Raw genomic sequence first — 57,671 nt, 5'->3', positions numbered from 1 at the left:
CACCATCGCTCATCGCTTCTGATAGGTGCCGATAAGTTCGGCGTGTGTTAGTACGTGCCCCCGCATCGCCTTTTCGAGCGCGGCCTTGCTGGGGCTTTTCAAATCGGGCAGCACGGTGTCGAGCGCATACAGTTTGTGGAAATAGCGGTGGCGTCCCACGGGGGGACAGGGGCCGCCGTAAGCGGCACGCCTGAAGTCATTGGTACCTTCGAGCGTACCGCCCGGCAAAGCTTGCGCAGTAGCGCCATCGGGCAGCCCGGTTGCCGTCGGCGGGATGTTGTAGAGCACCCAATGTACCCAGGTCATTTTCGGCGCGGCCGGGTCCGGTGCGTCAGGGTCGTCGACAATCAGCGCCAGGCTTTTTGCGTTCGCGGGCACGCCGGACCACTCGAGCGGCGGGGATACATCGGCACCCTCACAGGTATGCCGCGAGGGAATCTCGCCGCTCTGCCGGAAGGCTTGCGACGTTAGCGTGAGGGTCATGGGGTGCTCCTCGGCGGCACAACTGTTTGATGCGGGCTTTTCACTGTGCGATGCGGCATCAATGTTTGTGCCGGTGCAGCCAACCCATATGGTGCGTATCAAGCCAGTGGGCCATCCCCTCTTCCGGGTGATCGCGCCTGTACCGTTGCGCCACCATGAACCCGGCGACCAACAAGACCACCAAGCCGACAACGAAGTAGATCATAGACTGAGTCATGGCAGCCTCCTTATTGGGTCGCGACCATGCTTATATTCTAGGTCGGCGCTTGCCGAAGTGGCGTGCGACGAGCGCACATATCCGCAGATCGAACGACAGCTTGCCGGCGCGCATCGTGCGGACGCTCGCCCCTACGTCACACGATTTGCACCGTGAGGCTTTCCACGACATAGGGAGCATATCGAAAGTCGCGAATCGCAACGATACGATCTTCGACCCAGTCAAGCAGGATCACATAAGCGATATCGGCGCTCGACACGTTCGGATCGCGCGCCATCAACACGGGGCGATTCTCTGCGCAGCCGGGGGTGAGCGAGCAACCGAAGCTTTGCTCGTAACGCGTGAAGTAGACCGATACATCCTTGCGCCCGGCGAGACGAGTCCGATTGACCAGATCGAGCCGCACTTCCTCGGAAAGCAGGTCGCGCAGCGCGTCGAAGTCGCGAGCATTGAAGCGGTCGGCATAGGCACGCAGTCGCTCGCGATCCGCCTCGGCCAGGCTCGGCTTCAGGTCGTCCGGAGCGTCGACGAGTTCCCGAAGCCGGGCACGGCCCCGATGCAGCGCGGCCTTGACTGCTGCAAGACTGACGCTGAGAATCGCCGCCGTCTCAGTCAGCGAGTAGCCGAGAACATCCGTGAGCACCACGCTCGAGCGCTGGATGGTTGAGAGATGCAGGAAATGGGCAAGACTTGCCGTTGCCGCCACTCTCGCATCGGCTTGGGCGCCGTGATCCGCCAGATTCGACAGCGTTTCGTCGGATTCCGCAAATCCCTGCCGCTTGCGCCGGCGCAGGGCGTCCAACGCTGCGTTATGGGCGATGCGCAGCAGCCAGCCTTCCGGGTGCTGAATCTCGCCAGCAGTCGGCAAGGCCTGTATCGCACTGGCCAGTGCGTCCTGGACGACGTCTTCCCCCTCGAAAGCCGAGCCGACCATGCGTGTGCAGTATCGGTGCAGCCGCGGGCGCACCTGCGCCATCAATCGTGCCAATCCATCCGGGTCCAAGGTTGCAGCCTCCTTCTTGTCGGACCACCCAATCTTCAATAGACGCTCCGGGCAGAGAAAAGGATTCGGCGACCAGAAAAAATTCAAGACCGGGAATCCTTTGGATCGTTTGCGTCGTCTTTCACTTTATCGGCGCACATCGGTGCCGAGCCCATTGAAAGGAAAACATCATGCAACGAGTTACCTTGGTGCGCTACGTAGTCAAACCCGACCAGACTACCGAAAACGAGGCGCTATCGCGGGCGGTGTTCGCGGAGCTTCGGGCGAGGACGCCCGACAAGATGGCTTACGCACTGTTCAGAAACGGCCCGGAGTTCGTCCATGTTTTTGTGAATCTGGTTGCAGACGATTCGGCTGTGTTGACGGAGCTTCCGAGCTTCAAGGCGTATGCGAAAGATATCACCGCGCGCTGCGAGACCGCACCGGAGGTGACACGGTTGGGTCTTGATCTTCTAGAGTCCTACGGTTTGTCAACGTGACGAGGATGGGTTGAGCCTGAATCGGATGGACCAACGGAACGCGGAACATCGGGACTATGAGGCTACCGCGGAGCGATGTCTCTCTGCACCCGATGGATGTGCTGTTCGACATAGAACGCCGCAGCATCCGCGTTCCCGGTCACGATGGCTTCATAGATCAGCCGATGTTCGGCGACGTAGAGCCGGATCCGCGTCGGGTCATAAATGCCGTCGTCTTTCAGTCGCTTCCAGAGCGACTGGTCCATCGTCGCAGCAATTTCCTCGGCCAGCTTCGCGAGCAACGCGTCGCCCGTCATGACCGCGAGTTGACGATGAAAAAGCCGGTCACTGTTATTCCACAAAGCCCGCTGTTCAGGATCGGCCACATCGGTCAACGTTTCCATCTGCGCCAGATAATGCTCGGCCAGCCGGTCGCGCTTTTTACGCGCGGCGGCGCGCCGCGCTATCGCGGGTTCGAGAATCAAACGCACGTCCAAAGTCGCCGAAGGGCTGAAGTCGGATGCTTCCGTTTCCGCTGCGTTGGTCGTCGCGGCGGATGCGAGGATTTGCCCCGCAGTCGAAGCGACGTAGGTGCCTGAGTTGCGCCGGGTGACGACGAGACCTTCATTCTGTAGCGCGCCGATGGCCTCGCGAACCGCCGGCCTGCCGACGCCAAAACGTGCTGCCAGTTCTCGTTCCGACGGCAATCGCGCATCCGGCAGAAACACCCCGGAGCGGATCGCAGCCCGAATCTTCTCCGAGACCTGCTCGTAGATCTGCACTGGGCGGAAGTTGCTCTCGAATTCGATGTGGGCTGAAGCCATGTCGTATTTGGCGGGACGGGTGTGGTTCCCAAATATACCAAAATCTCGCGATGATGACCGCCCGCCCGCGAAGCCTTGCGCCAGCGAAAGTGTCCAGAATTGGTTCTAATGCGGTACATCTTGGTGTTGCCGCCTTCCAATTATGGTTTATCCGTAGACCAAAATCATCGGCTATCTCTGAAATTGGCTTGTTATCTGATTATTAGTGGTTTAGATTCCGTCCAGAAGCCAACATCAACGCCTCAGGCCGGACACATTGCAAGCCAGCTCGAATTGGACAGATTTTCGTCCAGTTTCGTGCCAGTGGGTGCGCTGAGCGTTCTCTTATAAGTGAGCCGAATGACTGTCGTAACCACCCGGAACTTCGACGCCCAGGCGACCGCCGAACTGCTCGACTACCCGTCGCTCGTGAGGGTTCTACGGCAGACCATCGTCGAATATGGCGCAGGGAAGATCGTGAGCCCCGAGCGCATGGTTGTCCCGCTGCAGGAAGGCGGCCTCATGCTGTCGATGCCTGCCAGCGCGGAGGACATCGCCATCCACAAGTTGGTGAACGTGTGTCCGGCGAACGGAAAGCGCCAGCTTCCCACGATCCATGGCCAGGTCATCGCATGCGACGCACACACCGGCGAAATGCTCTTCGTGCTCGACGGGCCGACCGTCACGGGACGCAGGACTGCGGCCGTCACCGTGCTCGGCATCCAGACGCTGCACGGCACACAGCCGCAGGAGATCGTCATCATCGGGACAGGCAAGCAGGCCGCCAATCACGCCGAAGCTCTGTCGGCCACATTCCCGCGAGCGAGGCTCTATGCGAAGGGAAGCTCGCACGCGTCCACCGCGGTATTCGTCGAGCGAACACGGCCGTTGGCACCGAATCTCTTCGCCCTCGATGGCGGGGCGATTCCGGACAGCGTCGAAGTCGTCATCACGCTCACGACGAGTCGATCCCCCGTCTACACGGAGCCTGCCCGACCGGGTCGTCTGGTGGTCGGCGTCGGCGCCTTTACGCCGGATGCGGCGGAAGTCGGCAAGGAAACGGTTGACGGCAGCTTCCTGATCGTCGACGACCCTGCCGGCGCCAGGCACGAAGCCGGCGATCTGATCCAGGCGAAGGTCGACTGGAGCGCGGTTTCCGCGCTTGCCGACGCCCTTGCTGGCGAACTGAAGGCGGACGCGCCAATATTCTTCAAAACGGTTGGATGTGCCGCCTGGGACCTGGCCGCGTGCCGCGTCGCCCGTCAGGCGCTGGCCATCCGTTAGCCAGATTGACCAGCTACCCGAAGCACCCCCGCATTCTCGAAGTCACGTCGTGCACCGGCCAGACTGGCATGGTCTGGTCTCCTCTTAGCCCACCTGGAGTTCGTATGCGCTGTCTCGCAACAATCGTGGCCGCTGTCGTGGCCGCTGGATTTACCCTGTCCGCCAACGCGCAGGTCGTCGTCACCATCGGTCACTCGGCTCCGCTTACCGGGCCGCAAGCACCGAACGGCAAGGACAACGAGAACGGCGCACGTCTCGCGATCGACGAGCTGAACAAATCGGGCGTCACGGTTGCAGGTCAGAAAGTCACGTTCAAACTCGATTCGCAAGACGACCAGGCCGACCCGAAAATCGGCGTGCAGGTCGCACAAAAGCTGGTCGACAGTAGCGTAGTCGCGGTTGTCGGACCCTACAACTCAGGCGTCGCCATTCCGGCGTCGCGCGTGTTCAATGCGGGTGGCGTGCCGATCCTGCCGGTCGCGTCCAACCCGGCACTGACGAAGCAAGGCTTCAAGAACATTTACCGTATCGGCGCGAGTGATGAACAGCTCGGCGGCACGATGGGGCAGTTCGCGGCGAAGACGCTGAAAGCCAAAACTGCGGCAGTCATCGACGACCGCACGGCGTATGGTCAAGGCGTCGCCGAACAGTTCGTCAAGGTTGCCAAGGCGAACGGCATCCAGATTGTCGATCAGGAGTTCACCAACTCTTCGGCGACCGATTTTCTCGGCATTCTCACCACGATCAAGGCCAAAAATCCGGACGTGATTTTCTTCGGCGGCTACGCGGCACAAGGCGCGCCGATGGCGAAGCAGATGCGTCAGCGCGGCCTTCGGGCAAAGCTGCTGGGCGGCGACGGGATCTGCTCGGCGGACATGGGCAAGGTCGCGGGCGATGCGGCGTCCATCGTGTACTGCGCGCAAGGCGGCATTGCGCTCGACAAGACGGCGGCCGGCCGCGAGTTCCTGCAGAAATACAAGGCCGCCTACAACATCGATACGCAGGTCTACGCCGTCAGTTACTACGACGGCGTGAAGATGCTGGCCGACGCGATGGTGAAGGCCGGTACAACGACCGACAAGGCGAAGCTGACCGCCCAGCTTGCCAAGGAAAACTACAAGGGCGTCGCCGGCACGTATTCGTTCGACGAGTACGGCGACCTCAAGGGCGCACCGACGACCGTATACGTGATCAAGAACGGTCTGCCGGTTCCGTACGTCCAGTAACAGCAGTCGACCCACTGACTTCACGAAGCAAACATGAAAATCTCCCGCACCATCTCGACTGTCGAAGTCCACACCGGCGGTGAAGCCTTCCGCATCGTCACCAGTGGTCTGCCGCGGCTGCCCGGCGACACGATCGTCAAGCGTCGCACATGGCTGAAAGAGAACGCTGACGATATTCGCCGCGCGCTGATGTTCGAACCGCGCGGCCATGCCGACATGTACGGCGGCTATCTGACGGAACCGGTTAGCCCGAACGCCGATTTCGGCATTATCTTTCTTCATAACGAAGGCTACAGCGACCACTGCGGCCACGGTGTCATCGCCCTTTCGACCGCAGCGGTCGAGTTGGGCTGGGTGCAGCGTCAGATACCCGAAACGCGCGTCGGGATCGACGCGCCGTGCGGGTTCATCGAAGCGTTTGTGCAGTGGGATGGCGAGCATGCGGGCAACGTGCGCTTCGTCAATGTTCCGTCGTTCATCTGGAAACAGGACGTCACGGTTGAAACGCCGTCGTTCGGCAAGGTGACTGGCGACATCGCATTCGGTGGCGCGTTCTATTTCTACACCGATGGCGCACCGCACGGACTCGAAGTTCGCGAGTCGTCGGTGGAAGAACTCATCCGCTTCGGTGCGCAAGTGAAGGCGGCCGCCAACGCGGCGTTCCCGGTCAAGCATCCGCAGATCCCGGAGATCAACCACATCTACGGGACCATCATCGCCAACGCGCCCCGCCATGCCGGTTCGACGCAAGCGAATTGCTGCGTCTTCGCGGACCGTGAGGTAGACCGTTCACCGACCGGTTCCGGTACCGGTGGCCGTGTTGCGCAGCTGTACCTGCGTGGACAGTTGACAAAGGATCAGACGCTGGTCAACGAATCCATCATCGGCACCGTGTTCAAAGGGCGTGTGCTGGGCGAGACGACTGTCGGTGACTTCAAGGCCGTCATTCCCGAAGTCGAAGGCAACGCTTTCGTATGCGGCTTCGCGAACTGGATCATCGATGAGCGGGATCCTTTGACGTACGGGTTCCTCGTTCGATAGACCGATTGCAGCAGCGGTGCCAGGTTGGCGCGTGGGTGTGAGAAATCAGCCCTTCGCGCCTTTTTTATCAGCGGGCGCACAACGGCACGGCCCCACGCGCACCGACGTTGCAGCAGCAATTCGTCCTCTAGTTGAACATTTCTGGCCGCAAGTCGCTCACCTCGATGATCACATCGGCCGTTCGTGACGGCTTTCCGACCGGCGCTTCATGGCCCAACCCCGCCGCCCGACAACCCGGCGACAGCTACCCGAGTTCGATCGCTTGCCCGTGCGGCGTTTTGCGTGCAGCGGCGTCCCACGCGCGCCGCCGTTGCAGGAGCAATTCGTGAGTCACGAGTCCCTTAGCCGTAGTGATGCTCTCCAACGCGCTCAGCCAATGACTGTAGTAAGTGTCGCCATGGTCTGCGTCGCCTGCGGCCTGCGCGGCGCGGATCGCTTCGTTCAGGCATCCTGCCCATTCCGCCCACGTGAACATGCCTCGCTGGTGCAACGCGAGCGTCATGGCAAACGCCTGCGCTTCCCACGGTGCATTGAAAACCGGCCCTGAGTCATCGCAGGGCAATGCAGTCAAAGTAGCGCGCAGTTCCGACAGATTCCGCTGGGTGTCAGTCATTTCGGGCAGGCGACGCTTCGAGATAGGGTTCCCAGCAATCCACGCACACCGACGCCGCGGTGGTTTCTGCCCCCCACAGTTCGGCGGCATCGAAGCGCACCGTATAGAGCCACTGCGGCTGCTCGCCAAGTCCGATCGCGTTGGCGTCGGGATAGACGTGCGCGCCATGCACGGCGACAATGCGCCCCTCTCGGCCGCGGCAATAGCGCGGCAAACGAGTATGCGTGGACGGATTCATTTGACGGGCCCGTACCGCGTCGCCGACGCCAAACCTTGCTGGGGTGGCAACGGTGCGATTGACGGGGCTGCCCCGCAGCAGCGCCGCAGTGACCTCATTGGCCATCAACACGCGGGGGACAGGCGCCGCCGCAGTCCTCGACTCGCCAGCCTCGATTTCCTCGCCCGCGGCCAGCCCGGTGCTCAGCACGAGCTTCCTGAGCCCTTCGAACCAGATTTCGTAGTAGCTGCTGGCGAGGTATTGCGCAGGCGGCAAACTCTCGCGGACGGCACGAGACATATCGATGTTCCACTTGCCGACGGCGCCCATTGCGAGGGTTATCGCCAGCACCCTGCGCTCCCAGTCAGCGTGAAAAGGCGAGGCGTCGTCATCCGGGCGAATCGGGCCGAATGCCTGCATGCCGCCCAGGTCTTGTGCGCCGTTCATATGGCCCCCGGCTTCGATTCCGGTGTCTTCGGCAACCCTGTGCCGATCATCGAATCACGTGTTACCAGTTCTGCCAATGCCGCTTCGGAAAAGTCACCGGTTCCGGGCGGCTGCATGGGCAATACCAGATAGCGAACCTCCGCGGTTGAGTCCCACACGCGAAATTCGACATCCGCGGGCAGTTCGAAACCGAACTCCTTCATGACGCCACGCGGATCGATGACAGCCCGCGAGCGGTATGGCGCCGACTTGTACCAGACCGGCGGAAGCCCAAGCACCGGCCACGGATAGCACGAGCACAGTGTGCAGACCACCATGTTGTGGACGGCGGGCGTGTTCTCCAGCACGACCATGTGTTCGCCCTGCCGGCCGGTGTAGCCGAGTGATGCGATCGCCGCGGTCGCGTCGTCGAGCAGCCATTGCCTGTACGCCGGGTCGCGCCAGGCCTTGGCGACCACACGGGCGCCGTTGCGCGGCCCGACTTTGTGCTCGTAAGTTTCGATCAGCAGTTCCAGCGCGTGGGGATCGACATAGCCCTTCTCTACCAGCAGGGATTCCAGAGCGCGAACCCGCAGGTCCATTTCCGACAATGCACTGCCATGTTGGCCGTGAGTGTGGTCGTGTGGGAGTTCGTGATGGCCGTCTTCAGCTTCGCTACCGTTCATCGCAATTCGCCAGGAACAATACTGAACAAAGTCAGTATGGTTTGTGCGGGGAGCAAATACAAACTTCTGGTGGACAGCCGCCATCAAGCATTCGCCGCCGAACCGCCGCTTGACGAAACGGCGTGGTAGTCACGGATCAGGATCGCCGAGACTGGCTGCACGCAACCGGTCGAAATCCAGAATGGCGATTTCCCCCGACTTCAGGACCAGTATGCGTTGATTTTCGAGGTTCCTGAGCAGCTGATTAGTGGTTTGTCGCGACAGCGACACCATTGAAGCGAGACTGTCCTGCGAGATTCTTATTCTGCTCTGCGGGGCGTTGAGACCGCCATAACCTCCGGCGATCACCAGCAAACGATTCGCCACGCGCTGCGCCGCGGGCAACAGCGTCATCGCCTCAGTGTTCTCGAACGAAACCCGCAGCCGTTGCGCCATCAACAGCGCAAAATCACGCCAATAGCGGGGCGTGGACTCCAGCACGCTTTGCAGCGCGATCTCGGGCACGTGAAGCAAAAGTGTCCTGCTGACGGCGGCGGCATCGTTCGGACGTGGCAGCCCATCGAACAGCGAAATCTCCCCCAACCATGCAGTCGGTCCGAGCACCGCGAGCAATGCCTCTTTCCCGTCCACCCCGACTGTGCCGATAGCGAGTGCACCGCCCAGCACGGCGTACAGGCCATCAGACGGTTCGCCACGCCGATACAGGAATTCGCCCCTTTCCAGCGTGACCAGGCTGGCATGGCTGACCAGATAGTCCCGCAAACCGATAGGCAGGCCGCGGAACCACGGTGTGGTTTCGAGCTGTGACCGGTAGCGCTGCTGGCTGGATTCCATCGGTGTGTCGACTTGTCGGGTATCTGACAGATTTTAGGCGGGTTCGCGAACATGATGGCGACTTGCATCTGACGATGCAACGACTTTGGCTCTTGACGCACCCGCTGCGTCGCAGGGACCGAATCAGCGAATTCGCAGGGCGTTGTCTCGGGTTATTCCATTGCTTGAATCATCGAAAAGGAGTGTCGACGTGGCCTCATCTGATCTCAGTCTGAAAAACGCCGTTTCATCTGCCGAATGGGACGCGCGAGTCAGTCTCGCGGCGACGTATCGTCTCACTGCGCTGTTTGGGTGGGACGACCTGGTGTTCACTCATATCTCGGCGCGCGTGCCCGGCCCCGAACATCATTTTCTGATCAACCCGTACGGCATGATGTTCGACGAAATCACCGCGTCTTCGCTGGTCAAGGTCGACCTCGACGGCCGCAAGGTTGTCGAATCGCCGTATGACGTCAATCCGGCCGGCTTCACGATCCATAGCGCCGTGCATGCGGCACGCGAAGACGCACATTGTGTAATGCACACTCACTCGGTCAACGGCGTTGCCGTGTCGGCGCAGGAGGCTGGGCTGCTGCCGCTCTCCCAGCAGTCGCTCGGGGTGCTGGCGTCGCTCGGCTACCACGACTACGAGGGCATCGCGCTCAATGAAGGCGAGAAACCTCGTCTCGTACGGGACCTCGGAACCAACACCTACCTGATGCTGCGCAACCATGGCCTGCTGACGGTCGGCGCCACGCCGGCGGACGCCTTTGTCGCCATGTACTTCTTTGAAGCGTCCTGCATGATTCAGGTGCGTGCCCAGGCAGGTGGCGCAAAGCTGACGCCGATCGCCCAGCCTATTCTCGACGGCATCAAGGACCAGATCCGGATGGTGACGAGAGGCGCCAATCCTGGGGCGCTGGTGTGGCCCGGGCTGCTGCGTCGGCTCGATCGGCGTAACCCTGGATATGCTGAATAGCGCTGTCCGTTCGCAATATGCACCAGCCACGACACGCGACGGCGTGCTGAGCGAACGGCGTAAGCTTCATGGGTTGCGTTGCCGATTCAACGCATCGCGGATAGGTAGGTCACCTGAGAACCTGTATGGCAAAGATCTTTATCTACGGCGCTGGCTCGATTGGTTGCTATGTCGGCGGACGGCTTCTAGCCGGGGGAAGCGACGTCAGTTTCATTGGGCGTGCGCGCGTGGCCGACCAGTTGCGCGAGCGAGGCATCACGCTGTCGCGGCACGACGATAGCCGTTGGCATGCGCCGCCGGAGCGGATCGACGTATCGACGGACGCGGCCAGCGCCGCCGCGGCCGATCTCGTGCTCGTCACCGTCAAGTCCGCTGCGACACCTACGGCCGCGGCAGAACTGGCAAACGTGCTGCGCCCCGGTACGATCGTCGTGAGCTTGCAGAACGGCATCGGCAATGCGGACGTGCTGCGCGCCGCGTTGCCACGGCACACCGTGCTGGAGGGGATGGTGCCATTCAATGTCGTCGAACGCGCTCCTGGCGCATTTCATCAAGGCTCGGCAGGGGAGCTGGAGATCAGGTATACGCCGGCCATGCAGCCGTTCGTCGACGAGTTCAGGAAAGCGGGTCTGCCACTGATCCAGCACGCCGATATGTTGCCTGTGCAATGGGCGAAGCTGTTGCTCAACCTCAACAATGCAATCAACGCGTTAGCGAACCGGCCTTTGAAGGAGGAGCTCTCGCAACGCGCGTACCGGATCTGCCTCGCTATGGCGCAGAAAGAAGCGCTAGCGCTGCTGAAGCGGGCCGGCATACGACCCGCCAAAGTGACGCCGCTCCCGGCCAGCTGGATACCGCGAGTTCTCGGCGTACCAGATGCGTTGTTTGAACGGCTGGGCCGCACGATGCTGACGATCGATCCGCTCGCGCGTTCGTCGATGTCCGACGACCTGGCGGCGGGGCGCGCCACGGAAATCGACTGGATCAACGGCGAGGTCGTGCGCCTCGCTCAACGCGTTGGGCAAACGGCACCGGTGAACGAACGGCTAGGCGAACTCGTGCGGCAAGCCGAGCGAGCCGACGTGCGCCCTTCATGGTCGGGCGAAGCACTGCTGGCCGAGCTGCGGGCTGCAGCGGGTGAAGGATCGCGACGCCTCGCGCAATAGACCCGTTACCGTTCGCGCCGCTCGCGCTGACGACGCAAATGCTCCTTCCATGCCGCGGTGCGATCGCGAATGAAGTCGCTCACTTCCGCTGCCGAGGTCAATGTGGGAGTGGCCTGCTCGTAGTGCCCCTTCTCGCTTCTGATCGGCAGGGCGGCAATACGGGCCGCGTGGATCTTGTCGAGCTTGGAGGGCGTCGAGGAATTCGGATGATGGACCGACGACACTGGCACCTTGACGCCCTTCAGCGGATCGTCGGTGCGCGGATTCGCAAGCGTCAGTACATCGGCGAGCGAGGCCGCCGCCTTGTCGCGCTCGGTGAGTGGGTCGGTGGCCCAGCGCTCGTGGATCGTCTTCAGGATCGAAGTATGGTCGATCCGTCCTACTTTCGCGCGAAACACGGTGTTCTGCTTGATCAACGGCGAGACGAGCACCGCTGGCACGCGCACGCCGAAGCGCTTGAAGTCGAAACCCTGTTCGCCGACTGTGCCGTCGTTGGGCGGTGTCGCATCCGTAGGCGGCGCCACGTGGTCATAGTTGCCGCCATGTTCGTCGTAGGTGATGATGAACAGCGTGGACTCCCAGCTCTTGCCGTTGCGCACGGCGTAGTAGGCATCGTGAATCAACTGCTCGCCTGCAGCCACGTCGTAGTTGGGATGCTGGCTGTTGCCGGCCGCGTCCCAGCTCGGTTCAAGAAAGGTGAACGGCGGCAGACTGCCCGCCGCGGCGCGCTGCTGGAAGTCGCGGAAATGCCCGAAATGCGCTTCGTCGGCGTGCTGCGTGTCGGGAAAGTCGTGGCGCGTGAGCGGGTCGCGGTTGTATCCATAAATCGCCCAGTCCAGCTTCTTGTCCGAGAGCCGGCCGAAGATGCTCGGGCAAGTGAAGATCTTCACGTGATCGTCGAGATGGCCTTGCGACGTGGCGGCGAGCGCGAAGGCGCGATTGGGCATAGTCATCGTGGGAACGGATGCGAACCACGCGTCGCACACCGCGTAGCCGCGCGCGAGCCCCGAGAGAACCGGCAGCATTTCGGGCGTGTACATGCCCATGATCTGGGAAGCGACGGTACCAGGCAACGTGTCCTTGTAGTGCTTGGCGAGATCGGATGCGATCGCCGCCTTGAAGTTGAGCACAAAGCCCTTGTTCGTGGGCACGTCGCCGGGCGCGGGGGCGTCGTTCGAGTAAAGCTGATAGGTCGTGTTCAGGAAGCCCTCGCCCGGATCAGCACCGGGCATCAAGTAGGCATGCGGGTCGGCTTCCTCGATCTTGTATACGGCGATCTCGCGCTGATGATCGTCAGGATTCGACTCTTTGCCTGTGAGCCCGTCAAAGTGATCGACCGAGGCAGGGCGATCGGCGCTATAGAGAAAGCCGAGCATCTGATCGAACGACCGGTTTTCCAGCATGAGCACGACGATATGCTCGATCTTTTTGAGTTGGTTGGTCACTGTCTCTCTCCCGGAAGAGCATTGCTGTTTGCGCTGCGGGTGTATCAAACCAGTAACAGCCAGGCGGTGCGTCACATGTGCCGCACGTATGCTCATTGCACGGGTGTTGCCTCGAAGCTCACGCGCACCGGCCGCCGCTGGGCACAAGCAAGGCTCCTCGGATTGCGTGATGATTGTATGAAGGCAGCGAAATTCGAGCGCCTCGCTGCCATCTGGTTCGAGACTGATCGACAGCAACAGGCCGCGGCGAGAGTCGCCCCGACACGCGATGCGCAGGCGAATGACCGTAGATGGCCGCGTGCTGCGAAATGCGTTTTTGGGCCCATGTCGGCCCGCAACAGACGTTCGACGTCCTGACGCACAGCTGTCAGCCTGGATACTCCGCCATAGATGGCGCACCGGAATAAGCCGGCGTGGTCTATCGTTTACGTATTAGGCAACCATGCCCGCAAGGTTCGCCAAGCAGACCGATGTGCCAGCTGCGCCGGTGACGCTGCGCGCCACGTCGGGGATACATGCAGGATCCCATCATGGACAAACTACTTCGCTTCGGGACAGTGCTCGTCTGTCTCGGCTTTTCTGCCTCGGCCCTTGCTCAAACGTACGACGAATCACCCGCGCCAGCCGAGAGTGGCGGGAATTGCCGCGCGGTCGCGGGGCAGGCAGAAATCGACGGCACGATGCAGCAGATCGTCGGACGTGCGTGCCTGCAACCTGACGGGACATGGCAGATCGTGCAAGAGCCTGATGGCAGCGTGATGTGGTACCCGGTCGCGGCCTACCCCTATCCCGACCCATGGTATTGGGGGCCGCCGCTGTTCATCGGCGCAGGCGTGACTTTCATCTTTGTCGATCGTTTCCACCACTTCCACCACTTCCACCACTTCCATCGCTTTCATCACTTCGATCATTTCCACCAGATGGATCACAACCACTTCGGTGCGGCAATGGCAGCGGGCTTTCACCGCGGACCATTCCCCGGCGGCGGCGTGCACGGGTTCGTTAGAATGCAGCCGCCCAGTGGAATGCATGGATCCGGTGGAATGCGCGGACCCGTTGGGGCGCACGGCCCCGTTGGAACGCTACCACCCGCTGGAATGCACGCGTCCGGCGGAATGCATGGATCCGGCGAAATGCGCGGTTCCGGCGGAATGCGATGGCACTAGATTTGAGCCGCTGCCCAATGAGCTTAAGCGGGTAGCGGCCAAGACCGAGAAAGAGCGCCGAGAGTCGGAGACTCACCCGCTATAGCTACCGGCAAGCTATCGACGGTGCGGGCAATGGCCTATCAGGCAGCGCTCACAATCGTAAACCGGACGGCCGCTTCCTGGGCGTAGCCGCCCCCATGTCCGAGCGTCACGCGATCTTCTGAACCCATTGGCTCCGCCAACCCGGTGCTTCGAAGGGATCCGAAAAATACTGGGTCTCGTGAATGACTTTGCCGTTGCAGAACTCCATGATGCTCACCGTGTAAGCCGCTCGCCCGTCGTAGGTGATGGAGTATTCCGTGATCCAGAGATTGCCTTCTCCTTGAATTCGCCTGACATCGAAACCTGATGGCTTATCTGGATGATGACTCCGCAATGCCTGTAAATTAATTCGCCCGAGGATTCGTTCACCTGATTGGGGATAGTCACAGATGGCATCGTCATCGTAAATATCGTGCTCTGCGTCGAGATCGCCGGCCGCCGACGCCTGCCAGTGCGCATTCAGGGCTTCACGTATTGTTTCTTCCTGCATGGAGTGCCTCCGGATACCGTTCAAGTCAAGCTATTGCATACGCCGCGGAATAAACCCGGGGCTGCCCGTCTCGACGACTTCGTTGAACCTCTGCCTCGTCTCAATCCGGTTGATCTCGTCGAACGCTTCTGCTGGAAGCGTGGTGATATCGAGATTCTCGCGCGCGCGGGCCGCGGTTTTGGGCGTGGTGAGCAATGCCCCGCCACGTTGAATCGCCCACGCAAGCAGTACTTGCGCAGGCGTCTTTCCTATTCGCAAGGCGATCCGCGAGATGACCGGGTCCTCGAGCGGCCCCCAGCCTGATTCCGTGGCCCAATGGCGGAAAGGCCAAACACACGATCGCTTTCTCCTTGCAGAACTCCAGTAGTTCCGTTTCCGGGAGATAGGGATGTGCTTCGACCTGCACCACTGCCGGCTTGATTCGTGCCGACTCATAGAGAGGTCGCAATTCGCTCAAGCCGATGTCAGACAGTCCTATGGCCCGGCATCTTCCGTGGTCGACGAGATCTTCCATCGCCCTCCACGTCTCTAGCAAAGTCACACCTTTATCGTAGATGACATGACCGTTTTCATCGCGCGGATCCTGCTCATCTCCCGGTTGAAATGCAAACGGAGTGTGAATCAGATAGAGATCGAGATAGTCGAGCCCGAGTCTTTCAAGACTTGCGTCGAAAGCCGGTTCGACACGCTCGGGCCGATGGTTGGAGTTCCACAATTTTGTGGTCACGAAGATCTCTTCGCGCGCGATCCCTCCGGCGGCAAGCCCTATGCGCAGGGCCTCGCCCACCTCGCGCTCGTTCCGATATCGCTCGGCGCAATCGAGGTGTCGATAGCCGGCTTTCAGCGCGTCTCCAGTAGCACTGATCGTCGTAGCTGCATCAGGGATCAGCGTGCCAAATCCGAGCGCGGGCATACGTCCGCTTCCGTGACCAAGCACGATAGTTTTGTTGCGGAAATCGGAAGACTCAATCATGGCGGCACCTCCGCCCTATTTCATGCGTTGCGACGAACGACTGACGCTTGGGCCCGCAATTGCGGCGCCAGGTCAGGCCGGATTGGTGTTGGATGGGCGGGAGTTGAAGGCGTCAAATCGAGTCGCGTTGACTCGCGACTCAGCCGACATCAGGGTCAAACCGAGCGCCAACCGCATGATCGGCTTCGGACCGGACTGGGCGGGCCAATCGCGCTCATCCGCTCCCCTGGCCTGAATGAACTCACCGACGCGGATGTCCGCAAACTCCGTCAGGACTTGCGGCTAGCCAACCCGCCTCAAAGGGATGAGGCAATCCGCCCAATGATCTGCTCGCGCCGCGCTAGCGAGCCTGCCGACCGCTGACGCACCCGTTCTACAACGGACTGTGGTGCAGTGTCCGGGCTACCCGCGTCAAACGGCGGAGCGGGCGCATATTCCAGCTCCAGCTGGACCGCTTGTGCCTCCTCCTCGCCAACCAGTTCACTCGCCAGCATCAAGGCAAAATCGATTCCCGCGGTAATGCCACCACCGGTCACCAGATTGCCGTCGCGGACCACCCGATCGCGCACGGGAATTGCGCCCAACGGGCCGAGCAATTCGTGAAACGCCCAGTGCGTCGTCGCTCGGCGCCCACGTAGCAGACCGGCCGCTCCAAGTACGAGGGCACCGGTACAGACGGACGTCACAAAGCGCGCATTTCCTGCTTGCTGCCGGATGAATCCGAGCGTCTCCTGGTCCTCCATCAGATCTCCAACCCCGGCACCGCCAGGTATGCATATCACGTCGAGCGGCGGACAACTGTCGAACGTGGTGTCCGGCGTCAACGTGAGGCCACTGCTTGCCTTCAGCGGCGCGAGGTTTTTCCAGACAAGATGGACTGTCGCATCGGGCAGCGATGCGAAAACGTCATGCGGCCCGGTCAGGTCGAGTTGCTGTACTTGCGGGAACAGGAGAAAGCCGATACGAAGCGTCATCGCAGTACCTCGTTGCTTACGTGAACAGGGGCTGCCATAGATACGGCGGGCCAGATTGGGATGGACAGACGAACTGTACGCAAGTACCGCATGGCGGGAATGCCATCCATCCCACAGTTTCCGCCAGATGCCATGCGTAGAGAGCCGCGATCGATCGACGTGCTCGCCTTCGCGTCACGACATGACAGCATGAGCGACCAGTAGTATGCGCCCATCCGGGCAAAATCCAGGCACCCAGCTTACTGCACGGATCTCACGCACGACCGAAGCGGCAGATTCGTACTCCCGATGGCTGCATTCGTGCAACGCGAAAAACCCGTGTGGGTCGGGAGTATGCAATCGGGATCTTAAACAACGTTCATTCGCGAAAGTCCGTTGGCTGCGGCGGAGCAGACGATCCAATGTCCGCGTGAGCGGTTTAGTCCAACGTCCCAGTAACGGTCGCCGTGCCAACCGGGCGACACTACGACCACCGGTGCCGGTGCGACCACGACTGGCCGCGGAACGCCAACATTGATGCCAGCCCCAACGTCAACAGCATGCGCAAGTCCTGACGCACCGATTCCAATACCTGCTAGCGCGGCGACAATTAATGGACGTTTCATATTTCCCCGGAAAGAGCAGCAATAAGCTACTGTCGGTCACGTCACACGTATCCATCGTTGTCCAGTCGCATGCAGTGTGTAGCGTTGCCACGCCCGCTTCAACGCGAACTTGTGACAGATTGTTCTACTGATCGCGCACCAGCGTTATGCCTCTTTGTGCACCGCTCGCCTGGCCGCGTGATAGCCTTCGCGCGTTTTGGCTGCTATGTCGTGAGCGACAGTCCTGGCCGCATGAGCCGTGCCGTGAGCTGCCTCGCGCGCGACCTCCCCGGTTTTCTTGACGCCGCGTACGGTGGCGTCCTTCATGTGATGGGCTGCGTGGGATACATCGGCCGAAGCCAGTGGGCTGAGCATCGAGGCGCATAGCGCAGCCAGCAAGAGTCTATGCTTCTTCACGAAAATCATTCCGGTTAGAGCGCCCCCAGACGACTCGGCGAGTTGAACCAACCCAGCCACAATGACGATTGTGCCGCACGGGCTGGTGCACACGTTGGGACGCGGTGATTAGTGGCGCCAGCCGTGACCATAGCCGCCGAAGCCGACGCCGATATCGACGGACGGCACGGCGTAATAGCCAGGCGCGTAACCATAGGCGGGCGCAGGCGCGTAAGCGTACGGCGGAGCTACAACGCAGCCGGCGAGGCCAACCGCGAGTGCAACGACAAGCAAGGTTCTGATCATGATTTTTTTCTCCGATGCGGCATTGTGGATCCGCCGAAGACCGGATTTGCAACGATGTGTATCGGGAAATTACGCCGCGGACGGCCTTTTGATGTTCACACGGGATCGTTGCAAGGGTCCTCCCGGTTACGGATCCGGCACGAGTTGCGTGACGAAACGGATTCCATTCAGAAGCTGTTTGACCAAATATCGCGACGGTGCCGAATTACGCTCCCTTACAATTTTGCGCGGGATCTCTCCCTGCATGGCAGGAAGCTACCGCCGTCATGTCGATCAACCGGTACAACGTTGATCCCAACGATGCGCGAGGTCGGATGAGCGAGACCAAATAAGCGCGTGCAAAATCACTGGAAAAGTTGCTAGTGCAAGTGATAAGGACGAACGACGCTGACCGCTCAACGAGAGGGACAGCCGCTGGCGGACAAGCGTGATGGCCGGGCGCCGTTCGTACAATCGAAAGAGTCAAGCAGACCATGGAGTGCGAAGATGAAAACAGTGCAATGGATTGGCGCCGCTCTCGTGGCATTTGCGTCCATGTCAGCGGTTGCAGGAGCAGGTGGCAATGGCGGTGGAGGCGGTAACGGAGGAGGAAACGGCGGAGGGGCCGGACACGGTGGACTGGGCGGCAACACGGGCGGCATGTCCGCCGGTCACATGAGCAGCAAGGGCATGAGCAACACGAACGGCTTTAATTCAGGCGACCGCGATGCGGGGCTTGCCCGCGCAGCGGATCGGTCGGACACGCAGGCAGATCGCGCTGTCTCTCAAACGAGCCGTCCCGGGTTTCACGCAGGCGATGCAGATCAGGCCCATTCACGCTCGCACACACGGGTGAGCGCGAATTCACACCACGGCAAGCATACCGCCATCAGTCATACGAGCTGATAAATCGATGAGGGCGCCGCGAGTGCCCTCGTTCCTGCAAGCACGGTGTAGCTACAACGCAAAAAAATCCAGCGCGAGGCCTCGCTTTGCATTTTAGGTGGCGCAGCCGGCGCAGACAGTTAGTTGCGTAATTTGACGTGGCTTGCCGATACCTCAACCCGCTCACCACCGCCGCGCCCGCTCAAGAATCAGCGGTGCTTGAACACCGGTTTGCGTTTGTCGAGAAAGGCGTTCATCCCTTCGTGCGCATCGTCGCTGGCGAAGCGCGCATGCAGTTGCCGCCGTTCGAATCCGATGCCCTCGGTCAGCGAGCTCTCGTACGCGCGGTTGACCGACTCCTTGATCGCCATCAACGCGGGCAGTGAATAGCCCGCGATCGTCGCGGCAAGCGCGACGCTTTCATCGCGCAACGCGTCGGCCGGCACTACGCGCGAGACTAGGCCGCCACGCTCCGCCTCTGCCGCGTTCAACATGCGCGCGCTCAGACACATGTCCATCGCCTTGGCCTTGCCGATCGCGCGCGGCAGCCGCTGCGTCCCGCCCGCGCCAGGCAACATCGCCAGCTTGATTTCGGGCAGACCGAAACGGGCGTTGTCGGCGGCGATCAGGATGTCGCACGCCAGCGCCAGTTCACAGCCGCCGCCCAGCGCAAAGCCCGCGACCGCGGCAATGACCGGTTTGCGCACGCGGCGGATGGTCTCCCAGTTGCGCGTGATGAAGTCGCTGCGGTACACATCCATGTAACTCCAGCCGGCCATCGCGGCGATGTCGGCGCCGGCGGCAAACGCCTGCGCGTTGCCGGTAATGACGATCGCGCCGATGCTGTCGTCGGCATCGAAGCGCAGCAGCGCAACGCCTAGCGCATCCATCAACGCGTCGTTGAGCGCGTTCATCTGCTGCGGCCGGTTCAGCGTGATGACACCGACCCGTCCCACGGTTTCGACGACAACCGGTTGCTCATCCATGCTTTCCGCTCCCTGTTTCATTGCAGCCGCACGGGCACTCGATGCTTCTCGAGTCCACGTATCGAGCTAGTTCGAGGCGATGTCCTCGCGCAACGCGTCGCGCAGCCTGAACTTCTGGACTTTGCCGGAGGGCGTCACCGGCAGCGCATCGAGCACCACCAGCCGTTCCGGGACATACTGCGCGGCCACCTTGTGCGACTTCAGAAACTGGACGATGGCCGGCAAATCGATATGCTCGCCGGGCCTTGGAACAACAGCCGCACAGGCGCGCTCGCCCAGACGTTCGTCCGGATAGGCGACGATCGCGGCCGCTGCGATCGCCGGGTGGCGATATAGGAGCGCCTCGATTTCGACCACCGGAATATTTTCGCCGCCGCGAATGATCACGTCCTTGCTGCGCCCGCTAATGCGGATGTAGCCGCGTGCGTCGAGATACGCGAGGTCGCCGGTATCGAACCAGCCGTCGGCATCGGTTGCATTGAGTTTCGAACGATGCAGATAGCCGCCGAACGCGGAACACGAACGCACCAGCAGGCGGCCAGTCGCGCCCACAGGCAACGGCGTGTCGGCGTCATCGATCACGCGCACCTCGACGCCGGGCAGCGGACAACCGTCGGTCGTGAACGAACGCTCGTCGTCGTCATCGAGTTGGGTCAGCGTGACCGCGCCCATCTCCGTCATCCCCCAGGCCGACACGATCTTCACGCCGATCGCCTTGCGCGCGTGTTCGACGAGCGGCCCCGGAATCGGCGCGCCGGCGCACAGGAAGGTACGCAGCGTCGGCACTGGCGTTCGTGTTTCAGTCACCGTGGCGGCCAGATCGGTCAGGAACACGGTCGATGCCATCGTGAAGGTCACGCCTTCGTTGCGGACCGTGTCGAGTGCCTTCGCCGGTTGCCAGACGTCCTGCAGCACCGCGCGGGCGCGCAGCACGATGGGCATCATCAGGCCATACATGAAGCCGGTCTGATGCGCCATCGGCGAGGCCATCAATACGACGTCGTCAGCGTTCAGGTGCATGACCGCCGCGTAGGGCACGATATTGGCAAGCAGCGTGTTGGCGGTGTGCATCACGCCCTTCGGCTCGCCGGTCGTGCCCGACGTATAGAGCAATTGTGTGACGTCGTCGGGGCCGGGACGATCGCGAGTCAGGATCTCTCGCGCATCCGCTTCGAGCTCCCATGGCGGACCGGACAGCAGCGCCTCGAAGCTGTTGGCACTGGGCCTGCCGTCCGTTTCGCCGCCTACCACCGCGACATGCCGCAGGTGCGGAAGGCTGCTCCCCAGGCCGCTCATCATCTGCTCGAAATCGAAGCCGCGAAACAGCTTCGGCACGATCATCACCTTGCTGCGGCTGTGGTTCAGCATGAACGACAGCTCGCGCTCGCGGAAGATGTGCATCAGCGGATTCAGCACCGCGCCGATCCGCGAACAGGCGAGATATGTCAGCGTGAACTGCCACCAGTTCGGCAATTGCAGCGACACGACGTCATGACGCGCCACGCCGAGACGGCTGAGTCCGACAGCGATGCGATCGGCCATCGTCGCCATTTCGCGGTACGTGAAACGCGTCGTCGTGCCGTCGTCCACCCGCGTCGCGCTGAGTGCAAGCTTGTCGGGACACCCGGCGACACACGCGTCGAGCTCGTCGTTGATGGTGCGCTCGTGCCACCACCCGCACGCAATACTCTCCGCTCGTCGCGGCGCAATCAGAACGGCGTCGAACTCCATGTGTGTCTCCGGTTTTGTTCTGGATACCTACATTTATGCCGGTACCGCGTCACGTCCCGCGTGCGTGCGGGCGATGATGGTCTTCATGATCTGAGCCGTGCCGTCGCCGATCTGAAAGCCCAGCACGTCGCGCAGACGCTGCTCCATCGGGCCGCGATCGTAGCCGCCGTGACCGAAAGACAGCAGGCATTGATGCACCACGTCATAGGCCAGTTTCGGGCCCCACCACTTGCACATCGCCGCCTCGGCGGTATGCGGCAGACCGCGATCCTTCAACCAGAGAGTCTGCTGGCACAGCAGCCGGGCGGCTTCGACCTGGGTTTCGAAATCGGCAAGCGGATGCGACACGCCCTGAAACGCCGACAGCGGTTTGCCGAACGCTTCACGCTGGGCAACGTACTCCCAGGTCTCCTCGAGACTGACCTTGGCCACTGCCAGCACCTGCAAACCAATCAGCGCGCGCGAGAAATCGAAGCCCTGCATCACCTGCACGAAACCTTGCCCTTCGTCGCCGAGCAGATGATCGACCGGCACGCGCACGTTCTCGAAGAACAGCGAGCCACGGCCGATCGCGCGCTGCCCGTGACAATCGAAACGGTTGCGGGTAATGCCGGGCAGATCCATCGGCACCAGCACCGCCGAGACGCCGCGCGCGCCGGCCTCGACGGTGCCCGTGCGGGCGAACACCACGGCGGCGTCGGCCTGGTCGGCGGCGGAGATCGAAGTCTTCTCGCCATTGAGCAGGTAGTGATCGCCGACCCGCTCCATGCGCAAGCGCAGATTCGCGGCGTCCGACCCGCCGCGCGGCTCGGTCAATGCAATGGCCAACAGCGCCTCGCCTTGCGTCAGCTTTTCCAGCCACGGTCTGGCGATTTCAGGCGCCGCGTGGTGAGCGAGAATCTGGCCATTGAGCGATGCCAGCAGATTGATGTACGACAGACTCAGGTCGGCGCGCGCGATCTCTTCATGGATGACGCCGGCCGCGAGGCAACCGAGCCCCTGGCCGCCGTATTGCTCGGGCAGCTCCGGCGCGATGAACCCCATCTGCCCCATCTCGAGCATCAGTTCACGGTCGAGCGTGCGGGTTTTGTCACGCGCGAGGAAGCCGGGCGCGACTCGCCCCTGCGCAAAGCGCCGCGCGTGATCGCCAAGCGCGACGAGGTCTTCATCGAGGTACGGGTTCATGGGTGTCTCCGGGATTGGGCGAGCCGAGGCGCACGGCGTTGGCGCCCCAGTGGCTTATTGCGGGCGGGCCGTGTTATTTCGCGTACTTGCGAAACTCCGGCTTGCGCTTTTCCTGGAAGGCCTTGACACCTTCGCGCGACTCGTCGGTGTCGTAGTACAGCTTGAGTGCATACATGCCCATGCCGGCGATGCCGGCCTGATGTGCGGTGTCCATGTTGAACGAGCGCTTGGCAATGGCGATCGCAGTCGGGCTCTTTTCCATGATTTCGTCGCACCACTTCTGCACTTCGGCGTCGAGCTGATCGTGCGGCACGACCGCGTTGACGAGGCCCATCGCGAGCGCCTCGGCAGCCGCATAGCGGCGGCACAGATACCAGATCTCGCGAGCCTTCTTCTCGCCGACCACACGCGCGAGGAAGGCCGTGCCGTAGCCCGGATCCACCGAGCCGACCTTCGGACCCGCCTGCGCGAACACCGCCTTCTCGGAGGCAATCGTGAAGTCGCAGATCGTGCACAGCACGTTGCCGCCGCCGACCGCGAAGCCCTGCACGCGGGCAATCACCGGCTTGGGCACGTCGCGAATCACGTTGTGAAGCTCTTCCATCGGCAAGCCGATGGTGCCGCGGCCGTCGTACTGCCCTTCGTGCGTGGACTGGTCGCCGCCGGTGCAGAACGCGCGGTCGCCTGCGCCGGCCAGCACGATCACGCCCACCTCGCGCGTGTAGCCGGCGCGGTTGATTGCGTGGATCAGCTCGTCGCAAGTGCGGCCGCGAAAGGCGTTCATCCGCTCCGGCCGGTTGATCGTGATCCATGCCGCGCCATTGCGCACTTCGTAAAGGATGTCTTCGTAGTTCATAGCGAGTTCCTTGCAGATGAATGGGTTCAACCGGCCATCGTCAAACCGCCGGACACGCTGAGCACCTGACCGGTGATGAAGCTCGCGTCGTCGCTGGCGAAGAACAGAATCGCGCCGGGCAGATCGTCGGGCTGGCCGATCCGGCCGAGCGGGATCGAACGCTGGAATGCTTCCATCAGTTTCTCGGGGTTGCCGGCGCCTTCCTTGTATTCGGCGAATAACGCGGTATCGGTCGGGCCGGGGCACACGACGTTCACCGTGATGCCGTGCCGCGCATGCTCGCGCGCGATGGTCTTCGAGAACGACACCAGCCCGCCTTTGCAGGCCGCATACACCGCCTCGCCCGACGAGCCGACCCGCGCCGCGTCCGACGCGATATTGACGATCCGCCCCGCCTTGCGCTGCACCATGCCCGGCAGTACCGCGTGGTGCATGTGCAAGGCGCCGATCAGATTGATCGCGATCAGGCGCTCCCATTGGCCCGGCTCGGTTTTGGTGAACGGCCTGAAGACATCCCAGCCCGCGTTGTTGACCAGCAAGTCGATCGGGCCGAGCTTCGCCTCGGTCGCCGCCACGGCCGCGTCCACATCGGCGCGATGAGTGATGTCGCAGCGGATCGCCTCAGCGGTGCCGCCGGCCGTGCGAATTTCAGCGACCACTTTCCCGGCGGCCTCGATCGAAAGATCCAGCACGGCAACGCGCGCACCCTCAGCCGCAAAGCGCCGACACGTCGCCCCGCCGATCCCGCCACCACCACCGGTCACGATGACCGTCTTGCCTTCGAGTCTTTGCACAGTCGTCTCCGTCAATTACCAGGGTTACCATTAGCGCTTCATGCGTGCTGCCCGTATCTCATATATATGTAAATATATTGACGTATACTAGGGCGACGTCATGGCAAACACAAGAACAGACATACCAGGAGAATCCCTTGGTTAAATCCAAAGAAAATGCTGTATCCGTGAAGATTGAACTGGCTAACAGGCTGTTCTTCCGTCTGTATCAATGTGCAAATATGTTGCACAAAACGGGTACCCGCGCCGTCGAGGCCGAAGGCTTGACGACCCAGCAGTGGGCCGTCCTTGGCGCGCTGTCGCGGCAGGAGGCGGAAAATGGCATGAGCGTTGGGGATCTGGCGCGCTACCTGATGGTGAGCCGGCAGAACCTTTCCGGACTGATCAGCCGGATGGAGCGCGACGGCCACCTGGCCAGCGCCGCGGACGGCCGCGATCGCCGCTCGCGTCTGATCACGATGACCGAGTCAGGGCGCAAGCTATGGATCCATCAAGCGACGCCGAAGATTCATGGCTATTACGAGCAGGTACTGGAGAATTTCTCGACGGACGACGTCACCCACACGCTGCATTACCTGCTCAAATTGCTCGACAATATGAAGCAACTGGACGATGCGTCGCGGGAAACGAATGGGGAAGAGGACGCGTGATGCGTCTCAGGGGCTTGGCGAATGAGACGCGGAAGCTGCGCGGCGCGGCATGATGCTACGCCCGGGCTCAGGAATGGCGCGTGTTGCGCGCCAGTCATGCGTCAGCAATGGCTATGACATTGCGGCGCGCCACGTCGAAGCAGCGCGGTAGCACACGACAGCGCACGACCGCGCTTCAAGCTGCGTTCAACAACGCACGCAAACTTTGCCGAGGATCTCGCCAGACCTCGGCCGCAAGGCGCGCCCGCTTGTCGACCAGCAGTTTGGCGCTGCGCATCTCGCGCGCCTGGTTCACCGTAATCGCGGCCACCAGTGCGCCATCGTTCAAGCCGAACAGCATGAAGCGCGACTCGTCCATCTCGCCACGGACGATCCATTGCGCCGCAGCCATATCGCCGGCGAACTGGATGTTCATCCCGCACTGATCGGTCCAGAACCACGGCCAATGATCCCGCCGCCCACCAGCACGATGGGTCGGCGCTGGCGGGCGAGTCGATCCGTTGCCGGCCGCTGGACTGCGATCCGCCCAGTATCGATCTTCTGATGGTGTGCCGCGCGGACAACCATTCGCCCGCGCTGGGCAGCCTGCTTGAACTGATGCGCGGGATCGTCATTGCCGGGTAGGACGAGCGACGGCAAGCTCCTGCTGCAATTCAACGCCGGGCGTTGCGTGCGGCGCGAGTACGGTGAACCAATCGCTCAGACCGCTCAGATCACGATGGTGCCGGTTATCAAACCGGCCAGCGCAGTAATGCCGCCGCAGACCGCAACCGCGAATATGACCCACTCGGTTCCGGTAAAGATCTGCACGCCGCGCTCGCGCCTGGCCATGATATACAGCACGGTGCCAGGCGCGTAGAGCATCGCCGACATCATCAGGAATTTGGCGCCGCCCGCAAATAACAGGAATGCCGTATAAAGCGTCGCGAACGCGGCAATGAAGTATTCCCGGCGCAATATGTCGCGCTGTTCGCTACCCTGCTCAATGTCATGACGAGCAGCCTTGATCCCGAAAGCGGCAACCAGAAAATACGGAATCAGCGCCATTGAACTGGTGAGGTTCAGCATCAGCGAAAACGCATCGGTCGACCAATACGTGCTGATCACGAATAGCTGCACCACGGTACTGGTCAGCCAGATCGCGGCGACCGGCAGCTTGCGTTCGTTTTGCTGCGCAAATCTTCGCGGCATCGTGCCGGTACGCGCGGCGGCAAAGAGCACTTCGGCACAAATCAGCGACCACGCGAGATAGGCGCCGAGAATCGAGACGATCAGGCCCGCGCCGATAAAGACCGTGCCGAACGGACCGAGCAGCGCGCCCAGCACGGCCGCCATCGACGGCTGGCGCATCACGGCGAGGTCCGCACGCGGCAACGTCGCGTAAGGCAGCAGCGTCACCAGAACCAGCAGGCACAAGACGGCGGCGAAGCCGGAGAGCGTCGCGGCACCGACATCCGAGCGCTGCTTTGCATAGCGTGAATAGACGCTCGCCCCCTCGATGCCGACGAACACGAACACGGTGACCAGCATCGTGGCCCGGACCTGCGAAAACAGCCCCGCGTACAGCGCATCGCCGCTTTCCCGGAAGTTCGCGCGAAACATGTCGACCCGGAACAGCACGATCAATATGCCGATGAACAGGACAATCGGAATAACCTTGGCGACCGTGACGATGGTGTTGATCATCGTGGCCTGCTGCACGCCTCGCAACATCACCAGATGAAACAACCAGATGCCGACCGACGATACCGCGATCGCAGTCGCCGTATTGCCGTTGCCGAACGCCGGGATGAATGCGCCGAGCGTCGATTTGATCAACACCCAGTACGAGACGTTGCCGAAGCACCCCGCCATCCAGTAGCCGAACGCGGAGAGGAACCCCGCATAGTCGCCGAAGCCCGCTCTCGCGTAGGCGAACACGCCGGCATCGAGTTCGGGACGCCGTTCGGCAAGCGCCTGAAACACACGCGCCAACGCATACATGCCGATGCCCGCCACGCACCATGCGATGACCGCGCCAATCGGCCCGGTCGCGCGCGCGAAGTTGCGCGGCAATGAGAAGATTCCCGCGCCCACCATTGATCCGACGACCATCGCGGTCAATGCGGGCAACGACAGTTTTGGCTCGACCTGTAACGCCATGGTTCACCATTCAGAGAGCTAGTTTCTTCCAGAAAGGGACCAACGCCCGGGCGTCGCGCCCTTGAGTGGACGCTTCCCTGTCAGTCCTCCCGACTGAAGCCGCCGACCATGCGAATACCGAACCCGGACATCCCGGCCGGCCATCTGCATTTTCTATTCCTCCAGGAGCCAGGGTTCGTTCGTGACATTCATGCTCGCCAATCGGCATGCCGTGTCGATCCTATCCTCGCGATCCAGCGGTGTTTGTTGTAGTCGGGAATGTCCTCGCCATAGTGGTTGAAGAGCCGCTTCAGAGGGAACCGCTCGTCTATTCCTGATTAGCCCGCAAAAGTAGATGTGAACTGCGTGTCGATGCCACCGTGGGTGGATCTTTACCTCTTCTCCAGCTCACCAACCATTGCGATCTTCGTACGTAGACTGTCATGCTGCTGAAGCATGATCGGCATAGTCTCACCAGATGGCCAACCCGGCGTGCTCTCCACCTTGGTGGTCATCATAGGATATCTTCGACGATATGGTCAGGTGGTTTGTACTCGTATCGGCAATTTTCCAGGTGAACAAAGGAAAAGAATCTCGACTCTCGTCGATTCAGCATCTTCATTGTCATCGATTTCCGGTTGAAACCTGCCGCGTGAATGTCCCACCGCGAAAGCGAAATTCCGTTCGTATCCAGACGGCTAATTTGAGTCGACAAGCATCACTTCGCACGACAAACACAACACAGAAAAATCTTGCGAATTCGCTAACAGAATAGACAGCAAAGTGCGGCGAATATTTGATGTTTCCTCCCTTCAACTATCAACCCGTATCGCATCATTTCGATTGCTTGCTCCGATCACGCATTGACAAGCGACTTAAACCTCCTATGCTCAACGGGGAGATTTTTTCTGAAACTCAATCGTCACAATCGGTGTGTTGATCAAACAGGCGACTCTGTGCGAGACTGGCACCATACAACCGATGACGAAATCAGTATGGACGACTATAGAAATTATCGTGCCAGTAAGATTCGATTTCGCTCGGATATCGCACTCAATCTCGAGTCTGCGATTCGCATCTGTCACCGTCTTTCAGAAACGATGAAGGGTTAGCCCTGGTACATTCCGGCAGCCTGTCTTGATACTAATCGGTCAGCAATTAGATTAAAGCAAATTGAAAGTTTTTCGAAAGAAGTAAGCACCACACGCAAGTGTCGACCAACGAGGAAGCGCCAGAATCACAGAAAAGTCGCTAATTCAAAAAGCAGTACGCATTAATTAGTCATATCAACTAGTGGAGTAGAAATTATGGCACGTACTACCCTCAGGCTCGCCTCTGCATTGATCGTGTTCGGTGTCGTCACTTCTGGATCGGCAATCGCCCAGCAACCGGCCGCGCCCGCTGAAGGAATGGCGGCGGCTAGCGCGACTCACAGCGACCCGATCGTTCAGAAACGGATGGAAGTTCGCGAGGCTAACCGCAAGCAACGCGAAGCGAATGCCAAGATCAGACAGCACGCCAAGGAACAGCAAGCCAAGGTAAATGCCGAGCGCAACCAGTCCGTGCAGCAATCGCGTGCGCGCGCCACGGCTGCCATGGGTGCATCGGGCCCGCAATAGCAAGACGCCACCGCTGGTGGCAATGCCGATCAACCATACCGGCCGGCTCGGTTGGTTCGGCTAGCAAGAGAAAGCGCCGCTACTGCAACATCACGGTAGCGGCGCTCTCATGTGAATATAGTATGCGCGTGCTGAGGAACTTGAAATTTCGCCACGCACGGGGTGTCTGTGACGAGGTACCCTCGGCCAGTCCCCTCGACTACTGGCTCGCCGCCGGCATCGGGTACGGCGGTGACGCACTGAGGGCGGAACCCGCGGGTTGCCACCCGCCGCCCATCGCGCGGAACAACGCGACCTGAGCCTGCAATTGCCCGACCTGCTCCCGCACCAGCGCCGCCTGGCTTTCGAGCAGCGCGAGACGTGCCTGATCGATATCGATGCGTCCAATATCACCTACCTTGAATTGACGCGTTGTTTTCCTGAGCACCTCGTTGCGACGCGTGACCTCTTCATTGCGCGCCTTCTGCAACTCTTCCTGCCGCTTCAATCTGGACAGCGCCTGCTCGACGTCGAATAGCGCACCCGAGGCGGTTTTCTCATAAGCGAGGAGCGCCTGTTGCGCCTGCGCATCCGACGATATCACCTGCGATTCGCGCGCGCCGAAATCGATCAAGGGTAATGCCATGGCCGCGCCGAACAGCCAGAACGTGCTCGGCCCGAGGCTCTGGCCGGCGATCACCCAGCCGTTGCGCGCCAGCGTTCCGCTCAACGAGAATGTCGGCCAGTAGTTCAGACGCGCGGCGTCCGACTGCTTCACACTCGCGAACAGCCGGTCACGCGCGGCGATAAGATCGGGGCGCCGCATCAACAGATCGACCGGCTGCCCGGGCGTGATCTCCGGCAGCGGGGTGGGCAGACCGCTTACGGAATCTAGCGTGGCGGTGAGTTCACCCGGTTGGACCGCGCACAGGTTCTCAAGCGACAGCCGCGCAGCGGCGATGGCTGTCTCGACGTCCTGCTGCCGCGCCTCCACCTGTGCGAGCCCTGCGCGGGCCACGTCGATGTCCGTGCTCAACACCACGCCAGCCGTGAAGCTGTGCTCGGCAATGACGACGAAGTCGGCGGCGATCTGATGGCTTTGTGCGAGCAGTTCTCGTTGCTGCAACAGGCCGCGATAGGTCATATACAGATCGGCGACCGTACCGATCACGCTGAGCCGCACGGCCTCCGCATCGCCCGCTGCGGCGAGCGTCGTCGCACGCGCCGCGGCAAGACGCGCACGCCCGCGACCGAACACGTCAATTTCCCATTGCGTCTGGAGGCCTACCCGCCAGAACCGGTTGTCGAGATTATTGACCCCCAGAAGCTCCTGAAACTCAAGCGAGGTTTCGCTGCCGTGGTAACTCGCGGCCGACACGCCCAGGCCCACCGAAGGCAGCAGCTGCGAGCGCGCGAGGCGCACACCGGCGCTCGCCTGATCGACACGCGAGGCTGCAATCGAGATGTCGTAGTTGTGCGCGATCGCCGTCTCAATCAATTGCGTCAGTGCCGGGTCGTTGAACTGCATCCACCACGTCACGAGCTGTTCGTCGCTTATAGAGGCTTGGGTGCCGGACACACCTGGCGACGCCTCGTTGAACTGCTGCGGCAGCGTCTTCGGCGATTCAAGTTTCAGTGAACCCGTGCAGCCCGATGCTATCGCCACTACAAGCGAAGCCAGCGGCACATGGCGCGCGGCGCGCCAAGCCGACCGGCACGCAACGAGCGACGCGAGCGGCGACACAGCGCGGATCCGGTTCTCAGGGCTTGCCATGTTGATCCCCGGGTTGTTGGCCTTCTTCCCACTCCGTACCCTTGATCGAGAAGAACAGCACATAGAGCGCAGGAACCGCAACCATCGTCAGGACCGTCGCGAACGCAAGCCCTGCCATCATCGTGATCGCCATGTCCTTGAAGAAGGGATCCCATAACAGCGGAAACATGCCGAGAATCGTCGTGCCCGCGGCCAGCGCCACCGGCCGCAGACGACTCATCGAGCCGAAGATCACCGCCTGCATACGCGGCACGCCCGAGGAAATCTGGCCATCGATCTCCTCCACCAGCACCACGCCGTTCTTGATCATCATGCCAATGAGACTGAGCAGCCCGAGCAGCGCCATAAAACCGAACGCGCCCCGGAACAGCAGCAGACCGACCGTCACACCACAGATCGACATCGGCACGACGAGCAGCACCACCAGCGCAGGCTTGAGGCGACCGAACATGAACAGCACCAGCAGGATCATGCCGATAAAGCCCATCGGCAACTGACGGAACAGGCTCTCCTGCGCAATGCTCGACGATTCATGTTCGCCGCCCCATTCGAAGCTGTAACCGGGCGGCAACGGAATCGCTTCAATCGCATGCCGCACCCGATTGAATGCCGCCACGCTATTGCTACCGTACGTGACGCCCGCCGACACGGTCAGCGTGCGAATCCGGTCATTGCGCGAAATGATGCTTTCTTCTGTCTGCGGCGAGACTCCGTCCAGCACGTCGCCGAGCGGAACATAACGCCGCTGCCCGGCACTGAAGACCTGCGTCGTGAGCAGGCGCTCCATGCCCTGTTCGCTATCCGGTGCCCGCAGCACGATCGGCAGCAACTGGTCGTGTTCGCGGAAGATCCCGGTGGTGATGCCTTCGGTCGCATACGCGAGCACATCGTTCACCTGGCGCCGCGTCACACCGGCGGAGCGGGCACGCGAGTCATCGAATATCGGCCGCACTACGTTGACCGGGTTTTCCCAGTCGTCGCGGATCGATACCATGCCGTCGTCCTTGTGCAGGATTGCTTGCGCCTGTCGGCTCAGGCCGCGCAGCACGCCTGGGTCCGGTCCCATGAAGCGCGCCTGGATCGGCGTGCCGCCGCCCGGGCCGAAGCTCGGCCGGATCACGGTCCAGCTCGCATCGGGAAAGCGCTTTTCGAGTTGTTCGGTAATGGGCGGGATCATCCCGTCGATATCGCGCTGATCCTTCACCGTGACGATGAATTGCGCGTATCTCGGGTCGCGCGTTTCCGGATCGTAGACGAGGAAGAAGCGCGTCGCGCCACCACCGATATAGGTGCCGACATTGGCCACACCATTTTGCGCGAGCAGGAACTTCTCTGCGCCACGGGTCTGTTCGGCGACCGCGCGAATATCGGACCCAAGCGGCAAACGCATATCGACATAGAAGATCGGCGTCGTCGAGTTGGGGAAGAAGCTCTGCTCGACGAAGCGGAACCCCCACATGCACACGCCGGTGACCACCGCCAGAAAAATCACCACCGGCACCCGGCGGCTCGCCACCCAGCCCAGCAAGCCCCGGTATTGGCGATACAGCCGCGAGTCGAATGGATTGGGTTGCTCGCCCTCGTCGGCCCTGAACAGGTAATAGCCAAACAGCGGCGTGAGTCCGATCGCAATCACCCAGCTGAAGAGCAGCGAGATCGCCGCCACCGCGAAGAGCGACGCACAGAACTCGCCGACCGCATCCGGTGAAAGACCGATGCCTGAAAACGCGAGAATCCCCACGACAGTCGACGCCAGCAGAATCCACTGGCCCTGCTGCAGCACTTCATTGGCCGCGTCGACATGCGACATGCCTTTCTGCACCCGCACGAGCATGCCTTCGCAAACCACGATCGTGTTGTCGGTGAGCATCCCCATGACGATAATCAACGCACCTAGCGAGATGCGCTGCAACTCGATACCCGCGGCATACATCACAAACAGCGTGCCGAGAATCGTCAGGAACAGTTCGACGCCGAGCACCACCCCGGCACGCCAGCCGAGTCCGATACCGAGCGCCACGCCGACAATGGCCACTGCCAGCAGCACGTCGAACACGAAGCCCCTGACAGCGCCGTCGACGGCCTCAGGCTGATCGTAGAGCACATGCAGTTCCATCCCGAGCGGGCGGCTACGCTCGAGCTCCTGCATCTTGGCCTTGACGTCCGCCCCCACCTTCACGACGTTCACGCGTGAACGTGCGCTGATCCCGATCGTGAGCGCCGGCTCGCCGTTATAACGGATCAAGGACGTCGGAATTTTGGCGTATCCATGAGACACTTGACCCAGGTCACCCAGCAGAATCGGCCCGGAGGTCGTACCCACCGGCAGCGAGCGGACCGCCTCGAGCGAATCCAGCGTGCCCGTGGGCGCGACCCGCATCAGCAGATCGCCGACCCGCTCACGGCCCGCTGGACGAATTTCGTTTTGCAAGGCGAGCGTTTGCGCCAGGTCGTCGGTCGACAGATTGTTGGCCGCCAGTTTGGCCTGGTCCGCCTCGACCGTGATCTGCTCCTGCTGATTTCCGGCGATCACGATATCGGCGACGTCGGGCAACGTCAGCAATTGCTTGCGCAACTCGCGGGCGTATTCAAACAGCTGCGCCTGGCTGTAACCCTTGCCCGTGATCGCGTAGAACATCCCGTAGACATCGCCGAACCTGTCGAAGACGACCGTCGGGCCCGCGCCAGGCGGCAGGCGCGGCTGCGCGTCACTCACCGCGCGACGCAGTTCATCCCACACCTGCGGCAGGTCGGCAGACGTATACCGATCGCGAATCTGGACGCGAACTTCCGAATAACCTGGCATCGAGCGCGAGCGCAGAAAATCGATCTGCTGCATCTGCTGGATCGAGCTTTCGAGCCGCTCGGTCACCTCGTTCTCCACCTCCTTCGCGCTGGCGCCCGGATAGAGCGTGACGACGACCGCCGTCTTGATGGTGAATTTCGGATCTTCGAGCCGCCCGATGTTGGCGTACGCAAAAAGCCCGCCTAACAGCGACACGAGCGTGATGACCCACGCGATCAACGGCTTTTCGATAAGAGGGCGCGCGAGTTTCATTGAGTCACGTCCAGTGGCCGCACCGCCTGCCCTTCGGCGACGAACTGCGAGCCGCCCCCTACGACCTTGTCGCCCGCATGCAGGTCGCCCGCCACGATCGCCGTGTCATTGCGGATCTCGCGCACGTCGACTGGCACCGCATGCACCTTGCTCGACCCGGCGTCATAGCGCCACAACCGGTGCTTGCCGTCGGACGTGACGGAAAGCGCCGCGACCGGCACTGACAGCGCGAGGTTCGCGGCCTGCGCCTGGTTCACGCCGATGCGCACGCGCACCGCCATGCCCGGCAGCAGCGTCAGCTGCGTGGGCTGCGCTGGCTGCGTCGGCTGGACGCTGAACAGCAACCGGTACGAACTCGAGGTGGGCGTGCTCTGTATGGCGTGCTCGCGATAGACAAGCGAGAACACGTTGTCCGGGCGGTCCGGGGTCCACGCCTCGGCGCGCAAGCTGTTGTTGAGCGGCAGGCTTTCGGCGATGGTTTGCGGCAACTCCACGCCGATTTCGATGCGCTCCGCGTTCTGCAGATTGAACACCGGCGCGCCGACCTGCACCGTCTGCTCGGTTTCGATGGTACGCCGGGCAATCCGGCCGTCGAACGGAGCGATTAGGCGGGTATTGCGCAAGTCCCTGCGCGCAAGATCGCGTTGCACACGGGCGACCTCCACCGCAGCCTTCAACTGGTCGAATGCGCCACCCGAGAGGATGCTTTCGTTGTGCAGCACCGCCTTGCGTTTGAGGTCATCGGCGAGCTGGTTGTACTGCGCCTCGGCGCGGCGCACCTGCAGTTCAAACGGTTCAGGATCGACTCTCGCGATCAGCTGCCCCTTGCGCACGCGTGCCCCGTCGAGCACGGCGATCTGGACGACACGCCCGGACACCTCGAAAGCAAGCGGCGAAATGCTGGTCTGCTCGACCCGGCCGGTGAACTCCCGAAGTTCGTTCGCGCCTTCCTGCGTAACCGGCACCAGTTGCACCATGCGCGGCCCGGTCTCGGTCGGGGCCTCTTGCTGTCGGCCACACGCACTCAGCAACCCGAGCGCCAGAACCACGACTATCCGTGACCGGCACGCCGGTCGCCTTACCCCGTGCAGCACGCAGGACCGCGTTGCGGGGCGGCTTTCGTGAGCGGTCATTCTGGCCTCTCGTTCTGGTTAATCCAATTTCCCGTACGCGCGGATGAAGACATCTGCCGCCGCCTCCAGCAACGCCCCGATCGAAGCATCACCGACAGCGAGATCCATGCAGACAGCGGCGCCGTTACGGCGTCTATGGAAGGCTGTGCGATTCAGGCTGGCCACGCGAGGTGAAGGCTTGCCTCGCCCCGCTTGATATCGTTCATGTCCGCTCCTCGGGTTCAAGGTTGAATCCTGCCCGTCGCCACAAGGACAATGCTCGGCAACGCGCCAATCACGGTGAACGCGGAAATTACCCATTCGGGTTGGGAGACGATGACTGGAACATCACTGTTCCGCTCGGTGCGCCAGACCGCCCGGCGATTCCGACAAAAGATCGACGAAGGTAACGCGGCCCTATACCCGTCATTGAACGCACGACCATTCCAGCAAGACTCAACAACGAAAGCTTTTGCAGATCGTCTGTCATAGCGTGGCACGCCGGTTCATTAAGATTAGGCTACCTGAAAAAGTATTTAAGTTCCCAAACAAATCATTGTCAAGAATTGCGCTACCACTGTCGGTCGAGGTCGAGAGAAACCTTGACGTTGAGAACACTCCGCCAGATTGTTTTGCTTTTGTCAGCAGTAAACACGTCAAGTATTGCGACGTGAAAGCAATCAGGAAGTCTCGTCCTGATCCATCCGCGGAACGTGTCATGAGCATGTCATTGTCTCCCGCCAGAGTGCCTCGTTGTCGAAGACATGTGCAGACGGCCGCTGCTTCATGCAGCCGTGCGCCGCATGCGTCATAGGCATGATGGCTGATCGAAGCTGCCACCGTCAATTGCTTCAAAGTCGACATCGCGGATGAGCAGGTGCACATGGGAATATTTGACAATTGAGAATAGCGAAGATGAGCATACCTATTTGTCTCGCCTGACGAGGCCTGAAGAGGCGAACGTCGAACGTGTAATTCGCCTGCTCTCGCCTGCTCTCGCCTGCTCTCGCCTGCTCTCGCCTGCTCTCGCCTGCTCTCGCCTGCTCTCGCCTGCGCGATCGTGATCTATGGTCAGTGTTGCAACCCTCCATCGACTGTCGCTTCTTGCGTAAGCAATTTGCCGGGCGTACAGTACTCTGCGATGAATAATATACGTAGGACTTCGACAGTCCTGCGCATAAAACAGCGGCTTATGAATCAAGCCCGGCGCAGACGATGGTCAACAGGCGCGCTATCGCAGATAGCTGAGAGCCCGTCGTCATTTTCACCGGTTTCGCTGGCCAATCGCACCGTGGCCTGAGAAATTGGAAAGTCCTGTCGGCAAGGCAGCCATGGCAATGGTCCACAGCAAGACTACTGACTGTGCGGCACCACAAACAAATGGCCCGGATTCAGGTCGCTGCTCGGACCTTCTCTTTATCGGATATGCGGATGTCGACCTATTGACGGTGACGCCGCACCTCTTGTCATCGTGGCATGCGATCATCGAGACCCGCACGAAATCTGCACCGCAGCGCATCTCGCAATTGCCTAGGCGAATCCGAATAAGCGTTGCGACTGTGCCAGCCCGTACGAGCGCTCTCGTCGATCGTGCAGATCGGAGAGCCGGCGGGACACCGTTACGCGGTCAACCGCAGCTTCGGCCACGCGCCCCGCGATTTGCATGCCGAATTGGCCTGGTGGAAAAAGGTGTGGGCTGTCTGGGGGCAACTGGACGCCTCGCAGGGGCGAACTCACAATGACGCGCTCTTTCTCACGATGGATGTCGCGTTACTTTACGTTCGCCCTACTAGCCACCGGTCTTCTCTCCGGCTGCGCGATGGTGCGGGTAAGCTCGCTCGGCCCGGAGCAATACATCGCCATGCGCCGTGGCGATATTCTCTCAACCGGCCGACTCAGCGCAGCAACGCGAGACACGCTGCGCGTCGCGGCCCTTGACGAGGGCTCCTGCCAAAGAACTCCGCAGGAGTGCATCGATTCAATCACGAGCGTGCCGGGAATCAATGTCGACCGGCGTCTCGCGAGTCTGGCGGAGCTGTCCCTGCAGATGGCCATTGCCCAAACGCCCAACAACAACGCTGCATGGAGTGACGCGCAATTTGACTTGTGGCTAAGAACGGCCCGCTATGCGTACGCATTCCTGTTCCTTGGTCAACGCACAGCCGGTGAACGAGCGTTCGAGGATCGGCAGACGCAAGTTCGCGACTACTACAACTATGCGGTCCAGGAACTTGCCGGGGCGCTGTTCCAGCGCGGCGCACTTGAAACGGATTCCGTCGATGGCGATCCCGGGACCAGGTTTATTGCAGGCTGGACCGTTCATATCGACCTGAGCCGGGTCCGGCTCCCTGAAGGCGTGCGCGAACTGCGCGAAGTGATCCCAGCCTCCAGACTCTCTTTCGCGGGACTGCGCAGCATCTACCGCCGCGACGGCCTGGGCGCAGAGCTTGTCGCGGTCATGAACATCCCCGCGCCAGCTGCGGCTGCCTCGTCTGCCTCGTCTGCATCAGACGCCGATGCGGAAGCGATCCCGGGCGCAACATCCTGGTCGACACTACCGGCTCGCCCCTTCAGCGAAATGCCGTCGCCGAACGTCACCGTGCTGCTTGGGTTCAACGCCGAGAATCTCGAACAACTGCGCGACGCGCATGATGTGGTCTTGACCGTCTACGATCCGTATCGCGAAGAAAACGTGGTACGACATGGCCAGACCGTGCCGTTGGCGGCCAATTTCAGTGCGGGTTATGGCATCTGGCTCGCTCGCTCCGGCTTCGCCGGACAATCGTTGCGCAACCTGTTCGGCCGGGCGCGCGCCATTGATAGCCCTCGCATCTATCTGATGCAGCCGTTCGATCCGCAGCGACGCATCGTTCTGATGCTGCACGGCCTGGCAAGCAGTCCCGAAGCGTGGGTCAATGTCGCCAACGACATTCAAGGCGACGAAATACTTCGCCAGCACTTTCAAGTGTGGCAGGTCTACTACCCGACCAACGTACCCATTCTCGTCAGCCTCGCGCGGATTCGCAGAGCGGCGCGACGAACGCTCGCGCATTTCGATCCAGAGGGGACATTACCCGCCTCCCAGGGCATGGTGTTGATCGGACATAGCATGGGTGGCGTTCTGGCAAGGCTACTCGTGTCGACCTCCAACGAAGAACTATGGACGACCTTCCAGAACAAGTATGTGCCCGACGGCACCGAACTCGACCGCACAGACGAGCGGCTTAATCGTTTGTTGAGCTTTACGCCGATGCCGCAAGTCGAGCGGGCCATTTTCATCGCTGCGCCGCACCGGGGCACGCCGTTCGCCAGCAATCGCATTGCTCGTTGGGCGTCAAACCTGGTGCGCTTGCCGCTCGCGCTGCTGCACGAATTCGAAGATGTGATGCAGACGGCCACTAACAACGAGAGTGGACAGACCGAAGGTCAGACCTTCCACGTTCCGAATAGCATTGAACAACTGCGCGAAACCGATCCGCTCATCCAGGCGACTGCGCAACTGCCGATCAGCCCGAAGGTGTGCTTTCACTCGATCATCGCAAGGCGCCGGGCAACGGGCCCGCTAGAGGATTCCGACGACGGCGCCGTCCCGTATCGCAGCGCGCATATCGCCGGCGCGGTCTCCGAAAAAGTGATCGTCTCCGGACACAGCGTTCAGGAGACGCCTCAAGCGATTCTTGAGATCCGGCGCATCCTGCATCAGGATATAGCGGATGTAGATAGAGACAGCGAATCCGGGCTCTCTGTGGGCTGCCATCGGCGTCCGACGCCCCCCGCGGGCGCCGTATATAGACCCTTCAGCGCAGGCGATCGTCAACCGAAGAACCAGGGGCACTCGCTGGCACTGCACCACTCCGTGCCCGCCGGCTAGCCCCGATGACGCGCCTGTTCGGCGTCACGCACAGCGGCCAGTTCTTCCCCCAGTATCACGGCGAGTTGTTCGATCTCCGCAGTCCATTCTCCGCAAGTAGCTATCTGCAACCGTAGCTCCTGGGACAGATCGAGCAAGATCGAAGGCCCGAGTACCGAAAGTCCGCGAGACACACCATGCGCCCACTTTTTCAGCTTCTCGAGATCTGGTCGCTCCAGAATGGCGGTTAGTGCCTTCTGATCGATGGACGTCTGCTTGCCGAATGTCTCGACGGATTTCTGTGGCACCTCGGGGAATCGCGGCGGTTCGATGTCCAGTGCGGAATCGTCGCGCGATGTCACGTTGGGGCTCGTCGCGATATCCAGAACAGCGCAGAGCGCTGCGAGCGGCACCGGTTTGCTCAGGTAATCGGTGAATCCCTGCCCGCGTCCCTCGGCGATATCCTCCGGACGCGCACTGGCGCTGACCGCGTAGACCGGTATCGACGGCGAGATGGAGCGAAGTGCTTCCGCGCCACGCGCCCGCATTTCAGCAAATAGGGATTCGATAAACCGATCGAAGCCGGCCTTCGCCTCCGGCGGGACAGGGAATGGAATAGACAGTAGATGGTTGTTATAGACCGTCTGGTTGCCGAGGAAGATGAACAGAAGCGGCGAAGATGAATCGGCCGGGAAAACCAATCGCGCCGCTTCATCGCTAATTGCCGCCAGCGTAGCTTGCTTTTCGATGCGGCTTGACGGGAGGATGGCTTGCACGCGTAACTCAAGAAGCAATCGCGCTGTGGTCAGTGACTGTTCGACCTTAACAGCGCTGAGCGCAACGGTCCCGTAATGTCGAATGTGGAGGCAGCGGCGGGCTAGCCTGCAGCTTGTCCAATCGCGGATCAACTCGGAGTTTCGAAATGCAAAAGGGACCCACTTTGTCGACCTTTGATCGGTAGACCATGGTGCGCGAGAAAGCGAATATTCCCTGTGCGTACGATAGCCAACCGATTACCGTCCGTTCGGTAACGTGACACGTTGGAATTTGTTGCAATCGTGGAGTCTATTGAAGTGCGGCAGGCTACCAAATAATTTCGTGTGGAGTCGTTTTTTATTTAGGATTCCGTTTGATATAAACATTGCTCAGCAGCGAATTCGTCGTCGACATTCTCCGGTTACACATAATCAGGCATCACGCGGACGTTGTTTTGTGCTATCGCAGCGCAGGACCTGCAAGGGAGCATCGGCCGTCGCAAACCGTGGCAGCTATCAACGCGCCGCACGCATCAGCTACTCGTCGGATTATGCGTGGGCATACGTCCATCAGTTTCCGCGGAACCCTCTACGACAACACATCCATCGAATCATGTTGAAAAGTGAATGGATCTACCATCAGCGTTCAGTTAGATGCGGACCGGCGAGGGGCGTTATCGGCGAATACGTCGCGAGGTGTTGGCCGGCACAGCGTACCAGACAGTTCTCGACTACCTGTCCCCGGCTAAATGCACACCGCGCTCCTCTTTGCATCAGATGGCTGCTCGAGGCCGTTGGCATCCGCAGACCAATCCCACACGATGTACGCGCGGTCTACGGAGGTCGAATGGACTCGCCCGACCAACCGATGTCCCGTGATTGTTGTGTCTTATTCATGATGTAGCGTCCGCAGCCGGTGACTGTTCCGCCAACCTTATGCTTGATCTGCCCTTCTCGCTGCCTGCAGCCAGGAAGCAGAATCGTGAGTCAACAGCTAGCGACGGCGCCGTTCGCGCCCTCACCTGGTCATGCCGCTCTTGCCGCCAGAGACACGCACCGACGACGTCCCGTTCGGGAGACCTCATGAAACCCGGGACGATCAGTGTGCGTGAATTCGCTTGAGAGTTCGGCGGAGTTAGCGCGGGCCTGTTCGCTCTCGTCACTGAGGTGGTCTGGCGAGAGATCTATCGGGCTAACGAGGGCGCGGCCGTTTTGGATAGCTCGCGGCGCCAGTGCCGAGACGCGAAGCCGCTCGATTGAGTTTTTTGAAGCGCAGCGTTGTCGTAATGTCGCGTAGCGAAACCTGATCGCGATAGTGCCAACGGTCATGCTGATTGCTCGATTCTCCCGCCAACTGTAGGGTGCTGGTATCTTCTACGCAGAACGTAACGCCACTACACATTACGTATCAGGTACTACACTCATCAACCAATCAGCAATTATTTCCGGGAAACGATCGAAATAGCGGACAGTAAATGGAGCTCGCAGCCAAGAGTGCCCTTTTTTCCGTGAAACATACGTCCTAGACAGATGAAAAATACATATTAAACATCGGGTTATTCAACTTACCCGATATCGTGGGATGTTTCACGACCGAATTGATGATGGATCCGGTAGTGAACGATGATGCAATGGAAGCATGCAGCTAGAATTCACGTGCCGCTTGGCGCACTTAACGTCCGCATCCCTCAAGCGCAACGGCAAATCATATTGCGGCTAAGACTCCAGCCGACGTCGAGTCGGGTTTCCTCTACACACGACTGGCTGATTGCCTGCCCTTCTGTTCTCCGCAGGGGTCAATGTATTGACCCCAAATACTAGCTGCATCGGCTAGACTGATTCCGTCCTCAATTCAGACACCCTAGGCAATCCGCGCTGCTGCATTTCGCGATTCTCTAGAAGATGCGGTGCAGAGCAAACGGGACATGCTCTTCTCCAGCAGCAGCGTGGAAGACTCTCAGCCGATGTCGCGTCGTCATTCAGCGACGGTGTTCTTACCTGCTCAGATTCCAAGGTGATCTGTTCAAGCGGGGTTTCACTTGCTCATTCTGCGCTTGGCGCATCGGGTCAATATCGCGGTCAGTCTTTACGCTTCTTTGGCAGGCGGGGCTTGAGCAAGCGTCCATCGCGGGGTTCCGACCATTCACGATTCAGCCCATCGTCATGGCCGTCGCCGGTGTGGTGCGCCAAGATCTTGAGTTGGGGAGCCACGTTCGGCTTTCTTGTGGACTTCACTTCACGACGTATCGTCTATAGCACGCGACGTTCAACACCCGTCGACTGGAACCGCCCAGCAGTGGACAAAAGCGGCGCCGGTTAGGTTAGCGTAGAGAGAGGTAACGGCTGCATTTTCCGTTTTCGCGGATCACCTGATTAACCACCGTTCGAGTCCGATCGGTCCGCCAACTGTTTCGCAGCGCGCCAAGCCGACATCACTCGCAACGATGCGGAGGTATAAAGACAGTCAATCTACCGGCCAGACAGGGGTTGGGTTTATTCCGCTTTGATCGCGCGGAATTGTTTCTCCTGCGGTTTCCGTCGAAATTTCAGAACTGATGTGTTCGAGGTAAATCACTTCGATCGCATCAACCTGGTTCACTGCGGCAATGAATTGCGGCTTCCCCTGGGGGTAGCAGTTCCGGACATTCCTCGTGGCAGCGCAGAGTAGCCAGCCATTTCTGAGCGTTGCTGCGGACTCGATTACCACCTCTCGATGGACGCGCAACCGCAATGAAGACGGTGGTTCTTTGACATCGCCAAGCTTTGAGTTGGCCTGTGCGGCCTGCGCACGCATGGCGCAGCAGTTCAGATCAGGCAACACAAAACACGTCGCGCTCCGGCCGGTGATCCAGCTAAATCTATGCGGGGACGCGCATATAGAAGACTAAGAGAATCCGCGGCGCGGCGTTGGGAACGATTGCTGTGACCTCGGGAGCCTACCGGTTACATCCATTCACACGCGGATCACTCATGGTTCGGCACAAGGCGTTCAGAAACGAGTAGCCCATTAGATCGACGATCGGCGACTTGCCGGACATATGTCATTTTCCAAACTCACAACTGTGGCCATCGATTTTCTAATAGCCTGGCAAGCTGCGTCTAATATCGCGCTTTGATGAGCACCTTAATTCATGTGTCTGCGTCTTTTCGTGGTCGCTCTCATAGGACAAAGCGTCGTCTATCCAGACGGGCAACTGCGACGCCATGCCAACTGCAAGAAGATGACTCGCTGAACACAATCTCGCGATGCACGGGCTCGACGCGAAAACACAGGTGCCAGCTGGCGAGCGACTAAAGCCTTCAGTTTTTTTGCAAAAACCGCACACGGACCATGAACCTGCCGGTATTTGCCAAGGCAGTCGGTGAATTTCTGTGGCAGACGGATTTGACGGCGACTGTTGGCTACTGACCGTTTTTAACGTGGCCTTGAATCTACCGTTCGGTCTGCGTTTTCTCGCGCGGGGCAGTGAAAAGACACTTACGCGAGAGAACTTCCCGTCAGCGGCTCGTTGTAGCGAGCGGCACCAGTTGCTTAACCAAAAGAACAATCGAAGCCTTTATCTTGTACCGTCAAGCATGACCCGTGCACGGACTTCACGGGAGCGGATCCCCGGTTTCTCGGATTTCGAAATTCGATCGGATAAATAGCGCGTCACAACAATTCCTACGTGTGTGACGGGATCTGCCGTGTTGGCGCAGCCATTCGGCGACAGTCGTGAAACTATGAGGTCGGACGGAGCTATGTGGTCGACGAAGATGGGTTTCCTTCGACGAGACAATCCACGGACAACCAGGTCATGGGGGCCTATCGTCCAGGCAGCCAAACTACCGGTGAGATATCAGCCCGAAGTTCTGGTCAAGAATCCGCGTGATGATGCTTTCTATCCCACCCCTTGCAGCCGCGGAATCCTCTCCGGATTCTCCCGCGCCGACGATGGCCTCATGGGAATCGCGAGCCCTTTTGTGCTGCGTTCTGATAGTTCGTTGCGAATACGCGAGGTCTTCGGGTACAACCCCGAATCGCCAACGAGCCAGCCTAAATAAGTAGCAAGCCGCTCGCTGCGATTCCCAAAAGGGCGTAGCGCAGAGGTGTCGCGAAACAAATCGGCCAACTTAAATGTCCGACAGCGCTTCCGATGAATAGGCACACACCAGGCGATTCAGAAGCAAACAGCGACGTCGCACCTTCGACGTGCCCCCCTTCCGACTCAGTCACAATCGCGTCACGCTTACTTGCCAGAACAACAGCGCCTCGGGGGCTGCAGTGTCTAGAGTCTAGACACTGCAGCCCCAAGGCAAACCAGATCCCTTTCCCAAATAAAAAAGCCCGCAACGTGCGGGCTTTATTCACAACGCAATCATCAGTCAGCTAGCCTTCGGCTGAGGCTGAAACATCTGACCGATGAGTTCCCGTATCTGAGTCTCTTGCGCCTCTGTAATCACCCCGGTCTTAATTTTTACCGTGAAGTTACTGATGTCCTTGGTAATACTTCCTGCGTGTTCTTTCCCAGAGAAAAACTTGTCAATACTGCGACCGCTCGTCCCGGCCGAAGTGGTCCGGCGAGTCGCCAGCGCAGTAATCGCCGAAGCGGCTTTGCCCTGGTCCATTTCACCTTTCAACACAAGCGGCCAGATTTCCATCGCAGCCTTCACGCCATCATCGCCATGCTTCTTGATAGTCGCCGCGATCGCTTGAGCAGCGGTCCCGCCGAGAAGGCGAGGCTGGATGTCCAGATCCTTCTTGATGAAGTCCGGCAAATTCTCGAACGCAAGGAATTGGTAAAGCCCCGCTCGCGATAGACCCATCGCCTCGGCCAGCCGTTTGCGATTAGGGAATTCTGCCTCCGAACGCCGAATGGCGACACCAATCTCATAGTCAGCCAGATCATCGCGGCTGATGTTCTCCACCATGGCCAATACAGCCATGTCCGAATCGGAGCAATCTGCGACGACAGCCTTGATGGTGTCGATTCCCAGCATCTTGTGTGCGCGCCAGCGACGCTCACCCGCCACAATCTGATAGTCGTCTTCCACACGTCGAACGACGATGGGCTGCATCAGCCCCACCTCGCGAATCGACTCGGCGAGTTCCGTCAGCTTCGCTTCGTTGAACACTCGACGTGGTTGCCAGGGGTTCGGCAGGATCCCCGCTACTTGCAACTGCGACGCGACGCCGGTTGACTCCAGTTCCTGTACCCGGAGTTGAGCAACCGCCAAGGCACCCGCGAGCCCAGGCGCCGTCTGCGTCCGGGTGCTGCGTTTAACTTCGTCTTCGTTGATCGACGAGGTCTTACGGATGCCAGACGTCTTGGCCAGCAGTTGTTCTCGCATGTTGCTCATTGCGTGTTCCTCCATTTTTCCGAGTAGATTTCGTCCACCCATCGGCAGTAATCGACAAGAGGCTGTCGTACACGTTGCAGAGACTTGGACGCACTATGGGTACTGCTGATGTCGAAGACCGTTGAAAAGGCCAGGGCACCCGTGCTCATCACAGAGCTGGCCGGCACCTCAATCGAATGCAGCCAGTTTTCATAAGCGCTCTGTGCCCACGCCCGCACAATCGGCGCAGACGAATTTCGCCCATAATCGACCCTCGACAGCATCAGTGAGACAAAGTCGTATTTCTTATCTTTCTCGTACTTGATAAAGCTCTTGGAAACATCCGAAAAGAGTCTCCAGAACGACAGCGAGCTGATGAAATCCAGGTTCTCCGGCACCATCGGCATGACCATCGCATCTGCTGCCATCAGCGCATTCAAATTGAGATATGACAGCGACGGGGACGTGTCCATCAGGATGTAGTCATACTTCTTCCGCAGCGGCTCGAGGCCCTGTCGAAGCACGGTCCAGAACCTGAAGCCCGGCCTCATTTTTTGCATGGCAGGCAAATGAAATTCCGCGCCAATCAGTTCCGTGTGCGCCGGAATTACATCGATTCCGTCCCAGTACGTCGACTGGACCCGCGCCGCCAGGCCGCCCTCAATTTCCTGATCGTAGACGTACGGCAACACGGTGTCTTCCGGCGTCACGTCTTTTTCTGCATACAGTCCGCAGAGCTCAGAAAGCGACGCCTGCGGATCAAGGTCAAGCACCAGTACTTTGCGGCCCCGCAGCGAAAGTCCCTGCGCCAGGCACATAGTCGTCGTGGTCTTCGCAGACCCACCCTTCAGTTGGGCCGTGATGATGATTTTCCCGTCCGGCTCCTTGAGCCGCGTAACGAGGGGAGTCTGATAGATGTCGGAGACTTTCTGGACCCAAATGCGCGCTTCTTCCAATGTGAACGTGCGGGTCCGGCCGGTGCCTGCCGCGGTGCCAGGCGGCAACTCGCCGTCACCTTTGGTAGCGAGATATTGAACCTGCGAGTGAGAGATGTTGCACATCTCGGCAATCTCGCCTGTTTTGAAAACAGGAGCCGTCTTTCGAGGACGAGGCGCCAGAATCGTGTCACGAAGTTCGTTCGTGAAAATCGTGACCTTTTCCGCAAACTGGCTGATCTGCTCAAAGTGAACGGTTCGGTCTACGGCAGGAAGTTGGCTCGTTCTGACCATTCTGAGGTTTTTCCATAAAATTCCAGAAAGCTCAGAATACAGGAAATACTTGAAGATAGCTTTTTAAATTGCTGTTTTTACGTTGGTTTTTTGCAATTCTACCGAATTTCGACCCTTTTACCGTACTCAAAGTACGCTTCCTAAGCGAAATGCCGGTTTGCCGGACCCGATCGAGCCGCTCGCAGGGGCCATCCTGAAAACCCGGATATGCACAAGCGACCTCACCTTGCGTGTACAAGCGGCGTCTCGGCGTGCAATCGTTGCTCAAAAAAGCAGCAGACGGTGAGGTCATTTGTGCATTTTTCCATTTCCGTAGTCCGGCTCATTGCCCTGTCAGCACAACCAACCTCACCTTGCTCCCGTATTGCAAGGCTTCGTCGACCGGCAATGCACAATCAACCTCACCTACCTTTTGAGCAGCTAAGAACCGAGAGTCCTGTCTGCTGGCAAGCCCCGTAGTTGCTCTGAAGTAACTTTCGACACAATCAACCTCACCATCCCTTGTGGCAAACCTCTATAGGAGAGCCGTCCACACAATGAACCTCACCGTCTTGTCCTACGCAAATACCTTGCTTCTGGTTAACGGTTTGTCTGTTTTTTTTTAAACACAACAAGCCAACAAACCAACAGAGAAACACGATGCTCATTTGATTCAAGCACTTAACCATGGAAAGGTGAGGTGTGATGTGTCGAAGGTGAGGTTGGGTGTGCTCGTAGGTGCTGTCCATTGTGCAGCAAGGTGAGACTGCTTCCACATCAAGGTGAGGTTAGATGTGCTCGAGGTCCATGGAAAATCAGAAGGTGAGGTAAGTTGTGCGTACGCGAGCTGGATCCGCGGAAAGCCCCGTGCAATTGCGATTCGGCCGGCACAAACGCGCCGTCGTGGTGAGGTTGGTTGTGCCACTGGTGAGGTTCTATGTGCGCAACGGCAAAAAGCCGGCCGAGCGGCCCGCGAGCAACCCATTGATGGTGAGGTTCTGTGTGTTGACAGCTCACCACCGCATGCTACAGTCCCGAAAGCGAAAAAAGAGTGGATGAAGAACATGGCGTCGGACAATCCGGAAGAGGGCAAGTCGAAGGCAACGTCTCGACAGATGGCACTCGCGCTGTTCGAAGACATGTTCGACTTAGGATTGCGAATCAATGAGGCCAATCGTGAAATCGGCTATCAACGCAATGACTTCTTCACCGAAATCGTCAACATGGGGTTGCCGGCGCGGCGCTTTCTCGACGCGGCGTATTTTATCGTCGCGCAAGAGACCGAACTGCGGGACCAGTACGACGTCGAGCTGAACTACTTCAAGTGGTTGATGCGCTATGACAGCCGCAATCTCAAGCACTTGCGCACCATCGCCGATGAAGCGCAGAACGCGAAAGTCCGGGTCACCAATACGCCCATGGACCGCGATCCAAACGAAAACGATCTATGGGTTCAGGTCCAACTGATCGGGATGGTGGGTTTTCATCGAGGGCGGATGCGTTTCGACGTCCATCCACGCCTTGTCCCGCACATCCGTGACCCGCAAAAATCGCACTGGCTGAGTCTGCGCATTTCAACCGCATTCACGCGCAGCCTGGCGCGCGCAATCTATGACAAGGTCCTGCCGCATGTCCCGGCAGGCCGGACCGACTGGATCCAGCTCGATGAAATGCGCAACTGGCCCGGCAGAATGGGCGCAAACGCCGCGATCTTCAAGTACTTCAAGCGCGACTGGCTTGAACCCGCGGTTCGGGAAATCAACGAGGTGTCGGACATCGAGCTGTCGTACGAGACCAGGACCGCGTCCACCTCGTCGAAGAAAATCGACCGCATCAGGTTTCTGCTCAAACGCAAGGACACGGCGGATGCCGTGCTGGCCAGTCTGGCGGACGCGAGCCACCTGTACAAAGTCCTCACCGACGAATTCACGCTGTCGACCAAGCAGTTCAGCGAGATTTCGGAGAACCGCGATGTATGGACCGATGAGCGCATCCAGCAAGCGGTCGAATACACGCGATTCAGGATCAAACGCGGGCAGGTCAAAAAGAGCCCTGCCGGTTACCTGATGAGAGCGCTACGCGACAACTGGAAGATGTCTGAAGCCGAACGGACGATGGTCGACGTTCAGGCCAAGCTTCTTGCCGACGAAGCGCAGGAACAGGCCGCAAAATCCGCAGCGAGGAGTTCGGTGGCGCGCAGCGTTGCGTCGCGCGAAGAAGAGGTTCGCGCACGCATGAACGAGGATTCACGTAAGGGACGTGACCACTTCAACGCAGCCGACGCGAAAACCCGCAAGGAACTGCTGCACGCCTGGATGACGTCGCGCGAAGGCAAACTGATGCTGCGCCGGATGAAGCTCGAGCCTTCGACGGTAACGGAGGACGTTATTCTTGCGAACACTGAGCTGGTCTGGTATCTGGGCCAGTTTGTGTTCGGGCGGATGAATTCGTCGCGTGTGTCGGTCTGAAGCTAGCCAGAGAGAGATGGCCGCGATCGTCTCGTGCATTCGCGGGGCAGGGCGGGCATAAACAAAAAAACACCAGCAATCGCACAACCAACCTCACCGCACGTCCCGCGACCTGGCGCAATCTAAAACGACCCCATCAGCGATCCCAGCACAATCACCACGACCAGCGCAAGCAACGCGCCGAGAATGCCGACGATCACAATGTCGCGATAGCTTTCCCGATGCGACGAACCACACACCGCCAGCAACGTCACCACCGCGCCATTGTGCGGCAGGCTATCAAGCGTACCCGACGAAATCACCGCGACCCGATGCAGCAGCGCGGGGTCGATACCGTGTTGCGCGGCCAGTTGCAGATAGGTGCTGCCGAGCGCATCGAGCGCGATGGTCAGCCCGCCGGAGGCCGAGCCGGTCAGCGCCGCCAACAGATTCGTCGCGACCGCGAGCGACACCAGCGGGCCGCCGCCCACACCGAGCACCCATTCGCGCACCAGCGCGAACGCGGGCAACGCGGCGATCACCGCACCATAACCGACCAGACTGCCGACGCTCAGCACCGGCAGCACAGACGCATTCGCGCCTGCATCGACGGAATCGCGCAACGCAGGCAGGCGACGGCGGTTCAGCAGGATAAGCGCGACGATCGCAACCGCGAGCGCCACGCATACACCCCACACGCCACCGACCGCGGACAGCGACGTCTCGCCCCAACGGACTTCCGCCAGGTAGTCGGCGTCGATGCGCGGCAGCACGATCACGTTCATCACGAAGTTCACGCACACGACGAGCACAAGCGGCGTCATCGCGACGCCAAACGAAGGCAGATCGCTGCTGATATGGCCGCGCTCGATTTCCTCCGGGTCGAAACTTTGCGACACGGTGGCGCGTTCACGCACAAGGTTCGCGTTGGCTGCGGGTTTCGATATATGCGCCGCCGCGCCGAAGCCATCGAAGCCCTCGTTCGCTGCCCGCGCGCGGGACTGTTGCAGCGACAGCCACCATAGTCCAAAGCCCACCATCACGATGCTCGCAATCACGCCCAGCCCAGGCGCGGCAAAAGGCGTCGTGCCGAAGAACGGCATCGGAATCGCATTCTGGATCGCGGGCGTGCCGGGCAGCGCGGACATCGTGAAGGTGGAGGTACCGAGCGCAATCGCCGCCGGCATCAGTCGACGCGGGATATTGGCGGCCTGGAACAGCGCGGTCGCCATCGGCGCGATCACGAAAAATGCGACGAACAGACTGACGCCCCCGTAGGTCACCAACGCGCCACCGATCACGACCGCGAGAATCGCCCGATGCGCGCCGAGCCGCTCCGTCATGAAGCTCGCGATCGCCTTCACGGAACCGCTGTCCTCCATCAGCTTGCCGAACAGCGCGCCGAGCAGGAACAGCGGAAAGAACTGCGCAAGAAAGCGCGCGGCGCTGTTCATGAAAGTCTGGGTCCAATGCGCCAGAACGGGTTCGCCGGAAATGGCGGCGGCGAGCATCGCGGCAATCGGTGCGAGCAGCAGCACGCTCCAGCCGCGATACGCAAAGCCGATCAGCAGCGCAAGACTCGCGAGCATGCCGAACAAGCCCAGGCCGACCGCGAGCGGTGACAGGATAGTGACTTCCATGATCAGACTCCGGCGAGCAGCGCGTCGAGATCGAGCGAAGACCGCACGCCGATGCAGTCGGCGTGCTCGGCGAGAAACGCTTCGGCGGAACGCCGGCCTTCATCGCGCAGCATCGTCAGAAATGCCCACTCGGCATTGAGCTTCGACGAGTAGCCGAGCTTCGTCATCGCTTCGCTGGCGATCCGGTGAATGCGCATTTGCGCCCAGTGACGTCCTTCGTCACTGCCGGGGTCCGCCGCGCGACGCAGCAGCGCGATCATCCGCAGTTCTTTCAATAGCGGTGCGTTGAACGCGACTTCATTGAGGCGGCTGATGATGTCGCGCGCGGAGCGGGGCGTTTCGTTCCGTTCGACCGGATTGACCTGAACCAGCAGCGTATCGCTCGACGTGCATTCGCGAACCAGTGGCGTCATCGTCGGATTGCCTGCGTAGCCGCCGTCCCAGTAGTCTTCGCCGTCGATCTCGACGGCCTGGAACAGTGTCGGCAAACAGCCGGACGCAAGCAACACGTCCGGCGACAGGTCGGCGTTGCGGAACACGCGCGCCTGGCCGGTGCGCACACGGGTCGCGGTGATGAAGAGCTTGATCGGCGCATCGCGCAAATGGGCGAAGTCGATCGATTCTTGCAGGATCTTTTGCAGCGGATTGACGCCGCGCGGATTCATGTCGTACGGCGAGAACATGCGCGCCGCGAGATCCATCGCGATGAACAACGGCGAATGATCGAGCGTCCAGCGGCCCATCAGCGCGTCGATCGGACTGCGCCGGAACGGACTGAAGACCGCGGCTTCGGACACGCGTCGCCAGAAGGCTTCGAGCGCGGCCCGCGCGCCGGCCGCACCGTCCAGCTGATAGCCGCTCACGAGCACGGCCGCGTTCATCGCCCCAGCCGATGTGCCGGAGATCCCTTCTATCTGCAGCCAGGACTCTTCGAGCAGACGGTCGAGGACACCCCATGTAAAGGCGCCGTGCGAACCGCCGCCTTGCAATGCGAGGTCGATGCAGGCGGGGGCGTGACGCACTGGTTGATCTTTCGAGGCAGCCAAGACAACTCCGTGGTGAGGAGTGCTCCATGTCGCGAGCTGACGCCGAATACACGGCGGACGAAGAAAACCGGTGGAGCAAGAACGACAGCAAAAATCGGCGAGCGCTGGGCGCCCGATCGATACCCGGCAAGCGGCGGACGAATGAACCGTGTTGTTAAGAACGTGTGAATATTTGAATAGATGTGCGGATTGTTTTAAAAAGCAAAACGTGAGCCCACACCATTCGTATTGAAAGTGGCGGCTGCTTAAAAGTCAAGGGTAATCGCCTGGACGCGCGCATCGCATGTCACTGGTATGCGGCGATATTTGTTAACTTGCGAGCGTATAGCAATTGTGGTTGGCGACGCGGGTCAGAACAATTGGATGTGTTCCAGCCTGGTCACGAGGTGGTCAAAAAAACCGTGTATAGATCGGCGATCGCGCGGGGAGCGGCTTACATATTCATTGAGAGATCGAGTGTTCTCGCGATGAGATGCGATATGAACAGCACACGACGTGTGAGTCGAAGGATCGCTAGGGCCGCAATGCGCCTTCAACAACGCGTGACGATCACGGCTCGCCCGCTACTCAGATCGTCCCGAACAGCGCCCGCGGACGGTCCTTGAGCGTGCCCGTCAACAAGCGCAACGCGCTGACCAACTGATCACGGCTCGTCGCGCACGCGAGATTGATCCGCACGCCGTGCTCGATCTCCGAGCGATCCACCGCAAATGCCGACGACGGCATGACCACCACGCCGCGCGCCTTGGCATTCGCCGCGAAATCGTCGGCACGCCAGGGTGGCGGCAGTTTGAGCCACACGAACATGCAGGCCGGGTCCGTCTGCAGCAGTTCGGGCGGCAGCAGCTCCCGCGCGAGGTCCTGCCGCGCACGTATTTCGGCGAGCTGCGCGTCCATGATGTGGCGCGCGGTGCCGTCTTCGATCCAGACCGACGCGATCAGCATCGACATCGGCGCAGGCATCCACGCGGTAGTGCGCACGGCTTCCGCGCACAGCGCCGAACTGTCCGGCGGACTCAACAGATAGCCGAGCCGCAGCCCGGGCGCGAGAATCTTCGAGGTCGCCGCGATATGGAACGTCAGTTCGGGACACAGGCTCGCGATTGTCGGCAGACGCTGCGAGACGAGCGGGCCATAGACATCGTCCTCGATGATCGCCACGCCGTGCCGCCGCGCAATGTCGACGAGCGCCATGCGACGTTCGATGCTCATGGTGGTGACGGTCGGGTTCTGCAGATTCGGCACCGTGAAGATCGCCTTCACGGGCCGGCGTCGGCACTCGGCTTCGACCTCGTCGGTCAGCAAGCCGTCGCGATCGCTAGGAATGCCAACGATCTCAAACTGGAACACCGGCGCAAGCGCCTTGAGGCCGTAGTAGGTCAGCTGATCGGCGAGGATCACGCCGTCGGTGCCGATCAAACTGTTGAGCACCGCATACAGGCCGTGCTGCGCGCCGCTCGTAACGACCACGTGGTCGGCCGACGGCGTGAAACCCGGTGCGGTCATCCAGCGCGCGCCGGCGGCACGCGCCCACAGCGGCCCTTGCGGCGGTTGGTACTCCTGCAACTGCGGATAACGCGGGTCGCGCGGCAAGTCCGCGAGCGTGCGGGCGAGACAGGCGAGGAATTCGCCGGTCGCCGGCCGGTTCACGGTCAGGTCGATCGCCGCATTGCTCGCCGGACGCACAGGTTCGACGCTCGGCATCGCTCCGCCCGTGACCAGCGAGCCGCGCCGCTTGCTGCCGATCACGAGGCCACGTAACTGCAATTCCTTGTACGCACGCGACACGGTCGACACGTTGATGCCCAGTTCAGTCGCCAGTTGCCGCTGCGGCGGAAGCCGGCTGCCCGGCGGATACACGCCGCTGCGGATCTCGCTCTCGATCGAACTGGACACTTCGATATACGTGGAACGCTTTGCCTGCTCCGGCGCGCCTTTGGCGATGCGGGCGGCGTCTTTGCCAGAAACCATAAGTTCACGTGTCTCCATACAAAACCAGCTTTGTCCGCAATTGTGCGGAGTTTTGCCGATTCTATACCACCGATGCGCAACTGCAAGCCTTGTAGCGCGCCATACGGGATGCCCGGCGGGCTGGCAAGGAGCGCACTCGCAGCGTGCCAGGGAAAATGCTAGGGCCACACAATGAGCGTTTTAATTGCACACAAAAAAATATTGTGTGATTCTAGGTATCAGAGTTTGTCTGGTGGCGTGGCCCGACACGGCGCTGCCGGGCAATGTCCAGCCCTATCCAGTCATCCGTCAGCAGGAGTTGTTTGATGAGCGTTCCGCAGTCCTCTACCTCCGAGCCCACGCAGAAACTCGGCGCCGCGCTGACGGCCAAACGCCAGCCGCGCCACCGGCCATCTGTCGACCCTCGGCGAACAGGCCATTGAAGGAAGCAAGTGATGCCGGACATCGCCATCATCGGAGCGGGATTCATCGGCCTCGCGAGCGCGGCGGCGCTGATGCGCGACGGTCATCATGTCACGCTGTTCGATCCGTCCGGCGTCGGTCAGGGCGCATCGTTCGGCAATGCCGGAACGTTCGCGCACTACGCGTGCATTCCGGTGAACAACCCGTCGGTGTTCAGCGATCTGCCGCGTTTCCTGCTGTCGAACGACAGCCCGTTCAGGTTGCGCTGGGGTTATCTGCCGCAGCTCGCGCCGTGGCTCGTGCGTTTCATGATGAGTTCGCTGCCGCGCCGCCATGAGGCGAGCGCCGGCGCGCTCGCCGCGTTGCTGGGACACGCGCAGGACGGCTACGCGCCGCTGCTCGCGAACGAGAAACTGGCGCGCTTCGTCCGGCCGCGCGAGTGCCTGTATCTGTATTCGAACGGAGCGTCGTTCGACGCCGCGCGTGCCGCGCTCGATCTGCGCCGCAAGCTCGGTGTCGCCTTCGACGTGCTTGCCGCCGCCGATATCCGCGCGCTGGAACCCTCGCTCGCGCCGATCTTCGAGCGAGGCGTGCTGTTTAACGACAGTTGGCATTTCTCCAATCCGCAGGATTTTTTGCAGACGCTGTACGAACAGCTTGCCGCGCAGGGGCTGAAACTGGAGCGCACGACCGTCAGCGCAGTGCGGCCCTTCGCGGATGGCGCGAGCGTGACGGCCGATGGCAACGAGCGGCGTTTCAGCCATGTGGTCGTCGCCACCGGCGCGCGCTCCGCTCAATTCGCCAGACAATGCGGCGATAGCGTGCCGCTCGATACCGAACGCGGCTATCACGTGCGTTACCCTGGCGCGCAGCAACTGATTAGCCGGCCGGTCGGCTGGGCCGAGCGCGGCTTTTACATGACGCCGATGAGCGACGGCATTCGCATCGCGGGGACGGTCGAACTGGGCGGCTTCAGCGAAACGCGCAATCGCTCGCTGATCGACCTGCTGACGTTTTCATCGAAGCGCGCATTACCCGCGCTCGATACACCCGACACCAACTGGTTAGGAGTCCGTCCGACCTTGCCAGATGGCGTTCCGGTGCTTGGCCGTTCACGCGCGAGCGAGCGCGTGATCTATGCGTTCGGGCACCAGCATCTCGGACTGACGCTGGCCGGTGTGAGCGGACGTATCGTCGCCGATCTGATCGCGCGACGCGCACCGCCGCTCGATCTCGCGCCTTATGCGGCCACGCGCTTCTAGCATCGCGCGGCGGCCGCAACGGTAGCCGGTTTTTGCAACAGGCATCTCAGGACGATCTCGACGCGTCGCGCATCGGATCGGTCGACCCACAACGCGCGACGTGACATCTCGCAAGGAGCGCATCATGAATCGCCGCTATTGGCTTTTGAGTCTGGCCGTCTGCGCCCTCGGCGCGCATATGCCGCTGTGCTGGGCCGCCGATCCGCAAATCGTCAAGATTGGTTTTGTCGGACCGTTGACCGGGCCAGTGGCGCGCGTCGGCAAAGACCTGCAATTTGGCGCGCAACTGGCGCTCGACGAGGAAAACGCCCGGCACCCGACGGTGGGTGGCAAGCCGGTCAAGTTCGTGCTCGACGTGCAGGATGATCAGGCGGACCCGCGCGTGGCGATTCAGGTCGCGCAGAAACTGGTCGACGACGGCGTGGTCGGCGTGATCGGCCACTACAACTCGGGCTGCAGCATTCCCGCGTCGACCGTCTACCATCAGGCGAATGTCGCCATGATCACGCCCGGGTCGACCAATCCGCAACTGACCAAACAGGGCTACAAGAACGTATTTCGTACGATGGGGCACGACGGCGTCGGCGGCGTGGTCGCCGGGCACTTCGTGGTCGATCAGATGAAGGCCAAACGGATCGGGATTATCGACGACCGCACGGCATTCGGTCAGGGTCTCGCGGACGCCTTCGAAAAGGGTGTGAAAGAGGCGAACGGCAATATCGTCGATCGCGAGTTCACCAATGACAAGGCCGTCGATTTCCGCGCCATTCTGACGACACTCAAGAGCAAGAACGTCGATCTGATTTTCTTCGGCGGGCTGGACGAGCAGGGCGCGATGCTGATCAAGCAGATGCGCTCGCTGGGCATGCCCGCGCAACTGTTCGGTGCGGGCGCGCTGAAGAGCAATGCGTTCCTGCAGATCGCCGGCACGGCCGGTAACGGCACGCAGGATCTGGAGCCCGGTCCGGCGCTCGACAAGCTTCCCGCCGCGCAGGATTTCGGCAAGCGCTACAAGGCGCGTTTCAATCAGGACGTTGAACTGTACGCGCCGTTCGCCTATGACGCCGCGCTCGCGATGATCAAGGCGATTCACGACGCCGATTCGCTCGATCGCGCGAAGATCGTCGACAGTCTGGGGAAAGTCTCCGTCAATGGCGTGACCGGCAAGATTACGTTCGATCCGTACGGCGATCTGATCAAGCCGCCTTACACGCTGTTTCAGGTCCAGCAGGGACAATGGAAGAGCGTGATGACGGTGGGCGGCGCCTGATGGCGTCCGCCGATCGCGATGCGATCAAACGTGTGACATCCGGCGCGACGAGTCGACGAGCCGCTTCGAATAGGGATGGGCGAGCCCTGCCGTCGCCAGATCGCTCGCGCCGCGTGTCTCGACGATCTCGCCTTGGAGCCTCACCGCAACACGATCGCGGAGGTGAACGACGACGCCGAGATCATGCGTGACCATCAGGGAGGTCAGGCCTTCCTTTTGACGCAAGTCTGAACGCAGATTCAGAATCTCCGCCTGAACGGAAACGTTCAGCGCGGAGGTTGGCTCGTCGAGCAGCAGCACGCGCGGCGGATGCAGCGAGCCGAACGGATCCTGAAAGACCATCTGCACCAGCCGGCTTCGCGCGCGATCGATCTCGCGCCCCACCTGCGCGCCGGCCAGCGCAATCTCGCCAGTCCAGTCCTGATAGAGACCGGCCACACAACGCAGAATCGCGCTCTTCCCGCATCCCGATTCACCAACCAGCCCGAGCACCTCGCCGGTCGCATATCGACCACATGGTCTATTCAGACGCAGCGAGCAGATCGGTATCCTCGAACCGCAGGTCCGGTTGCCGCGCGATATTCTGATTACCTCGTTCGTTAAGAGCGGTAGCAATACAATATCTGAAGCTTTCGATTTGCTATCTATTTGAATTGCTAAGTACCACTAATGATTAGGCGAGAGCGCGTAATTATTGGTATTAATAATATAAAAAAGACGCGTCGCTAAAATGATACAGATCTCTGAATAGTTATAGATGTGTCTTTTGCACGCGCTCATGAGGCGGACCTTTTCCGTCCTGCGTCTTTTCGAAAACTGTCGGACGCATCGCGCGGAGGATCCTTGAAATTATCACTTATCGTCCTAACGGCCGCGACGTTACATTGGTGAAACGTTTATAATTCGTCTGCCCATAGATCTCCGTAACTAGTACCGGACACTCGGCAACGCGCCGTTGATCCAGTAATAGTTGCATTGGCTAGCGTTGCGTGGCGCAGGGCACCACCTGTCAGTTTCTTCGCCGGAGTTGGACTACGGATACCGGATGCGTGGCCCAGTTCGGTTCTGGTTTCGACTCAGGTTGCCGGGTCACGTGTTTCGAAGGTCAATAGTGAAAGAAAGGGATTCGGCTCTTTTGCCGGGTGCCTGGGTTTCATGCCATATGCGCTGCCGGACTGTCGGCGCTCGCCTTATCTGGCGTCATGAGTAACGTCGTCGGTTGCCGTACCCTTCTGCCGTATTTTCCGGGCATTTGCCTGGCGGGTCGGCTGATACTGGCTGAGAAGTCGGTCGAGTCTATTTTTGTGTAGCGGGCACATGCGGTCAGGTGCCGCCACACGCTGGGCTCACACATCTGAGCGTTGAGTCACTGATAGCGTTTGTCGAATCCACGTTACTCAAGTGAATATTAAGGAATACGTAATAAAGCGAGTTGACTTACGCCGTTCGAAATGTTGGATGCGCGAATGTCTGACGGCGTTCAGCGCACGGGCGGATGTCTGAGGCATCTGCTCCTGAGCGACGGCACATCCACGCTTGAGCTTCATCTGCGACGGACGTAATCGGCGCGTTCTCAGGTTGACCTCTCACCTGTATTCGATAACACCAAAGCGGGACGACTTTGATCGATCTTGCTGACTTCTCGGGGAAAACCTGCTTCTAGCGACATATACGGACAATGATGAGATATTTGAAACTACTTGGGGTCGCCTCGGCCACCGTCTTCGCATCGATTGGCGCGGAAAGCGCGTATGCGCAGGCAAGCACGATCACGGTTTCAGGTCAACAGTACAAGTTGTGCGGACAGGAGAATGGCAATTGTTCATTCCTCGGGACAGGCTCGGTGGTATTCGGAGCCGTACCGCCTACCGCGCCGTCGGTGATGTTGAGCGCTCCGCGTACTTTTAGTAATGGCGTCGGTTGTTATGTTGGCGCGGTT

At 60.5% G+C, this 57,671-nt stretch carries 43 protein-coding genes and 5 pseudogenes; 16 read left to right on the top strand and 32 right to left on the bottom strand.

All coding sequences use genetic code 11. The annotated features are described in order from the left end of the window. Window positions 1–9: 9 nt before the first annotated feature. The 3 genes from HV744_RS18060 to HV744_RS18050 form a co-directional block, all read right to left on the bottom strand. Window positions 10–483 (bottom strand): YbhB/YbcL family Raf kinase inhibitor-like protein, encoded by a 474-nt coding sequence (locus tag HV744_RS18060; protein WP_175150836.1) that lies wholly within the window; start codon window positions 481–483, stop codon window positions 10–12. A gap of 58 nt (window positions 484–541) precedes the next feature. Next, window positions 542–700 (bottom strand): hypothetical protein, encoded by a 159-nt coding sequence (locus HV744_RS18055; protein WP_175150835.1) that lies wholly within the window; start codon window positions 698–700, stop codon window positions 542–544. A 136-nt stretch (window positions 701–836) separates the two neighbouring features. Then, window positions 837–1,742: a sigma-70 family RNA polymerase sigma factor gene (locus HV744_RS18050; RefSeq protein ID WP_246279090.1), complete on the bottom strand. Its 906-nt coding sequence runs from the start codon at window positions 1,740–1,742 to the stop codon at window positions 837–839. Window positions 1,743–1,873: 131 nt separating this feature from the next. Between HV744_RS18050 and HV744_RS18045 the strand changes: the two genes are divergently transcribed. Then, window positions 1,874–2,182: a hypothetical protein gene (locus HV744_RS18045; protein ID WP_175150834.1), complete on the top strand. Its 309-nt coding sequence runs from the start codon at window positions 1,874–1,876 to the stop codon at window positions 2,180–2,182. A gap of 62 nt (window positions 2,183–2,244) precedes the next feature. On the opposite strand, the gene HV744_RS18040 is transcribed toward HV744_RS18045, so the two are convergent. Further along, a complete protein-coding gene (locus HV744_RS18040) occupies window positions 2,245–2,985 on the bottom strand; it encodes a FadR/GntR family transcriptional regulator (RefSeq protein WP_175150833.1) in 741 nt (246 codons plus the stop codon). Window positions 2,986–3,324: 339 nt separating this feature from the next. On the opposite strand from HV744_RS18040, the gene lhpI reads away from it, so the two are divergent. From lhpI to lhpH, 3 genes are all read left to right on the top strand, one after another. Then, a complete protein-coding gene (gene lhpI, locus HV744_RS18035; protein WP_175150832.1) occupies window positions 3,325–4,248 on the top strand; it encodes a bifunctional Delta(1)-pyrroline-2-carboxylate/Delta(1)-piperideine-2-carboxylate reductase in 924 nt (307 codons plus the stop codon). 104 nt (window positions 4,249–4,352) lie between these two features. Continuing rightward, window positions 4,353–5,474, top strand: a complete 1,122-nt coding sequence (locus HV744_RS18030) for a branched-chain amino acid ABC transporter substrate-binding protein (protein WP_175150831.1) — start codon at window positions 4,353–4,355, stop codon at window positions 5,472–5,474. A 33-nt stretch (window positions 5,475–5,507) separates the two neighbouring features. After that, window positions 5,508–6,515 carry a trans-3-hydroxy-L-proline dehydratase gene (lhpH, locus tag HV744_RS18025; RefSeq protein WP_175150830.1) on the top strand — a complete coding sequence of 336 codons (1,008 nt, stop codon included), beginning with the start codon at window positions 5,508–5,510 and terminating at the stop codon, window positions 6,513–6,515. A gap of 244 nt (window positions 6,516–6,759) precedes the next feature. Here lhpH and HV744_RS18020 read toward each other — a convergent pair whose 3' ends face one another. The 3 genes from HV744_RS18020 to nthA are packed head-to-tail and all read right to left on the bottom strand — an operon-like array spanning window position 6,760 to window position 8,457. Then, on the bottom strand, window positions 6,760–7,128 hold the full coding sequence (locus tag HV744_RS18020; protein WP_175150829.1) for a nitrile hydratase accessory protein: 369 nt from the start codon (window positions 7,126–7,128) through the stop codon (window positions 6,760–6,762). Beyond that, window positions 7,121–7,792 carry a nitrile hydratase subunit beta gene (gene nthB / locus HV744_RS18015; protein ID WP_175150828.1) on the bottom strand — a complete coding sequence of 224 codons (672 nt, stop codon included), beginning with the start codon at window positions 7,790–7,792 and terminating at the stop codon, window positions 7,121–7,123. The genes HV744_RS18020 and nthB overlap by 8 nt, the downstream gene beginning before the upstream one ends. Beyond that, on the bottom strand, window positions 7,789–8,457 hold the full coding sequence (gene nthA, locus HV744_RS18010) for a nitrile hydratase subunit alpha (RefSeq protein ID WP_175150926.1): 669 nt from the start codon (window positions 8,455–8,457) through the stop codon (window positions 7,789–7,791). Before nthA ends, nthB begins: the two co-directional genes overlap by 4 nt. Here nthA and HV744_RS36800 point away from each other — a divergent pair. Then, window positions 8,392–8,586: a hypothetical protein gene (locus HV744_RS36800; RefSeq protein WP_217469141.1), complete on the top strand. Its 195-nt coding sequence runs from the start codon at window positions 8,392–8,394 to the stop codon at window positions 8,584–8,586. The genes nthA and HV744_RS36800 overlap by 66 nt on opposite strands. Here the strand turns inward: HV744_RS36800 and HV744_RS18005 are convergent, their stop codons facing one another. Continuing rightward, complete coding sequence (locus HV744_RS18005; RefSeq protein WP_175150827.1) at window positions 8,587–9,291, bottom strand: Crp/Fnr family transcriptional regulator; 705 nt, start codon at window positions 9,289–9,291, stop codon at window positions 8,587–8,589. A 190-nt stretch (window positions 9,292–9,481) separates the two neighbouring features. On the opposite strand from HV744_RS18005, the gene HV744_RS18000 reads away from it, so the two are divergent. Together HV744_RS18000 and HV744_RS17995 are read left to right on the top strand one after the other, a co-directional pair. Then, entirely contained in the window at window positions 9,482–10,249 is a 768-nt protein-coding gene (locus HV744_RS18000) for a class II aldolase/adducin family protein (RefSeq protein WP_175150826.1), read from the top strand. A gap of 125 nt (window positions 10,250–10,374) precedes the next feature. Continuing rightward, window positions 10,375–11,415 carry a 2-dehydropantoate 2-reductase gene (locus tag HV744_RS17995; protein WP_175150825.1) on the top strand — a complete coding sequence of 347 codons (1,041 nt, stop codon included), beginning with the start codon at window positions 10,375–10,377 and terminating at the stop codon, window positions 11,413–11,415. A 5-nt stretch (window positions 11,416–11,420) separates the two neighbouring features. Here HV744_RS17995 and HV744_RS17990 read toward each other — a convergent pair whose 3' ends face one another. Next, window positions 11,421–12,860: an alkaline phosphatase family protein gene (locus tag HV744_RS17990; RefSeq protein ID WP_175150824.1), complete on the bottom strand. Its 1,440-nt coding sequence runs from the start codon at window positions 12,858–12,860 to the stop codon at window positions 11,421–11,423. A gap of 530 nt (window positions 12,861–13,390) precedes the next feature. On the opposite strand from HV744_RS17990, the pseudogene HV744_RS17985 reads away from it, so the two are divergent. Further along, window positions 13,391–13,858, top strand: a pseudogene (locus HV744_RS17985) (hypothetical protein); the annotation flags it as partial. Between the two features lie 358 nt (window positions 13,859–14,216). On the opposite strand, the gene HV744_RS17980 reads toward HV744_RS17985, so the two are convergent. From HV744_RS17980 to HV744_RS17965, 5 genes and pseudogenes are all read right to left on the bottom strand, one after another. Continuing rightward, on the bottom strand, window positions 14,217–14,600 hold the full coding sequence (locus HV744_RS17980) for a nuclear transport factor 2 family protein (protein WP_175150822.1): 384 nt from the start codon (window positions 14,598–14,600) through the stop codon (window positions 14,217–14,219). 30 nt (window positions 14,601–14,630) lie between these two features. Beyond that, window positions 14,631–15,573: pseudogene (locus tag HV744_RS17975) on the bottom strand (aldo/keto reductase). Window positions 15,574–15,869: 296 nt separating this feature from the next. Beyond that, window positions 15,870–16,547: a DJ-1/PfpI family protein gene (locus HV744_RS17970; RefSeq protein WP_175150821.1), complete on the bottom strand. Its 678-nt coding sequence runs from the start codon at window positions 16,545–16,547 to the stop codon at window positions 15,870–15,872. Between the two features lie 398 nt (window positions 16,548–16,945). Continuing rightward, window positions 16,946–17,152 (bottom strand): annotated as a pseudogene (locus tag HV744_RS38485) (hypothetical protein); the annotation flags it as partial. 504 nt (window positions 17,153–17,656) lie between these two features. Beyond that, window positions 17,657–17,833, bottom strand: coding sequence for a hypothetical protein (locus HV744_RS17965; protein ID WP_175150820.1), 177 nt, complete (start codon window positions 17,831–17,833; stop codon window positions 17,657–17,659). Window positions 17,834–18,319: 486 nt separating this feature from the next. Between HV744_RS17965 and HV744_RS37380 the strand changes: the two genes are divergently transcribed. Further along, window positions 18,320–18,718 (top strand): hypothetical protein, encoded by a 399-nt coding sequence (locus HV744_RS37380; RefSeq protein ID WP_246279089.1) that lies wholly within the window; start codon window positions 18,320–18,322, stop codon window positions 18,716–18,718. Between the two features lie 188 nt (window positions 18,719–18,906). On the opposite strand, the gene HV744_RS17960 is transcribed toward HV744_RS37380, so the two are convergent. The 5 genes from HV744_RS17960 to badH all read right to left on the bottom strand — a co-directional run bounded on the left by HV744_RS17960 (window position 18,907) and on the right by badH (window position 24,249). Further along, window positions 18,907–19,683, bottom strand: coding sequence for an enoyl-CoA hydratase (locus HV744_RS17960; RefSeq protein ID WP_175150819.1), 777 nt, complete (start codon window positions 19,681–19,683; stop codon window positions 18,907–18,909). Window positions 19,684–19,749: 66 nt separating this feature from the next. Beyond that, window positions 19,750–21,414: a cyclohexanecarboxylate-CoA ligase gene (aliA, locus tag HV744_RS17955; RefSeq protein WP_175150818.1), complete on the bottom strand. Its 1,665-nt coding sequence runs from the start codon at window positions 21,412–21,414 to the stop codon at window positions 19,750–19,752. Between the two features lie 33 nt (window positions 21,415–21,447). Further along, window positions 21,448–22,599: a cyclohexanecarboxyl-CoA dehydrogenase gene (gene aliB, locus HV744_RS17950; RefSeq protein ID WP_175150817.1), complete on the bottom strand. Its 1,152-nt coding sequence runs from the start codon at window positions 22,597–22,599 to the stop codon at window positions 21,448–21,450. Between the two features lie 73 nt (window positions 22,600–22,672). Then, window positions 22,673–23,455 (bottom strand): 2-ketocyclohexanecarboxyl-CoA hydrolase, encoded by a 783-nt coding sequence (gene badI / locus HV744_RS17945; protein WP_175150816.1) that lies wholly within the window; start codon window positions 23,453–23,455, stop codon window positions 22,673–22,675. Window positions 23,456–23,481: 26 nt separating this feature from the next. Further along, a complete protein-coding gene (gene badH, locus HV744_RS17940) occupies window positions 23,482–24,249 on the bottom strand; it encodes a 2-hydroxycyclohexanecarboxyl-CoA dehydrogenase (protein WP_175150815.1) in 768 nt (255 codons plus the stop codon). Window positions 24,250–24,422: 173 nt separating this feature from the next. Here badH and HV744_RS17935 point away from each other — a divergent pair, with 173 nt between their 5' ends. Then, window positions 24,423–24,899 (top strand): MarR family winged helix-turn-helix transcriptional regulator, encoded by a 477-nt coding sequence (locus HV744_RS17935; RefSeq protein ID WP_425497761.1) that lies wholly within the window; start codon window positions 24,423–24,425, stop codon window positions 24,897–24,899. 175 nt (window positions 24,900–25,074) lie between these two features. Here HV744_RS17935 and HV744_RS17930 read toward each other — a convergent pair. Continuing rightward, window positions 25,075–25,326 (bottom strand): annotated as a pseudogene (locus tag HV744_RS17930) (oxidoreductase C-terminal domain-containing protein); the annotation flags it as partial. A gap of 281 nt (window positions 25,327–25,607) precedes the next feature. Then, window positions 25,608–27,041 (bottom strand): basic amino acid/polyamine antiporter, encoded by a 1,434-nt coding sequence (locus HV744_RS17925; protein ID WP_175150813.1) that lies wholly within the window; start codon window positions 27,039–27,041, stop codon window positions 25,608–25,610. 1,286 nt (window positions 27,042–28,327) lie between these two features. Between HV744_RS17925 and HV744_RS17920 the strand changes: the two genes are divergently transcribed. Beyond that, a complete protein-coding gene (locus HV744_RS17920; RefSeq protein WP_175150812.1) occupies window positions 28,328–28,639 on the top strand; it encodes a hypothetical protein in 312 nt (103 codons plus the stop codon). A gap of 199 nt (window positions 28,640–28,838) precedes the next feature. On the opposite strand, the gene HV744_RS17915 is transcribed toward HV744_RS17920, so the two are convergent. The 3 genes from HV744_RS17915 to HV744_RS17905 are packed head-to-tail and all read right to left on the bottom strand — an operon-like array spanning window position 28,839 to window position 34,499. Further along, window positions 28,839–30,392, bottom strand: coding sequence for an efflux transporter outer membrane subunit (locus tag HV744_RS17915; RefSeq protein ID WP_175150811.1), 1,554 nt, complete (start codon window positions 30,390–30,392; stop codon window positions 28,839–28,841). After that, window positions 30,379–33,450 carry an efflux RND transporter permease subunit gene (locus HV744_RS17910; RefSeq protein WP_175150810.1) on the bottom strand — a complete coding sequence of 1,024 codons (3,072 nt, stop codon included), beginning with the start codon at window positions 33,448–33,450 and terminating at the stop codon, window positions 30,379–30,381. The genes HV744_RS17915 and HV744_RS17910 overlap by 14 nt, the downstream gene beginning before the upstream one ends. Beyond that, entirely contained in the window at window positions 33,447–34,499 is a 1,053-nt protein-coding gene (locus HV744_RS17905) for an efflux RND transporter periplasmic adaptor subunit (RefSeq protein WP_246279088.1), read from the bottom strand. Before HV744_RS17905 ends, HV744_RS17910 begins: the two co-directional genes overlap by 4 nt. Before the next feature lie 1,801 nt (window positions 34,500–36,300). On the opposite strand from HV744_RS17905, the gene HV744_RS17900 reads away from it, so the two are divergent. After that, window positions 36,301–38,433 carry an esterase/lipase family protein gene (locus tag HV744_RS17900; protein WP_175150809.1) on the top strand — a complete coding sequence of 711 codons (2,133 nt, stop codon included), beginning with the start codon at window positions 36,301–36,303 and terminating at the stop codon, window positions 38,431–38,433. Here the strand turns inward: HV744_RS17900 and HV744_RS17895 are convergent. From HV744_RS17895 to HV744_RS17880, 4 genes are all read right to left on the bottom strand, one after another. After that, the gene (locus HV744_RS17895; RefSeq protein ID WP_175150808.1) at window positions 38,430–39,188 is read right to left on the bottom strand and encodes a response regulator; all 759 of its coding nucleotides are present in this window, start codon (window positions 39,186–39,188) and stop codon (window positions 38,430–38,432) included. The genes HV744_RS17900 and HV744_RS17895 overlap by 4 nt on opposite strands. Before the next feature lie 2,443 nt (window positions 39,189–41,631). Further along, window positions 41,632–41,985: a hypothetical protein gene (locus HV744_RS17890; protein ID WP_175150807.1), complete on the bottom strand. Its 354-nt coding sequence runs from the start codon at window positions 41,983–41,985 to the stop codon at window positions 41,632–41,634. 1,547 nt (window positions 41,986–43,532) lie between these two features. After that, complete coding sequence (locus HV744_RS17885) at window positions 43,533–44,507, bottom strand: ParB/RepB/Spo0J family partition protein (RefSeq protein ID WP_175150806.1); 975 nt, start codon at window positions 44,505–44,507, stop codon at window positions 43,533–43,535. Continuing rightward, window positions 44,504–45,715, bottom strand: a complete 1,212-nt coding sequence (locus tag HV744_RS17880) for a ParA family protein (protein ID WP_175150805.1) — start codon at window positions 45,713–45,715, stop codon at window positions 44,504–44,506. The genes HV744_RS17885 and HV744_RS17880 overlap by 4 nt, the downstream gene beginning before the upstream one ends. 1,043 nt (window positions 45,716–46,758) lie before the next feature. Between HV744_RS17880 and HV744_RS17875 the strand changes: the two genes are divergently transcribed. Next, entirely contained in the window at window positions 46,759–48,162 is a 1,404-nt protein-coding gene (locus HV744_RS17875; protein WP_175150804.1) for a replication initiation protein, read from the top strand. 122 nt (window positions 48,163–48,284) lie between these two features. Here HV744_RS17875 and HV744_RS17870 read toward each other — a convergent pair whose 3' ends face one another. The 3 genes from HV744_RS17870 to HV744_RS17860 all read right to left on the bottom strand — a co-directional run bounded on the left by HV744_RS17870 (window position 48,285) and on the right by HV744_RS17860 (window position 52,798). Continuing rightward, window positions 48,285–49,781: a GntP family permease gene (locus tag HV744_RS17870; RefSeq protein WP_175150803.1), complete on the bottom strand. Its 1,497-nt coding sequence runs from the start codon at window positions 49,779–49,781 to the stop codon at window positions 48,285–48,287. 2 nt (window positions 49,782–49,783) lie between these two features. Continuing rightward, window positions 49,784–50,827 carry a patatin-like phospholipase family protein gene (locus tag HV744_RS17865; protein ID WP_175150802.1) on the bottom strand — a complete coding sequence of 348 codons (1,044 nt, stop codon included), beginning with the start codon at window positions 50,825–50,827 and terminating at the stop codon, window positions 49,784–49,786. Window positions 50,828–51,394: 567 nt separating this feature from the next. Then, window positions 51,395–52,798 carry an aminotransferase-like domain-containing protein gene (locus HV744_RS17860; RefSeq protein WP_175150801.1) on the bottom strand — a complete coding sequence of 468 codons (1,404 nt, stop codon included), beginning with the start codon at window positions 52,796–52,798 and terminating at the stop codon, window positions 51,395–51,397. A 434-nt stretch (window positions 52,799–53,232) separates the two neighbouring features. Here HV744_RS17860 and HV744_RS17855 point away from each other — a divergent pair, with 434 nt between their 5' ends. Both HV744_RS17855 and HV744_RS17850 read left to right on the top strand, forming a co-directional pair. Continuing rightward, window positions 53,233–54,462 carry an NAD(P)/FAD-dependent oxidoreductase gene (locus HV744_RS17855; RefSeq protein ID WP_175150800.1) on the top strand — a complete coding sequence of 410 codons (1,230 nt, stop codon included), beginning with the start codon at window positions 53,233–53,235 and terminating at the stop codon, window positions 54,460–54,462. 124 nt (window positions 54,463–54,586) lie between these two features. Beyond that, window positions 54,587–55,732, top strand: coding sequence for a branched-chain amino acid ABC transporter substrate-binding protein (locus HV744_RS17850; protein WP_175150799.1), 1,146 nt, complete (start codon window positions 54,587–54,589; stop codon window positions 55,730–55,732). A 24-nt stretch (window positions 55,733–55,756) separates the two neighbouring features. Here HV744_RS17850 and HV744_RS37375 read toward each other — a convergent pair whose 3' ends face one another. Beyond that, the gene (locus HV744_RS37375; RefSeq protein WP_281363655.1) at window positions 55,757–56,224 is read right to left on the bottom strand and encodes an ABC transporter ATP-binding protein; all 468 of its coding nucleotides are present in this window, start codon (window positions 56,222–56,224) and stop codon (window positions 55,757–55,759) included. A 1,186-nt stretch (window positions 56,225–57,410) separates the two neighbouring features. Here HV744_RS37375 and HV744_RS36795 point away from each other — a divergent pair. Further along, window positions 57,411–57,671, top strand: a pseudogene (locus tag HV744_RS36795) (hypothetical protein); the annotation flags it as partial.

It is taken from the genome of Paraburkholderia ultramafica (genome assembly GCF_902859915.1).
Lineage (GTDB): Bacteria > Pseudomonadota > Gammaproteobacteria > Burkholderiales > Burkholderiaceae > Paraburkholderia > Paraburkholderia ultramafica.
This window is presented reverse-complemented; position numbering and strand designations above follow the sequence as displayed.

Bases quoted from the DNA above. Each gene is read 5' to 3' on its own strand.
- HV744_RS18060 (WP_175150836.1), bottom strand. From the start codon at position 483: ATGACCCTCACGCTAACGTCGCAAGCCTTCCGGCAGAGCGGCGAGATT.
- HV744_RS18055 (WP_175150835.1), bottom strand. From the start codon at position 700: ATGACTCAGTCTATGATCTACTTCGTTGTCGGCTTGGTGGTCTTGTTG.
- HV744_RS18045 (WP_175150834.1), top strand. From the start codon at position 1,874: ATGCAACGAGTTACCTTGGTGCGCTACGTAGTCAAACCCGACCAGACT.
- HV744_RS18040 (WP_175150833.1), bottom strand. From the start codon at position 2,985: ATGGCTTCAGCCCACATCGAATTCGAGAGCAACTTCCGCCCAGTGCAG.
- lhpI (WP_175150832.1), top strand. From the start codon at position 3,325: ATGACTGTCGTAACCACCCGGAACTTCGACGCCCAGGCGACCGCCGAA.
- HV744_RS18030 (WP_175150831.1), top strand. From the start codon at position 4,353: ATGCGCTGTCTCGCAACAATCGTGGCCGCTGTCGTGGCCGCTGGATTT.
- lhpH (WP_175150830.1), top strand. From the start codon at position 5,508: ATGAAAATCTCCCGCACCATCTCGACTGTCGAAGTCCACACCGGCGGT.
- HV744_RS18020 (WP_175150829.1), bottom strand. From the start codon at position 7,128: ATGACTGACACCCAGCGGAATCTGTCGGAACTGCGCGCTACTTTGACT.
- nthB (WP_175150828.1), bottom strand. From the start codon at position 7,792: ATGAACGGCGCACAAGACCTGGGCGGCATGCAGGCATTCGGCCCGATT.
- HV744_RS36800 (WP_217469141.1), top strand. From the start codon at position 8,392: ATGTTGGCCGTGAGTGTGGTCGTGTGGGAGTTCGTGATGGCCGTCTTC.
- nthA (WP_175150926.1), bottom strand. From the start codon at position 8,457: ATGAACGGTAGCGAAGCTGAAGACGGCCATCACGAACTCCCACACGAC.
- HV744_RS18005 (WP_175150827.1), bottom strand. From the start codon at position 9,291: ATGGAATCCAGCCAGCAGCGCTACCGGTCACAGCTCGAAACCACACCG.
- HV744_RS17995 (WP_175150825.1), top strand. From the start codon at position 10,375: ATGGCAAAGATCTTTATCTACGGCGCTGGCTCGATTGGTTGCTATGTC.
- HV744_RS17980 (WP_175150822.1), bottom strand. From the start codon at position 14,600: ATGCAGGAAGAAACAATACGTGAAGCCCTGAATGCGCACTGGCAGGCG.
- HV744_RS17970 (WP_175150821.1), bottom strand. From the start codon at position 16,547: ATGACGCTTCGTATCGGCTTTCTCCTGTTCCCGCAAGTACAGCAACTC.
- HV744_RS17965 (WP_175150820.1), bottom strand. From the start codon at position 17,833: ATGATCAGAACCTTGCTTGTCGTTGCACTCGCGGTTGGCCTCGCCGGC.
- HV744_RS37380 (WP_246279089.1), top strand. From the start codon at position 18,320: ATGAAAACAGTGCAATGGATTGGCGCCGCTCTCGTGGCATTTGCGTCC.
- HV744_RS17960 (WP_175150819.1), bottom strand. From the start codon at position 19,683: ATGGATGAGCAACCGGTTGTCGTCGAAACCGTGGGACGGGTCGGTGTC.
- aliA (WP_175150818.1), bottom strand. From the start codon at position 21,414: ATGGAGTTCGACGCCGTTCTGATTGCGCCGCGACGAGCGGAGAGTATT.
- aliB (WP_175150817.1), bottom strand. From the start codon at position 22,599: ATGAACCCGTACCTCGATGAAGACCTCGTCGCGCTTGGCGATCACGCG.
- badI (WP_175150816.1), bottom strand. From the start codon at position 23,455: ATGAACTACGAAGACATCCTTTACGAAGTGCGCAATGGCGCGGCATGG.
- HV744_RS17925 (WP_175150813.1), bottom strand. From the start codon at position 27,041: ATGGCGTTACAGGTCGAGCCAAAACTGTCGTTGCCCGCATTGACCGCG.
- HV744_RS17920 (WP_175150812.1), top strand. From the start codon at position 28,328: ATGGCACGTACTACCCTCAGGCTCGCCTCTGCATTGATCGTGTTCGGT.
- HV744_RS17915 (WP_175150811.1), bottom strand. From the start codon at position 30,392: ATGGCAAGCCCTGAGAACCGGATCCGCGCTGTGTCGCCGCTCGCGTCG.
- HV744_RS17910 (WP_175150810.1), bottom strand. From the start codon at position 33,450: ATGAAACTCGCGCGCCCTCTTATCGAAAAGCCGTTGATCGCGTGGGTC.
- HV744_RS17900 (WP_175150809.1), top strand. From the start codon at position 36,301: ATGACGCGCTCTTTCTCACGATGGATGTCGCGTTACTTTACGTTCGCC.
- HV744_RS17885 (WP_175150806.1), bottom strand. From the start codon at position 44,507: ATGAGCAACATGCGAGAACAACTGCTGGCCAAGACGTCTGGCATCCGT.
- HV744_RS17880 (WP_175150805.1), bottom strand. From the start codon at position 45,715: ATGGTCAGAACGAGCCAACTTCCTGCCGTAGACCGAACCGTTCACTTT.
- HV744_RS17875 (WP_175150804.1), top strand. From the start codon at position 46,759: ATGGCGTCGGACAATCCGGAAGAGGGCAAGTCGAAGGCAACGTCTCGA.
- HV744_RS17870 (WP_175150803.1), bottom strand. From the start codon at position 49,781: ATGGAAGTCACTATCCTGTCACCGCTCGCGGTCGGCCTGGGCTTGTTC.
- HV744_RS17860 (WP_175150801.1), bottom strand. From the start codon at position 52,798: ATGGTTTCTGGCAAAGACGCCGCCCGCATCGCCAAAGGCGCGCCGGAG.
- HV744_RS17855 (WP_175150800.1), top strand. From the start codon at position 53,233: ATGCCGGACATCGCCATCATCGGAGCGGGATTCATCGGCCTCGCGAGC.
- HV744_RS17850 (WP_175150799.1), top strand. From the start codon at position 54,587: ATGAATCGCCGCTATTGGCTTTTGAGTCTGGCCGTCTGCGCCCTCGGC.